The sequence below is a fragment of the Streptomyces cinerochromogenes genome (assembly GCF_014648635.1).
GTDB lineage: Bacteria > Actinomycetota > Actinomycetes > Streptomycetales > Streptomycetaceae > Streptomyces > Streptomyces cinerochromogenes.
The window spans coordinates 1-55,111 of the sequence record NZ_BMRM01000003.1; the positions used below are offsets into that span (position 1 = coordinate 1).

The window sequence follows — 55,111 nt, forward strand, 5'->3', positions numbered from 1 at the left end:
GCTCCCAGAACACGACCGGCTTGGTGTGCGGGTTGTCCACCCGGAAGATCCGCACGCCATGGCTCATCCAGTGCCGCAGGATCCGGACGGTCTCGGCGACCAGGCCGTCCATGTCGGCGTCGAAGGCGATGGGGTAGATGTCCTGGTACTTCTTGGGCGGGTTCTCGGCGTAGGCGATGGACCCGTCCGGGCGATGGCGGAACCACTCGGGGTGCTTGTGCACCCAGGGGTGGTCGGGGGAGCACTGCAGGGCGAAGTCCAGGGCGACCTCCAGCCCCAGCCTCCCGGCTTCCGCGACGAAGAAGTCGAAGTCCTCGATCGTGCCCAGATCCGGGTGGACGGCGTCGTGGCCGCCCTCGGGGGAACCGATGGCCCAGGGCACGCCGACATCGTCCGGGCCGGCGGTGAGCGTGTTGTTCGGGCCCTTGCGGAACGTCGTGCCGATGGGGTGGACGGGCGGCAGGTAGACGACGTCGAAGCCCATCCCCGCGATCGCCTCCAGCCGGCGGGCGGCCGTACGGAACGTGCCGTGCGGCCGCTCGGTGGTCCCCTCCGAGCGGGGGAAGAACTCGTACCACGAGCCGTACAGGGCACGCTCGCGCTCCACCAGCAGGGGCATCGGATCGGACGCGGTGACCAGCTCCCGCAGCGGATGGCGGGACAACAGCGCCTCCACCTCCGGGTCCAGCGCCGCCTTCAACCGGGCGTGCACGGAGAGGGAGTCGTCACCCAGGGCGTGCGCGGCGGCCAGGACCAGATCGCGCTCCGGGCCCTTCGGCACTCCGGCGGCGGCGCGTTCGTACAGCTCCGCGCCCTCCTCCAGCACCAGACCCGTGTCGATCCCGGCCGGCACCTTCACGGACGCGGTGTGCCGCCAGGTCGCCAGCGGATGGCTCCAGGCCTCCACCCGGAACGTCCAGCGCCCCGTGGAGTCCGGGGTGATCTCGGCACCCCAGAGGTCGCTGCCCGGGGACAGTTCCCGCATCGGTGTCCAGGGGCCGCGGCGGCCCTTGGGATCGCGCAGGACCACGTTGGCACCCACGGCGTCGTGCCCTTCGCGGAACACGGTGGCGGTGACCTCGAAGGTCTCCCCGGCCACCGCCTTCGCCGGGCGCCTGCCGCACTCCACGGCCGGCCGGACGTCGCGTACCGGTACACGGCCGATGGCCGGGGTCCTGCGCATGTATCTCACCTCCGCCGTGCGCGAAGCCGGGCCCCCCGGCCCGGCTTCGCGATCCAAGAGTCGGGCCGGCGAGTGCCGGTCCGAGAGGAACGCCTTGTACGGTGCCAGGTCAGGGGCTTGGCGCCGTGGAACGCCGCTCCGGTGGCGGCGCTCTTCTGGCCGCCCGGCGCGGCTGCGGCCGTCCGTCCTGCTCGCGCAGGTAGGTGACCAGGTTGGTGCGCAGATAGCGCTCGGCCGCGTCCGCCGCTTCGCGGGCGCAGCGTTTGCCCATCAGCACGCACAGCGTGTACCCCGAGTCCTCGAAGGTGGCCCGGACCGTGCGGTCGTGGGGCGAGGCGAGCATGACGCGCTCCCACGCCCGGTAACGCCGCAACTGCCGGGCCACTTCGGCCTTGGCGGGTAGCAGCATGGCCCTCATTCACCTTCCACGCTCTCGACTGGGCGCGTTCCCGACGGTCGGGTGGTGTCCGCGCAGGGGAGGGCACGGCACCGTTACGGCGATCGAGGCTTTCACTTATGGTGCACGGGCGACGACGCAGCGTCTTGTTGGAGGTTCAACCAGCGGGGGTGTCGTCCGCTCCTGTTGCACGAATGGCGTAGTGCCCTCACCGTGGAGATGACTCAGAAGCGATCACCGCTCACGCTGGGTGTCCGGGATCCCTCCCGGACGGGCGAGGGGAGCGAGAGCTTCGCCGGTGAGGAGCAAGCGACGATGAAGACCGCAGTGCCCTGCTACTACCACCTCGACGTGGAAGTCAGCCCGGAACGGGTCGGACAGGTCAGCCGCATCCTGGCCGCCCACCTCCGCTACTGGGACCTCGAGAACCTCGTGGACCCCGTCTGCCGCGGCGCCGAACTGCTGCTGCGGGCGATCGACACGCACGCGACGGACAAGCACACCTCGATCGAGATGTGGTGGAACGGCCAGCACCTCATCACCGCCTTCGGCGACGACGACCCCGATCTGCGCCCGGACCAGGACCTGCGATCCTGCCTGGCGGACATCGCCGCCATGAGCGACGGCTGGGGCTGCTGCGCCTCGGACACCGGCAGCAAGATCATCTGGTTCTCGCAGCGCGCCCGTGCCGGCCAGCGCGTCCCGCTGGTGCCCGTCGCCCCCGCCCCCACGCTGCGGACGGGTCTGAAGGTGCCCCGTGAGGAACCCGTGGCCGTCCTGGCCGCACCGGCGCCCGCCGGTGACGACGCCCTGGAGGGCCGTCGGTGAGCCCCCGCAAGAACCGCAAGGGGGTGCCTGTGTGGAGCGGGCACCCCTACCCGTTGGGCGCCGCCTTCGACGGCCAGGGCACCAACTTCGCCCTGTTCAGCGAGGTCGCCGAGCGTGTCGAGCTGATCCTGGTGGACGACGCCGGCGCGGCGGTCTCCGTCCCGCTGCACGAGGTCGACGGTTTCGTCTGGCACGCCTACCTGCCCGGTGTCGGCCCCGGACAGCGCTACGGCTACCGGGTGCACGGCCCCTGGCAGCCGGCGCTGGGACACCGCTGCAACCCGGCCAAGCTGCTGCTCGATCCGTACGCCCGCGCCGTCGACGGACAGATCGACAACCACGCCTCGCTGTACGAGCGTGCCCCGGACGGGCCCGCTCCGGCGGACAGCGCCGGCCACTCCATGCTGGGCGTGGTCACCGACCCCTTCTTCGACTGGGGCGACGACCGCCCGCCCCGGACGCCGTACGCGGACTCGGTCATCTACGAGGCCCACGTCCGCGGCCTGACCATGGCCCACCCGGACGTCCCCGAACGGCTGCGCGGCACCTACGCCGGCCTCGCGCACCCCGCCGTGACCGAGCACCTCACCTCGCTCGGCGTGACCGCGGTGGAGCTCATGCCGGTGCACCAGTTCGTCCAGGACGGTGTGCTCCAGGACCGCGGCCTGTCCAACTACTGGGGCTACAACACCATCGGCTTCTTCGCCCCGCACAACGCCTACGCCGCCTTCGGCACCCGCGGCCAGCAGGTCAACGAGTTCAAGGCCATGGTGAAGGCGCTGCACGCGGCCGGCCTCGAAGTCATCCTGGACGTGGTCTACAACCACACCGCCGAGGGCAACGAGCGCGGCCCCACGCTGTCCTTCCGCGGCATCGACAACGCCTCCTACTACCGCCTGGTCGACGGCGACTGGGCGCACTACTACGACACCACGGGCACCGGCAACAGCCTGCTGATGCGGCACCCCTACGTGCTCCAGCTGATCATGGACTCGCTGCGGTACTGGGTGACCGAGATGCACGTCGACGGCTTCCGCTTCGACCTCGCGGCCACGCTCGCCCGGCAGTTCCACGAGGTGGACCGGCTCTCGGCGTTCTTCGACCTGATCCAGCAGGACCCGGTGATCAGCCGGGTCAAGCTCATCGCCGAGCCGTGGGACGTGGGCGAGGGCGGCTACCAGGTGGGCAACTTCCCGCCGCTGTGGTCGGAGTGGAACGGCAAGTACCGGGACGCGGTACGGGACTTCTGGCGGGCCGAGCCCGGTTCGCTCGGCGAGTTCGCCTCCCGGCTCACCGGCTCCTCCGACCTGTACCAGCACAGCAGGCGCCGGCCGCGGGCGAGCGTCAACTTCGTCACCGCGCACGACGGTTTCACCCTGCGCGACCTCGTGTCGTACAACGACAAGCACAACGAGGCGAACGGCGAGGACAACCGGGACGGCGAGAGCCACAACCGGTCCTGGAACTGCGGGGTGGAGGGCGAGACCGACGACCCCGCCGTCCTCGAACTCCGCGTCCGCCAGCAGCGCAACCTGCTGGCGACGCTGCTGCTCTCGCAGGGCATCCCGATGCTCTGCCACGGCGACGAACTCGGCCGCACCCAGCGCGGCAACAACAACGCCTACTGCCAGGACAACGAGATCTCCTGGGTGGACTGGGACCTCACCGACGAGCAGCGCTCCCTGGCCGACTTCACCCGGCACCTCATCGCGCTGCGCGCCGCGCACCCGGTGCTGCGCCGGCGCCGCTTCTTCCGCGGCGAGACCCCGACCCGCGCCGGACAGCCGCTGCCCGACCTGATGTGGCTGCGGCCCGACGCCCGTGAGATGACCGCCCGGGACTGGCAGCGCGGCGACGCCCACTCGGTCGCCGTGTTCCTCAACGGCGACGCCATCGCCGAACCCGACCCCTACGGCCGCCGCATGGTCGACGACTCCTTCCTGCTGCTCGTCAACGGCTACTGGGAGCCGGTCGACTTCCGCCTGCCGGACACGTCCTTCGGTGAACGCTGGACCGCCCTGGTCGACACCGCCGACCCCGACGGCATCCCCGACGAACGCGAACACAAGGCGGGCACGCGGCTTCGCGGGGAGGCCCGGAGCCTGGTCCTGCTGTCACGTCCGTCGCGGACGACGTCCCAGGGACGCGGGGAACGGCGGGACCAGCCACGACGGACCTGCCGGTGAGGGCCGTTGAGGGCGGGTGAGCGCCGATGAGGGCCGATGAGTACGGTGGGAACGCCCCCGGCCCGCCCCCTCACCGGCTGCGGGTCAAGGGCTCTGGCGTGCCGTCACCGTGAACTGCGCGCCGTCGGCGTCCCGCAGGATCGCCTCGGTCTCGTCCTCGCGCAGCACGCTGCCGCCGTGCTTCTCCGCCGCGCGGGCGCAGCCGGCCACGTCGGCCACCGTGAAGTGGATCTGCCAGTGCGGCCGGACCGAGGGGTCCGGGGCCGCCTCCACCGCGCCCGAGTCGATGCGCGCCACCACGTCACCCCGGCTGCGCAGCACCACCTCGCCGCCCTCGTACTCGACCTGGCAGCAGCCCGACAGCCCGCTCGCCCAGTCCAGGACCTCGCCGTAGAACAGCGCGGCGTCGAAGGCGTCCCGGGTGTGCAGCCGGACGAAGGTCGGCGCCGCCTGCCGCCACGCCTCCCAGTTGGTGACCAACTCGCCCTGCCAGATCCCGAACGTCGCCCCGTCCCGGTCGGCGAGCAGTGCCGCCCGGCCCGGCGGGAAGGACAGTGGTCCGACCGCCGCCGTACCGCCGCGCTCCCGCACCCGGGCCACGGCCACGTCCGCGTCCGGCACGGCGAAGTACGGCGTCCAGGCCACCGCCATCTGCCACATCGAGGCGACCGCGGCGATCCCGGCCACCGGTACCCCGTTCGCCAGCGCGATCCGGAAGTGCTCGCCGAGCTTGACGCCGCGCCAGCGCCAGCCGAGCACGGCCCCGTAGAAGTCCTGGGTGGCCTCGAGATCGCGACTGGTCAGGCTCACCCAGCACGGCGCGCCGAACACGGAACGGGTCGAGACGACGTCTTTGCGGCGCGGTACGCCGACGGGGGTGTCGTGGTTCATGGCAGTCGCGTCCTGGTCTCGGGGCCGGGCGGTCACCGGTCTGCACCAGTGTCCGGCCGGAGCGGGGTGGGCTGCCTCCCGAATACCCCGGGTGGCGGGGGTCCAGGCCCCTGCCACCATGGAGGGATGGGAGAGAGTGAGCCGGAGCGGATCGCCGCGCTGCAGGCCGAGGTCGACCAGATGAAGGAGGCCATGGCCTCCCACGCGGTCATCGACCAGGCGATCGGGATGATGGTCGCCCTCGGCCGGATCGCCCCGGACGAGGGGTGGCAGGTGCTGAGGGACGTCTCCCAGCACACCAACATCAAGCTGCGCCACATCGCGGAGCTGATCCTGATCTGGGGGCGGCGCGGCGACATCCCCGACGGGATCCGCGCCGCCCTGGAGGACGCCCTGGACCGGTACGGCCCCACGCAGGTCCCGGGGACCGAGGAGAAGTGAGCGGAGGGCCGGGCGGAGGCGGCTTTCAGCGGACCTCCGCGAGCAGTTCCTCGCGCAGCCGGTCGAAGCAGCCGCTGAGCAGCCGGGAGACGTGCATCTGGGAGATGCCGAGCTGCTGGGCGATCCGGCTCTGTGTCATACCGCGGAAGAAGCGCAGGTAGAGGATGGTGCGTTCGCGTTCGGGCAGGGCCGCGAGGCAGGGCTTGACCGCGGCGCGGTCCACGACGAGGTCGTAGCCCGGGTCGGGGCCGCCCAGGGAGTCGCCGAGGGCGTAGCCGTCCGTGCCGGCCACCTCGGCGTCCAGGGACAGCGCGGAGAAGCACTCCAGCGCCTCCATCCCGGTGCGCACCTCGTCCTCGCTGAGCCGGGTGTGCGCGGCGATCTCGGCGATGGTGGGCGCCCGGCCCGGTGTGGTCTGCGCCAGCTCCTTGACGGCGGCGCGGACCCGGTTGCGCAGGTCCTGCACGCGGCGCGGCACGTGCAGGGTCCACATGTGGTCGCGGAAGTGGCGCTTGATCTCGCCGGTGATGGTGGGCACCGCGTACGCCTCGAAGGCGCGGCCGCGGGCGGGATCGTAGTGGTCGACCGCCTTGACCAGGCCGAGTGCGGCCACCTGGTACAGGTCCTCCAGGGCCTCGCCACGGCCGCGGAACCGTACGGCGATCCGCTCGGCCATGGGCAGCCACAACTGGATCAGCTCATCCCTGAGCGCCAGCCGCTCGGGACCCTCGGGGAGCCGCGAGAGCCGCTCGAAGGAGTCCGTGGTGTCGGGGGCGTCGTCATGGGGATGGGGTTTCGTGCTGCCAGTGACACGCATTGCGCGCACCTCTCTCAGCAGGTGCTGGATGGACAGACACCGTGGGAGGTGCGCTCGGACCATGGAAGGCACATCGGGGTGTCCGGCGGAACCGGCTCCCACGGACGTGCCTCCTGTCCGAAGCACTGGTCTGCCCATTCCCGCCGACGGGCATATTTAAACAAATGGGGCAAACATGCCCTCTCGGGTGGGCTCCGGGAGAGGGGCGCGGGCTACGGCTCCCGGGAGCAGCTGATCTTGTCGCGGACGTGATGTGCCACACGCACGCGCGGACGGCCGGCAGGCGTGGACGACGAGTTCTTCCTGGGCAGCGCTTGATCACCGATCAAAGGGGGTGAACACCCCGACCACAGCGCATTCTGCTCATTTGACAGTGCGATCGGCCCGCGGATAGACAGCAGCTCTCGAAGGTCGAGAGGGGCACTGTGTACGAGCCGAACGTGGTCGGGGACTGGCACGAGTACGAGGAGCATGCCGGTCTGCGGGTCCGCGTCCACCGCCTGGAGCCGGCCGAGCCGCCGCGCGGACGGGACGACGCCGCCGCCGGGCTGACGTACTTCAGTGTCCGCGCGACCGTGGAGAACCGGGGCGCGCGGCACTACGGCATCCATCTGGAGGACGGCCAGATCGACGTCCGGGTCGGCCCGGACGGCGAGGGCGCCTTCATCGACTGGCGCAACTCCCAGTTCATCGAGGGCTTCGACGTCTACCCGCTGCGCCGGGTCACCGCCGTCCTGTACGCCGCCGCGCCCGAGGCCGCCCTCACCCATGTGGACGTACAGGTGCAGCTGCGGGTGGACGACGAGTGGACCGGCCGCCGACTGTGGACGGGCGGCATCGGTGTCCTGGAGCCGGCCCCGGCGGCCGCTCCCGCGGCCACCGGGCAGGGCGACCTGGCCCACCAGGTCAGCGCCTTCCTGAGGGACCAGACGGAGCCCGGTTCCGCCTGAGGTGCTCCGGCGGCTCGGTGCGGGGTGCACTGTGCGTGCCCCGGCGGCTCAGTGCGGGATGCCGTCGATGATCTCGCGCGCCCCCTGCCGGAGCAGCGCCACCGCGACCGAGGTGCCGAGCGTGGCCGGATCGAGCCGGCCCGCCCACTCGTGGGCGTTCAGCCGGGTCTTGCCGTCCGGGGTGAAGACACAGGCCCGCAGGGAGAGTTCGCCGCTGCGGTCCACGCGCGCGTACCCGGCGATGGGGCTGTTGCAGTGGCCCTGCAGCACGTGCAGGAACATCCGCTCGGCCGCCGCCTCCCGATGGGTGGCCGGGTCGCCGAGCCCGCTGACCGCGTCGATCAGGTCGCTGTCGTCCTCCCGGCACTGCAGGGCGAGGATGCCCGCGCCGATCGGCGGCATCATCGTCTCCGGTGACAGCACCTCGCTGATGACATCGGTACGGCCGATGCGCTCCAGGCCGGACACCGCCAGCAGCAGCGCGTCCGCCTCGCCGGCGGCCAGCTTCTCCAGCCGGCGGTTGGCGTTGCCGCGGAACGGCACGCAGTCCAGGTGCGGGTGGGTGGCGGCCAGTTGGGCGATCCGGCGCACCGAGGAGGTGCCGATCCGGGTGCCCGCCGGCAGCTCGTCCAGGGTGAGTCCGCCCGGGTGCACCAGCGCGTCCCGGATGTCGTCCCGCTTCAGGAACGCGGCGAACACGGTCCCGGCCGGCAGCGGCCGGTCGGCGGGCACGTCCTTGACGCAGTGCACCGCGAGATCCGCCTCCCCGGCCAGCAGAGCGGCGTCCACCTCCTTGGTGAACGCCCCCTTGCCCTCGACCTGGGACAGATCGCCGAGCCACTTGTCGCCGGTGGTCTTCACGGGGACGACCTCGGTGCGCACGCCCGGGTGCAGCACCGCCAGCTCGGCGCGGACCCGCTCGACCTGGGCCAGGGCCATGGGCGAGTCGCGGGAGACGATTCGGATCAGTTCGGGAACCGGCATGCGCACACGATAGACCCCCACGCCTCACCCGTAGCCCTCGGGCAGGTCCGCCGCCGACTCCTCCGGGCCGAGATCGGGGCGCAGCCGCAGCCAGGAGGGCTGGCGCAGCATGCCGTTGCGGGTACGGGTGCTGTAGCTGACCTCGCCCACCAGCCGGGGCAGCACCCAGCGGGCGCCGGGGACGCGCGGCACGGGGTCGAAGGGGCACTGGTCGCTCGCCGCGTCCCGCAGCAGCTCCGCCAGCCGGGTGCGCTCGGCCTCGCTCCAGCCGGTGCCCACCCCGCCGACGTACCGCAGCCGGCCCCGGGGATCACGTTGGCCGGCCAGGACCGCGCCGGGCAGTCCGGTCAGCCGCCCCTTGCCGGGCAGCCAGCCGCCGACGATCACGTCCTCGGCCCGCATGTTGCGGATCTTGATCCAGGCGCGCGAGCGCACCCCGGGCTCGTACACCGAGTCCAGCCGCTTGCACACGAGGCCCTCCAGTCCGTGCTCCTGGGTGGCGCGCAGCGCCTCGGCGCCGTGCCCGGTCACGGCGGCCGGCGTCGACCAGTACGGCCCGGCCAGCCCCAGCTCCTCCAGCCGCGCCCGCCGGCGGACGTACGGCAGCCGCAGCAGTGGTTCGGTCAGGTACGGCACGTCGAAGAGGACCAGGTGCACCGGCACCTGGGCGGCCCGGCGCGCCGCCAGCGCGGGGGCGTGGGCGAGGCCCATCCGGCTCTGCAGCAGCTGGAAGTCCGCGCGCCCGTGCTCGTCCGGGGCCAGCACCTCGCCGTCCAGTACGGCGGGCGTGGCCCCCAGAGCCCCGCCGAGCGGCGCCAGTTCGGGATAGGCCGCGGTGATGTCGTCGCCCGAGCGGGCGCGCAGCAGCACACTGCCGTCACCGGGCAGGTACACCATCACCCGCTGGCCGTCCTGCTTGGTCTCGTAGGCCCACCGCGCGTCCTGGGCGGCCGGCGGCAGGGTGCCGGGCGTCGCGAGCATCGGAGGGACGAACGGCAGGGTCACGGCGGTCACGGCAGAAGGTCTCGACCGGGCCCGGCGCCCGCACGCGCCTTTCGGCGCGGGTTCCCCTGAACGGGCCCACCGGGCCCGGGACCCCGGGCCCGGCCCCCGTTGAGGCCTGGCGCGGGGCCGGGCACACCGACTGGGCCTGGGCCGGTGCGGGCGTCCGGACTCCGCTCAGCCGACCCGTGCGGCCGACAGCGCGGGGGCCGAGGGCGCGGGGGCGGGCCGTCCGGGCCGGGGCCGCCGCACCCGGGTGCCGGGGCCGGGTGAGCGGTGTCAGGGGGTGCGCGGGGGTCTGATCCAGCCCAGAGAGCGTTCGACGGCCCGCTGCCAGTTCTCGTACTCCGTCTCCCGGTGTTCGGGGTCCATCGCGGGGAGCCACTGGGCGGCCCGGTGCCAGTTGCGGCGGAGGACCTCCAGGCCGGGCCAGTAGCCGGCGGCGAGACCGGCCGCGTAGGCCGCGCCGAGGGAGACCGTCTCGGCGACCATGGGGCGGACCACGGGCACGCCGAGGACGTCGGCCACGAACTGCATCAGGAGGTTGTCCGCGGTCATGCCGCCGTCCACCTTGAGCTGCTGGAGGGGCACGGACGAGTCGGCGTTCATGGCGTCGACGACCTCCCGGGTCTGCCAGCCGGTGGCCTCCAGGACGGCACGCGCCAGGTGCCCCTTGGTGATGTACGAGGTGAGGCCGACGATCACCCCGCGCGCGTCGCTGCGCCAGCGCGGGGCGAACAGGCCGGAGAAGGCGGGCACGATGTAACAGCCGCCGTTGTCCTCCACCGTGCGCGCCAGGGTCTCGATCTCCGGGGCGCTGCTGATCAGGCCCAGGCGGTCGCGGAACCACTGGACGAGGGCGCCGGTGACGGCGATCGACCCCTCCAGGGCGTAGACCGGCGGCCGGTCCCCGATCTGGTAGGCGACCGTCGTGAGGAGCCCGTGCCGGGACCGTACGAGGTCGCCGCCGGTGTTGAGCAGCAGGAAGCTGCCCGTGCCGTACGTGCACTTGGCCTCGCCGGGGGAGAAGCAGGTCTGCCCGAACAGCGCGGCCTGCTGGTCACCGAGCGCGGCCGTGATGGAGACGCCGGGCAGCAGCGCGCGGGCCTCGCCGTAGGTCTCGGCGGACGATCTGATCTCCGGCAGCATCGAGCGCGGCACCCCGAAGAAGTCCAGCAGCTCGTCGTCCCAGGTGAGCGTGCGGATGTTCATCAGCATCGTACGGCTGGCGTTGGTCGCGTCCGTGATGTGCAGGCCGCCGTCGGCACCCCCGGTGAGGTTCCAGATCAGCCAGCTCTCCATCGTCCCGAACAGCACCTCGCCGTCCTTCGCGCGCTGCTCGACGCCCTTGACGTGGTCGAACAGCCACCGGATCCGCAGCGCCGAGAAGTACGTCGAGGGCGGCAGGGCGCACCGGTCCAGGAAGAACGCCTCGCCGGGACGCACGCGCAGCTCCTCCACGAGCGGTGCCGTGCGGGTGTCCTGCCAGACGATCGCCCGGCCCACCGGGGCCCCGGTCCGCCGGTCCCACAGCACCGTGGTCTCCCGCTGGTTGGCCAGCCCGATCGCGGCGACCTGCTCCTGGCCGGCACCGGCGTCGGACAGCGCCTCGGGCACGACGCGCCGCAGGTTCTGCCAGATCTCGACGGCGTCGTGCTCGACCCAGCCCGGCCGGGGGAAGTGCTGCTGGTGCTCCTTCTGCGCGACCGAGACCAGCCGCCCCCGGTGGTCGAACAGGATGCAGCGGGTCGAGTTGGTGCCCTGATCGATGGACATCACATACCGTTCCACCATGATCGGGTCTGCCTTCCGACGGGTCGAGGGGCGGCTGTCCTGGCCTACCAGCGGGCGGCTCCCAGGTCTCGGGAGATCGCCCGCGCGGCTTCCCGGATCAGACTGATCAGATGGGGGCGGGGACGGCCCTGGCCCTCGCAGATCCGCTCGACGGGCCCGGACAGCCCGACGGCACCGACGACGAGGCCGCCGTGCCCCCGGATCGGTGCGGCCAGCCCGGCCTCGCCCATGCTCATCTCCTGGACCTCAGCGGCCCAGCCGACCTCCCTGACCTCGGTGAGCGCCCGGGCGAGCCGCTCGGGGTCGACCAGGGTGTGCCGGGTGTACGCCTCGAGACCCGGCTCGGCGTCCGGTTCGACCGTCGCCGTCCCGAAGGCCAGCAGGACCTTGCCGAGCGAGGAGGCGTGCAGCGGCAGCAGGGAGCCCACGTCCAGCGTCTGGAAGGTGTCGTCCGGCCGGAACACGTGGTGGACGATGAGCACCCTGCCCTCCAGCGGGGTGCCGAGGCGCACCGCCTCGCCGCTGCGGGCGGCCAGTGCGTCGGCCCAGTTGAGGGAGCGCGAGCGCAGCTCGTTGACGTCGAGATAGCTGGTGCCCAGGTGCAGCAGGGCGGCGCCGAGCTGGTACTTGCCGGTCGCCGCGTCCTGCTCCACGAAGTCCACGTGCTGCAGCGTGCGCAGGATGCCGTGGGCGGTGCCTTTTGCCAGGCCGAGCGACGCCGCGACCTCGCCGAGCCCGAGTCGGCGGGGCCCACCGGCGAGCAGGCGGAGGATCGCCGCCGCCCGCTCGATCGACTGGACCGGACCGGCCATGAGGCGAGCCTATTACCGCGGCGGACGCTTCGCCCCGCGGGCGGGACGACGCCTGCGCGCCCCGGACGTTCGGTAATGCCGACCGCCGTTCATTGACCAGACCGATTTGTCTCCATAGCGTGCATGAGAGCCCGCAACGGCGCCCTGAGTGAGCGACCCGCCGGGCAGCACAGACCATCGGGAGAGAACATGGCGGCACAGCTCAACACGCTGATCCGGGCGGCACGCGACCACGTGTGTCCGGTGCCGCCCGTCGCCGGCGCGGTCTCGGCCGTACGCCGACGGGTGGCGGCCGTCCTCGCGGACTGGAGGGTGTGTCCCGCGATCGTCGAGGACGCGCTGCTCGTGGTGTCGGAGCTGGCCACCAACGCGATCATCCACGCCCGGCCGCCGGCCGAGCTGCGGGTGTCGTGGACCGGCGGCGAGGGCGACGGGGTGCTGCGGGTCGAGGTGACCGACGCGGGAGCCGCGCGACCGGCGGGTCAGCCGCTCAGCGGCATCGACCCGGACGAGCACGGACGGGGCGAGTCGATCGTCCACGCCCTGGCGGCCCGTCACGGCATACGGCTCCACTCCGGCGGGGTCACCCGCTGGGCGGAGCTGGCCGCGGCCTGAAGCGCGCTCCCGGTGCCCGGCGGCGCGCAGACGGCCTCCTCCGCGGTCTTCCGCCCGGCCTCCGCCGCGGGCTTCCGCCGGAGCAGGAGCAGCGCGGCGTCGTCGTGCAGCCGGCCGCCCACATGCGCCAGCAGCTCGTCATGGAGCGCGGTGAGCGTGCGGGCCGGCTCCTCGCCCGCATGCCGGGCCACACCGTCGGCCAGCGGATAGAACTCCCGCGCGGCGTTGCGGGCCTCGGTGACCCCGTCGGTGTACAGCAGCAGCTGGTCGCCCGTCCCGAAGGGCAGGCGCTGCAGACGCGGAGCCTGACCCGACAGGGCGCGCAGGCCGAGGGGCGGCGCGGGACGGGCGGTCTCCACCGCCCCGATCTCCCCGGACGCCGATATCAGCAGCGGCGGCGCGTGTCCGCAGTTCACCATCTCCAGGTGCCCCGGTCGGGGGCAGCCGGCGACCACGGCGGTGACGAAGTCGTCCGGCTCCAGGTTGCGGGCCAGGCTCCGCTCGATCCGGCCGACGACGGAGAGCAGGTCGGGCTCGTCGTGGGCGGCCTCGCGGAACACCCCGAGCACGAGCGCGGCGGTCCCGACGGCGGGCAGCCCCTTGCCGCGTACGTCGCCGACGATCAGCCGGACACCGTGCGGGGTGGACACCAGGGCGTACAGGTCGCCGCCGATGCGGGCCTCGGCCGCCGCGGCGCTGTAGCGGACGGCCACCTGGAACGGGCCGACGGTCTCCGGGACGGGCTGGAGCAGGGCCTGCTGGGCGGCCTCGGCGACCGAGCGGACGGCCGCGAGGACCCGTTCCCGGCGGCCGCGCAGCGCACTGGCCAGCCCGCTCGCCGCGGTGACCGCCAGCAGGGCGGACTGGACGGCCGCAAGGTCGTGGGCGGGAGCCCCGTGCGCGACACCCAGCGCCGCGCCCGTCGCCGCGGCGAGGAGACCGGCGCCGAGGACACCGAGTGGACCGTTGGTGGTGGCCGCCAGCGCGGGGCCGGCCGCCAGCAGCGGCAGCCAGACCATCCCCGCGCCTCCGGCCACGTCGGCCAGGACGACGGCGGCGACGACCAGCACCGGCAGTACGTGCGTGCACGCGGCCGGCTGCCCGCCCAGCCGTCGGCGGACCGGCCCGCAGGCCTCCGCCACACGGTTCCTGCGCAGCCGTGTGGGTGCGGGGTCGCCACCAGTGTGTCGGGCCTCGCTCATGATCTCGTCCGCAGTCCTCGTGTGTAGGGGATGCACACCCGGAATGTCCGTTTCATCAAGCAAACGGGCCGGGACGGGCACCCACAAGGAGCGGGTTTTCAGATAGTGAGCGAGAGGCTCCGGGTGATGCGGCTCGCGACAGGGAGCAGACGGGCCCGTATCTCCTGGATGCGGTCCCGGCGCTCCACCGGCAGGGAGACGCCCAGGGAGCCGACGGTGTCCCCGCGGTAGACGGGCACCGCCACGCACACGGTGCCGAGTGAGTACTCCTCCAGGTCCGTGACGGCCGGGGCCAGCGGGGGCGACTCGATCCTGCGGAGCAGCTCCGGAACGCTGGTGATCGTCCGGGGTGTGAGATCGGCGAGGTGGTGCCGGGAGAGGTAGTCCCGGCGGGCGTCCGATTCCAGCTCCCGCAGCACGGTCTTGCCCAGAGCGGTCGCGTGTCCGGCGTCCTCGAACCCCACCCAGAGGTCCACCCGCGGGGTGCGCGGGCTGTCGACGATCTCGGCGACCCTGATCTCGCCTTCCTCGTAGAACGTGAGGTACGCGGCGCTGGACAGCTCGTCGCGCAGGGCGTTCAGCGTCGGGCGCACCCGGCTGAGCAGCGTCTGGGTGGCGCCCGCGGTGTGCAGGGACTTCAGCCTGTCGCCCAGGACGAAGCCGCCGTCGTCCAGTTTCCGCACGTAGCCGTCGTGGACCAGGGTGCGCAGCAGGTGGTAGGCGGTGGCCAGGGGCAACCCGGTCTCCCGTGCCAGCTGTTTCGCCGGCGCGCCGTTCTCGTGCTCGCTCACCGCCTCCAGCAACCGGAACGCCCGCTGCACGGAGGTGATGAGGGTGGGCCCGTCCAGAGCACCCATAGCCCCAGGTTGCCCTCGGCACCTGGCAGGGGCAAGGCCGGGCTCGCCCCGGGCGCCGGCCACCCCCTCGTCGGCACCGCGCCGGCCACCCCCGACCGCACCGCGCGGGCCTGTCCCCACCACCCGGACCCGTCCCCACCACCCGGACCCGTCCCCACCGCCCCGGCCCGTCACCGCCGCGTGGCGATGCTCGCCGCGTTGGCCGTCACCACCGCCGTGATGCCCGCCCACTCCCCGGGACCCAGGCTCTGGCCGAGGACGGCCCAGCCGGCCAGGGCCGCGAGGACCGGGTTGACGCTCATGAAGAGGCCGAACGTCTGCGCCGGGACGTGGCGCAGGGTCAGGAGGTCGGTCAGGTAGGGCACGGCCGACGAGAGGACGCCGGCTGCCACCGCGCACAGCAGGGCGGCGGCCGTCGGCGGGTGCGCGGTGACCACGGCCGCGCCGACGGGGAGGAAGGCCAGCGCGGACACCGCCGAGGCCGCCGCCGCGCCCTGTGCCCCGGGGACGCGCCGCCCGACGACCCGGTTGAGCAGGATGTACGACGCCCAGCAGCCCGCGGCGACCAGGCCCAGCGCCATCCCGGCGTAGTCGGCGGACGGGCGCGGACGCATCAGCACCACGACTCCGGCCCCGGCCAGCAGCGCGCACCCCGCGTCCAGCCGCCGCCGGGACCCGGCCAGCGCGATCGTCAGCGGCCCGAGGAACTCCAGTGTCACGGCGAGCCCCAGACCGATCCGGTCGACGGCGCTGTACAGGCTGAGGTTCATGGTGCCGAAGACCCCGCCGAGCAGCAGCACCGGCCACCACTGCCGCCAGGTGAAGCCGCGCAGCCGGGGACGGGCGACGGCGAGCAGGACGAGCGCGGCGACATACTGCCGTACCGCCACCACGCCGACCGGCCCGAGAACGGGGAAGGCCAGCGCGCCGACGGCGGCGCCGGTCTGGTTGGACAGCCCGCTGCCGGCCATGGCGGCCACTCCGGCCGGCCGCCGGGACCGCGGAGTCGCCCCCCTGGTCGCAGGTGTGGTCAAGGACCCGGCCGTGCCCGGGTGTTCGAGTGCGCGTCGCATGTCCTTGATCGTGCGCGCCCCCCGCACTTGCGGGAAATGCATGCTCCTGCGGATCTATACGATGAGCGTATGCACCCTGACGTCGATCTGCGCCAGTTGCGCTGCCTCGTGGCCATCGTCGACGAGGGCTCCTTCACGGACGCGGCGATCGCCCTGGGCGTCTCCCAGGCCGCCGTCTCCCGTGGGCTCGCCTCGCTCGAACGCGCTCTGGGCGTACGGCTGCTCAGGCGCACCTCCCGCGAGGTGACGCCCACCGCCGCCGGCGTGCGCGTGGTGGCGCAGGCCCGCCGGGTGCTCGCGGACGTGTCCGAGCTGGTGCGCGAGGCCACCTCCGGGCACGCCCGGCTGCGCGTCGGCTACGCCTGGTCCGCGCTGGGCCGGCACACGGTCGCCTTCCAGCGGCGCTGGAGCGCCGCCCACCACGACACCGAGCTGCACCTGGTCCGCGTCAACTCGCCCTCCGCCGGGCTCGCCGAGGGTGCCTGCGACCTCGCCGTGGTCCGCAGGCCGCCGGACGACCGGCGCTTCGAGACCGCCATCGTCGGACTGGAGCGCCGGCTGTGCGCGCTGGCCGCCGACGACCCGCTCGCGCGGCGCCGTTCCCTCCGGCTCGCCGACCTCGCCGACCGGGTGCTGCTCGTGGACCGCCGTACCGGTACGGCCACCCCCGAGCTGTGGCCGGCGGAGGCCCGGCCCGTCACCGAGGACACCCGTGACGTCGACGACTGGCTGACCGTCATCGCGGCCGGGCGGGGCGTCGGGGTGACCGCGGAGGCGACGGCGTACCAGTACCCGAGGCCCGGCATCGTCTACCGGCCGGTGCGCGACGCCGAGCCCGTCGCCGTACGGCTCGCCTGGTGGCGCGACGACCCCCACCCCGGCTTCCAGGCGGTGCTCGAACTGCTCACCGAGCTGTACCGCACCGGCTGAGCACCCCGCGTTCGTGCGGACAAATTTGTTGACCATCTGGTTTGCGCGGGGGAGCGCCGAAGCGGTCGGAGGCGCGGTCGGCGATCAGACGGTGATCTACGCGACCGTCTCCATCCGCCCCGCCCCGGCGGGCCGGGGACCGCCGTCGGCTGGACCTCCGGCATCGCGGCCCCGCGCCCGGCCCGTACGGCCGGCGGATCCCGTGGCGGTCCGGCGTGCACGGCCACCCCGCGCCTACCGTCCAGTAATATCCGGCGGCAGACCACCAGAGGAGGAACCGTGCCCCGGTCCGAACGCTCACCCCTGCTGCTCGCCGGCCTGCTGGCAGCCGCGGGGGTCGCCCACTTCGCCGCCCCGCGCCAGTTCGACGCGATCGTCCCGCGGGCGCTGCCGGGTTCGCCCCGCGCATGGACGTACGGCAGCGGGGCCGTCGAGCTGGCCCTCGCGGCCGGGATCGCGGTGCCACGGACCCGGGCGGCGGCCGCGAAGGCGGCGGCCGCCTTCTTCGTCGGTGTGTTCCCGGCGAACGTCCAGATGGCCGTGGACTGGCGCGACCGGCCGGCACCGCTGCGGGCCGCGTCCCTCGCCCGGCTGCCCCTCCAGCTGCCCCTCGTGCTGTGGGCGCGCGGAGTGGCCCGGAACGGGGAGGGACAGTCGTGACCGAGCACCTCGCCGTCGGCGACACCGTCGAGGACTTCGCCCTGCCCGACGAGACGGGCACCACCCGTCGGCTCACCGAGCTGCTGGCCGACGGTCCGGTCGTCCTCTTCTTCTATCCCGCCGCCCTCACCCCCGGCTGCACCGCCGAGGCCTGCCACTTCCGCGACCTCGCCGCCGAGTTCGCCGCCGTCGGCGCCCGGCCCGTCGGGATCAGCGGGGACAGCGTCGGCAAGCAGCAGGAGTTCGCCGGCCGGCACGGCCTCGGCATGCCGCTGCTCTCCGACCCCGACGGCGCGGTCCGCGAGCGGTTCGGCGTCAGACGGGGCTTCTCCCTCGCCCCGACCAAGCGCGTCACCTTCGTGATCGCCCAGGACCGCACCGTCCTGGAGGTCGTCCGCAGCGAACTGCGCATGAACACCCACGCCGACCGGGCACTCGCCGCTCTGCGCGCCCACCAGGGCTGAAACCGGAGCGTCCCCGCCGCTCGCCGAACGCAGCGGTCGTCGACGCGTAGGGCACGGCGACCGGGCGGACGGCGGGCGCGCGGCTGCTCACCGGCCACCCGGCCGGCCTGCTGGGCAGGCCGGCCGGGTGGCCGCGGCGGGATCATCCGGGCCGAGCGGCCCCCGCCCGACGGCTTACTCGAACGCGCAGCCCGGGTTCGGCGCGTCCTCCGCGAACGGCGCGCCGTGCGGCAGCACGTACAGCACCTCGAGGACGAGCGGCGTGTCCCCCAGGTTGCGGCCGATGTGGACGTGGTCCGGGCCGGAGGGCTCCTTGATCGTCGCGCCCGTCCGGTACACGCCGTCCGAGCCGCAGTCCGCGTCGAAGTGGCTGAGGGTGCCCTGCTTCACGACGCCGTACAGCGGACCGTCGTGGTAGTGCCAGCCGGTGCCCTGGCCGGGCGGGATCGTTATCTCCCGCAGGGTGTAGTCGGTGCCGTCGACGGTGGTCCGGGCGAGGATCCGGGCCGTCACACCGGGCCCCGCCGGGGTCGCCCCGGCCGATCCGCAGGTCAGGATGGCGGCGGCGGTCAGCACGCCGGTCAGGGCGGTGCACAGTGCGGTGCGCATGCGGGAGCCTCCGGGGACGCGGGCGGACACCGTCGCGACCCTAGAGGCACGGCCCGCCCGCCGGGGGCGGAATCCTCAGATCCGGAAAGCCCGGAGACTCAGCGGCCCCGCGGCAGGGGCCTCACCGCCGCCCGGCGTCGGCGGCGACCTGGGCCAGAGTGCGTCCGGTCCGCACCGAACGGGCCCGGCGGGGATCGGGGGTACCGTGTCCGTCCGCCCGGGCGGGCCCCTTGCGCACCAGCAGCCAGGCGTCCTCCCCGTCCGCGCCGCTCCGGAAGCGGGTGAGGGCGTACTCGCCGTGCAGCTTGCTGCCGTGGAGCCGGAAGGTGGCGTGCCCGCGCTCCAGGGACTCGGCGAAGTCCACCGGACGCCCCCGGCGGTCGTGGCTGAGCGGCTCGTACGTCCCGCGGTCCCACACGATCACCGTGCCGCCGCCGTACTCGCCCTTCGGGATGACACCCTCGAAGTCCTCGTACTCCAGCGGATGGTCCTCGGTCGGCACCGCCAGCCGCTTGTCCGCCGGGTCGCCGGACGGGCCCTTCGGTACGGACCAGGACCTGAGGACGTCGCCCACCTGGAGCCGGAAGTCGAAGTGCATGCGCCGCGCGTCGTGGATCTGCACCACGAACCGCGGCGCGCCGCCCTCGGCCCGGGCCGCCCGCCCCGAGGGCTCACGGGTCCGCTCGAAGTCGCGCTTGCCGCGGTACGTCCGCAGCCGGTCCTCCTCCGCCACCACGGGCTCCTTCCGTCTCCTGCGTACGACGTCGGCTGCGTACGACGTCTGCTGCGTACGGCATCTCCTGCGTACGGCGCCTCCCGGCCCACGTCTCCCGCGCACGGGGTTCCTTCCGTACGCCGCCTCGGGCGCCCCGGGTACCCGCCCGGTGTGCCGTTCAGCCCGCGATGCCGTTCAGCTCGGCCAGCGCGTCGTCCGGCAGCACCAGGTCCGCCGCGGCGGTGTTCTCCCTCAGGTGCGCGGGCGAGGAGGTGCCCGGGATGAGCACGATGTTCGGCGAGCGCCGCAGCAGCCACGCCAGCGCCACCTGCTGCGGCGAGGCCCCCAGCCGTGCCGCCACCTCCGCCAGCGTCCCGGACTGCAGCGGGGTGAACCCGCCGAGCGGGAAGTAGGGCACGTAGGCGATGTTCTCCGCCGCGGTGCGCTCCAGCAGCGCGTCGTCCCGCCGGTCCGCCAGGTTGTACAGGTTCTGCACGGTCACCACCGGCGCGATCGCCCGGGCCTCGTCCAGCTGGGCCGCGGACGCCGTGCTCAGCCCCAGGTGCCGGATCAGCCCCCGCTCCCGCAGCCCGGCCAGGGCACCGAACTGGTCGGCGACGGAGTCCTCGTTCGGGGTGTCCATGTCGCCGAGCCGCAGATTGACCACGTCCAGGGTGTCCACGCCGAGGTTCCGCAGATTGTCGTACACCTGCGCCTTCAGGTCCTCGGGATGCCGCGAGACGATCCAGCTGCCGTCCGCTCCCCGGCGGGCGCCGACCTTGGTGACCAGGTGCAGGCCCTCCGGGTACGGGTGCAGGGCCTGCCTGATGAGCTCGTTGACGACGACGGGGCCGTAGAAGTCCGCCGTGTCGATGTGGGTGATGCCCGCCTCCACCACCGCGCGCAGCACCGCGACCGCCCGGTCCCGGTCGCGCGGCGGACCGAAGACGTGCGGCCCGGCCAGCTGCATGGCGCCGTAACCGACACGGGTCAGGGTCAGGCCGTCGGCCGGGGTGACGGTGCCGCCGAGCTGTGCAGTCATGTCGTACCTCTCAGGAAGCGTGCCGCCGGACCCTCCCGGCGGCCTCGCCTCCACCCTCCGTCCGGGCCGCCCGGCACGGCAGTGCCCCCGCGTTCCTGGGAGTGACAGGACCAGGCACCGTACCTTCGGCCGGCCGTACGGTGGTGCCGTGGACGGATCGAACGCGCTCGGCGAGTTCCTGCGCGCCCGCCGGGCGCTGGTACGGCCCCAGGACGTGGGCCTGCCCGGCGGCGGCCTGCGCCGGGTCCCCGGCCTGCGCCGCGAGGAGGTCGCGATGCTGGCCGGCATCAGCTCCGACTACTACCTGCGGCTGGAACAGGGCCGCGACCGCAACCCCTCCGCGCAGGTCCTGCAGGCCATCGCCCGCGTCCTGGGGCTCGACCCCGACGCCACCGCCCACCTCGTCGCGCTCGCCCAGGACCGGCCCGCGCCCGCCGCGCGCCCCGGGCGCCGGGCCGAGCAGGTCCCGACGAGCCTCCGTCTGCTCATCGACGGCTGGCCGCGCACCCCCGCCTACGTCCAGAACCGCTACACCGACTGCCTGGCCGCCAACGCCCTCGCCACCGCGCTCACCCCCAACTACACCCCCGGCGTCAACCTGCTCCGCGCCGTGTTCCTCGACCCCGCCGAACGCGCACTGCGCCGGGACTGGACGGACCTCACCGCGGAGGGCGTGGCCGCCCTGCGCTCCGCGGCCGGCACCGACCCGGACGACCCCCGGCTGCGCGACCTGGTCGGCGAGCTGTCCCTGCGCAGCGAACGCTTCCGCACCCTGTGGGCCCGCCACGAGGTCCGCCCCCGGCGCGGCCGGGTCAGCCACCTCACCCACCCCCAGGTCGGCGACCTCGACCTGCACTCGGACAAGCTGTCCGTGGACGGCACCGACGGACTCACCCTCGTCGTCTTCCACGCCGAGCCCGGCAGCCGCAGCGCCGAGCTGCTGGACATCCTCGGCAGCCTCACCGCACCCCCCGGGACCGCGCGGGACCGTGTGGAGGAGCAGTAGTCCACCGCCCCGGTCGGGACCGTGCCGGCCCGGATAGGGTGAGCGGCGATCGACGTGCACAGGCAGGGGAAGAGGGCGGCGGACGGCATGGGCGGCGGCGCGGACAGCAACGGTGTGGGCGGCGGGCGGCCCACCTCCCGGGACGTCGCCCGGCTCGCCGGGGTCTCGCACACCGCCGTCTCCTTCGTCTTCAACGGCCGCGCCGAGGGCAACCTCTCGCCCGCCACCCAGGAACGCATCCGGCAGGCCGCCGCCCGGCTCGGCTACCGGCCCGACCCCGTCGCCCGCGGTCTGCGCCGCCGCCGTACGGCCGTGATCGGTCTGGTCACCGACGAGATCGCCTCCTCACCGTTCGCCGGACGGCTGCTGCGCGGCGCCATGGAGACCGCCTGGGACCGCGACCACCTCGTGCTCACCGTGGACTCCGGCGGCGACCCGGCGAAGGAGGACGCGGCCGTCGCCGAACTCCTCGACCGGCGCGTGGACGGCATCATCTACGCCGCGATGTCCCTGCGCCGGGTCCGCGTCCCCGAGGGCCTGCACCGCACCCACTCCGTGCTCGCCAACTGCCTGCCGGAGGACGACTCGCTGCCCGCCGTCGTCCCCGCCGAGCGGGCCGGCGGCCGTACCGCCGCACGCCTGCTGCTGGAGGCCGGGCACCGCAGGCTGGCCGTGGTCGGCGGACAGGACGACATCGCCTCGGTGGAGCGGCTGCGCGGCTTCCGGGACGCGCTGCGCGCCGAGGGCGTCACCGTGCCCAGGGAGTGGGTCGTCCGCACCGGCGGAGAGATCACCGGCGGCCACGAGGGAGCCGTCCGGCTGCTCGACGGCACCGCCCCGCACCAGCGGCCCACCGGCGTCTTCTGCTACAACGACCGGGTCGCGGCAGGCGTGCTGCACGCCGCGACCCGGCTCGGGATCGCCGTACCCGGCGAGCTGTCGGTGGTCGGGTACGACGACCAGGAACACATGGCCGCCTACCTCACCCCCGCCCTCACCACCGTCGCCCTGCCGCACCGGGCGATGGGCGAGGCCGCGGCCCGGCTGCTGCTCGACGCCATCGACACCGGCCGCACCCCGCCCGCCACCGTACGGCGCCTCGCCTGCCGCGTGGTCAGCCGCGCCTCGGTGGGACCTGCTCCCACGCGCTGACCTCGGCGTCCCCTTCGACCACCAGCTCGGGCACGTCGTCCGGCCGGCGGTAGACCCGCTCGGTCACCGTCGCCCGGTCCGCCGCGAACAGTTCGAGCAGCGAGCCGTCGGCCAGGAGCCGCACGGACAGGGACGGGCCGGGCGGCACGCTCACCGTGAGCGGAGCCGCGCCCTCGGTACCCTCGCGGGGCCAGCCCGAGCGGTCCAGGACGACGGTGCCCGTGTCCGGGTCCAGCCGGACCGTCAGCGCCCGGTCCCGGTCCGCCGCCCGCAGCAGGGTGACCGTGGTGCTGCCGCGCGCGGTCACGGTCAGGTCGTACGCCGGCGGAAGCGGCACCGCCCGCCCCGGCGCGGTCGCGAACGGCTCGGTGGCGCGCAGGAGTTCCAGCTCGGGGGCGGGTGCGACCCGCAGCGCGCCGTCGGGGTGGACGTCGACGACCCGGGGCGCGGTGAGCGTGCCCGCCCAGCCCGCCGCCAGTACCGCCGCCTCGTCCCGCGCCTCCCACGACCAGCCCCACATCAGGGCCCGGCCGGGCTCCTGGAGGACGGCGGGAGCGTAGAAGTCCCGGCCGTGGTCGAGCCGGCCGCCGAGGCGGGGGAGAAAGCCCAGCCGCCCCCGCGCGTCCGCTGCCAGCCGGCCCGTGAGATATCCGGTGGTGCGGGGCTCGCCGTCCCACAGGGACACCACCAGGACGTGGTCGCCGGTGGCCGTCTCGAACAGCTGGGGGCACTCCCAGCCGACCGCCTTGTCCCCGAACGCGCCGGCGGCGACCGGATCACGGCCGTCCAGCAGGACGCCCGCGAACCGCCAGTCGGTCAGCTCGTCGCAGTCGTACAGCAGCACCGACGGGGTGCCGTCGGCGTGGCCGGCTCCGACGAGGGCCCAGCGCCGGCCGGCGTGCCGGAAGACGAACGGGTCACGGAACATGACCACGCCGAGTCCCGCGGGCGGTCCCGCGACCACCGGGGCGGGCAGGGGCCGCCAGGACAGGAGCCGGTCGTCGGCCGGGTCGGCGGCACGGGCCAGGCAGACGGTGCCGAGCCCGGTGTGGGTGCGGTCGACGCCGGTGTACACCGCCGTGGGCACCCCGCCGTCGTCCACCACACAGCCCGACCAGCAGCCCGCCTCGTCGGGGCCGCCGGGTGTCGGGGTGAGCGCGACGGGGTGGTGCTCCCAGTGGACGAGGTCGGGGCTGGAGACATGGCCCCAGTGGACATCGGCGTGCACCGGCGCGGCCGGGTTGTGCTGGTAGAAGAGGTGGTGGCGGCCACGCCAGCGGAAGGGGCCGTTGGGGTCGTTGGCCCAGCCCGCGGGCGGGCGGACCCGGAAGCGCGGGGCGGCCGGGTCGGGGGCGGGAGCGGTGGGGCTCAACGGTTGACTCCTGCGGAGGTGATGCCCTCGCGCAGAGGGCGCTGGCCGACGACGAACACGGCGACGGCGGGGATCATGGAGAGGACGACACCGGCGAGGACCACCGAGATGGAACCGGTGCCGAGGTTGCCCTGGAGGGAGACCAGACCCAGCGGCAGGGTGTAGTTCTGGCCGGAGGTCTCCAGGATCAGCGGGCGGAAGAACTCGTTCCAGTGGTAGTTGAAGGCGAGCACGCCGACGATGGCCAGGCCCGGCCGGGCCAGCGGCGCGTACACGGACCGGAAGATCCGCCAGGGCCCGGCGCCGTCCAGCATCGCCGCCTCGCCGAGGTCCTTCGGCATGCCGAGGAAGTACTGGCGCATCAGGAAGGTGCCGAACGCGGTCGGGAACGCCGGAACGATCAGACCGAGCAGCGTGTCGGTCAGCCCCGTCGACTTGAGCACCAGGAACACCGGGACGATCGTGACCTGCAAGGGGACCATCATGGTCGCCAGCACCAGACCGAACAGCGGTTTCTTGAAACGGAAGTCGAGCCGGGCGAACGCGTACCCGGCGAGCCCCGCGGTCACCATCTGGCCGAGGGCGACCAACGCGGTCACCAGGGTCGAGTTGAGCGCGAGGAGCCACACGTCGATCTGCTCGAAGACACCGTGATAGGCGGCGGTGCTGGGATGCACGGGAATGATCTGCGGTGGCAGCTCGAACGACTCCGCCGGAGTGCGCAGCGAGGTCGACACGGTCCAGACGACCGGGCCGAGGGTCAGCAGCGCGCACACGGTCAGCCCGGCGATCCGCGCCCACGGCCCGAGCGAGTGCCGGGCGCGGCTGAGGGTCAGGGTCGGTTGGCTCATGGGACTCACCCGGCTCACTGGTAGTGGACGAAACGCCGGCTGAGCCGGAACTGGAGGGCGGTGACCGCCATGATCAGCACGAAGAGCAGCACGCCCACCGCGGACGCCTCACCGAAGCGCAGCTGCTCGAACGCCTTCTCGTAGATGACCATCACGACGGTGCGGGTGGAGTCGCCGGGTCCGCCGTCGGTGAGGACGTACGGCTGCTCGAACACCTGGAGCGCGTTGATGATGCCGACCACCGACGCCACCAGCAGGGTGGGGGAGAGCAGGGGGAGGGTGACGGCGAGGTGCTTGCGCAGGCCGGTCGCGCCGTCGAGGGCGGCCGCCTCGTGGATCTCCTTCGGGATGTTGTTCAAGCCGCCCACGAACAGCAGGAACGAGAACCCGAACTGCTGCCACACGTACACGATGACCACCGTGGCCATCGCGCCGTGCTCGGAGGTCAGCCAGGGCACGGGAGCGAGACCGAACAGGCCGATCAGCCAGTTGACCACGCCGAAGTCCTGGTTGAACAGATACTTCATCACGACCGAGATGGACGCGGCCGAGAGCACCAGCGGAAAGAAGAACGCCGACCGGAAGACCGAGCGCAGCCATGCCGGCATCCGGCCGTTCAGCGTCAGGGCGAGCCCCAGCGCGATCAGGAGCTGCGCGGCGACCGCGAAGACCATGAAGACGAGCGTGTTGCGGAAGGAGACCAGGACGGTCGAATCGCTGAAGATCTCCCGGTAGTTCGCCGTCCCGGCGAAACCGGGCGCGTCGATCACGTTCCAGTGGAAGAGGCTCAGCACGACCGAACCGACGATCGGTACGACCGTGAAGACCACGATCCCGACCACGGTCGGCGCCAGGAACAGGGCCGCCAGCAGCCGCGTCCCCCGCTCCCGCGCCGAGGGCCGCACAGCCGCCGCGCCCGGGCTCGCGGCCCGCGTCCGGACGGCGGGGATCCGGGTGCCGGTGTCCGTCATACGTCACGCTCCATGGCCTTCTCCAGGTCCCCCTGCATCCGGCGCAGCGCGGGCCCCACCGCGCCCGGGCTCGCCAGCGCCGTCCCGGTGTGCTTGAGCAGCACCTGCGTCACCTCCGCGACCTGCGGCGGCGCCGGAATGGGCCCGGTGTCGGGAAACCTGTCGAGGGTGTCGTAGAAGACCCGCCAGTGCGCCGGACCGGTCTCCCGGTAGCGGGCGGTGGTCAGCATCGAACGGCGGGCCGGGGTCGTCTGGTTGGTGGTGAACAGCTCGCCCAGGGTCTCCCGCCGCGCGGAGTACTTGATGAACTCCCAGGCCTCGTCCTGCTTCTTCGAGGTGCGCAGCAGCGCGTAGCCGGCCGCGCCGAACTGGTGCCGCTGGGTGTGCCGGCGCGGGAAGTACTGCACGTCGAAGCCGTCGGCGCGCATCCCGGCCAGATGGAGGCCGCCCGCCCAGAAACCGCCGGCCGGGGTGACCCCGACCCGGCCGGTGGAGAACACCCCGATGAGGTTCTGGCCGTTGCCGCCCTCCGGCCGGGTGCACAGCCCGTCATGGACCAGGGAGGCGAGATAGTCGTACGCCTCCACCACCCGGTCGTCCGTGGCCTGCGGGGTCGTCCAGCGGAAGCCGCCGCCGCGGCCCCGGCGCCGGTCCGCCGGGTAGAAGGAGTCCCACAGCCAGGAGCCGCCCGGTGCCTTGGACTCCGCGAGCAGGTTGGTGCCGTTCGCGAACAGCCACGGGACCACCCCGCCCCACAGCCGGTTGGTCCAGAAGTACGGTGTGAAGTGGGAGTCGCTCGCCTTCTTCATCCGGCGCAGCAGGGCGGTGAAGTCGTCCCGCGTCCAGTCGGCGGCCGGGAAGTCGGCGCCGGCCCGCCGCAGCACCCGGGTGTTGAGGTACATGTCGGCGGCGTTGAACTCGATCGGCAGCTGGTACAGGCTGCCCTCGTACATCATCGACTCCACCAGCGAGGGGTGGACGTCGGCGAAGTACTCCTTCAGCTCGGCCGCGTCCCGCCGGACCCAGCGGTCCAGCGGGACACCGAGGTGCCGGGCGAACAACTGCACGCCCTCGGTGGCCACGTAGACCAGGTCGGGCGCGGTGCCCGCGGCGATCTGCGTGAGGATCTTCGCGAAGAAGTCCGACCAGTCCACGGCCTGCACCGCGTTGATCCGGACCTTGATGTCGGGGTGCAGCCTGCGGAAGCCGTCGACGAGGGCGCGGACCCCGGCCGGGGCGAACGCGGAACCCAGGGTCGCGACGACCAGCGAGCCGTCGTCGCGGCCCGGGATGTCGGCCCCGGTGAGCCGGTCCCAGCTCGCGGCGGTACCGGCGAGCGCGGCGGCCCCCGCGCCGTAGGCGCCGTACCGCAGCAGGGCGCGGCGGGAGAGGAGCGAGTCGGTCATCCGAACGTGCCTAACTCGTGTTAGTCGAGGAGTGATGCCCAGATCATGAGAAGCGGGCCAGAGCCGTGTCAAGGTGCGGGACGGCTTGACCTTTAACGAGTTAGGTCTACAGTCCTGGAAGCCGACGAACCGTCAGGAGGGGACGATCCATGACGCATGGTCCGAGCCGAAGAGCCCTGTTCGCCTCGACCGCCGCCGGAGCCGGCGCGGCGCTGCTGCCCGCGGTGCCCGCCCGGGCCAGACCGGGGACCAGGCCGGCGGCCGGATGCGCGCGGTACCGCGCCGACTACCACTTCACCGTCCCCGACCAGTGGAAGAACGACCCGCAGCGCCCGGTCTGGATCGACGGCGAGTACCACTGCTACTACCTCTACAACGCCGACTACCTGGACGGCGTCGAGGGCACCGCCTGGCGGCTGGCCACCAGCACCGACCTCGTCTCCTTCACCGACCGGGGGATCGCCGTACCCAAGGACACGACCGTCAACGGGGACGTGTGGTCGGGCTCCGCGGTGGTCGACACCGGCGGTACGGCCGGCTTCGGCGCGGGCGCGGTCGTCGCCCTCGTCACCATGTCACCCGGCGGCGGCACCGACCACCAGGAGCAGTTCCTGTACTACTCGACCGACGGCGGCCGTACGTTCACCCCCCACGGCACCGATCCGGTCCTCCCCAACCCCGGTGTGGCCGACTTCCGCGACCCCAAGGTGATCCGCGACGACGACCGCGACCGCTGGGTGATGGCCCTCGCCGAACGCAACAGGATCGGCTTCTACCACTCGCCCGACCTCAGGTCGTGGACGTACGCGGGCGGCTTCGTCAAGGACGGCATCGGTGTGCTCGAATGCCCCGACCTGTTCCGCATCACCGCCGACGACGGCACCGCGAAGTGGGTGCTGGGCGCGAGCGCGGACGGCACCGGCTCCGGGCAGCCCGCCACCTACGCGTACTGGACGGGTTCGTTCGACGGCGGCGCGTTCACCGCCGACTCCGCGGATCCGCAGTGGCTCGACCACGGCTGGGACTGGTACGCGGCGGTCACCTTCGAGAAACGCGACGCCCACGGCACACCGGACCCCGCCGGGCGCTACGCCCTGGGCTGGCTCAACAACTGGGCCTACGCGCACACCACCCCCACGATCGACAGCGACGGTTTCAACGGCACCGACTCGATCGTCCGCGAGATCACCCTGAAGACGTCCCCCTCCGGCGGCTACTACCTAGCCTCCCGGCCGGTCGCCGCACTCGACGGGTACGTCTCCCGCACTCTGCGCCTCGGCGACCTGACCGTGGACGGCACCCGCCTCCTGGACCACACCGGCGTCTCCTACGAACTGAGCACGGAGATCACCTGGTCCCGGCTCACCGGCGCGGGCGTCCAGGTGCGCCGTTCCCCGGACGGCGGGCGCCACATCGACGCCGGGGTCTACGGCGACTACGCCTTCCTCAACCGGCGCGGCACCGTCAACCCCGACACCGGTGGCACCCGGCAGGAGAGCCGCACACCGTTCGACGCGTCGGCGGGCCGGGTGCGGCTGCGCATCCTCGTGGACCGGACGTCCGTCGAGGTGTTCGTGGACGACGGCCGGTACGTGCACTCCGCCGAGGTGTTCCCGTACCTGGTCGACAACCGCCTGGCCCTGTTCACCGTCGGCGGCCCGGCCGTGTTCCGGAACACGGTGATACGGGAGTTCGCCGTCCCCCGGCAGGGAGCGCCCCGCTGACGGCCGGGAGGCGGGCCGTGACGGTCAGGAGGCGGGCCGCCACCCCAGTGCCGGGCCCAGCACGGTCGCCATGTCCGTCAGGATCTGCACGTAGTCCTCGTGCTCGAAGGTGAACGGCAGCGCGAAGGCCACCTCGTCCACCTCCCGGAACGCGGCGTGCGCGTGCAGCCGTTCGGCTATCTCGGCCGAGGTGCCGACCAGGTCCGGCGCGAACAGCAGCCGCGCCGGGCCCTGCGGGGAGACCGTCCTCGGGAGCCGCTCCGCCGCGTACGCCTCGTACCTGGCCCGCTGTGCGGGGCTCGCGGAGTCGGTGGGGATCACCACCAGGCCCTGGGAGACGCGGGCCGCCTCGCCGTCGGGGTGGCGGGCCCGGAACCGACGGATGTGGGACAGCTGGATCGCGGCGAAGTCCAGCGGCCCGTCGCCGTCCCCGGCCTTGACGACGCTGCTGGTCAGCAAGTTCATGCCGTGCTCACCGGCCCAGTGAGCCGAGCCCAGGCTGCCGCCGCCGTACCACATCCGCCGGCCCAGCCCGGGGGAGTGCGGCTGCACCACGTCCGAGTAGGTTTCGAAGCCCTCCGTCCCGCTGAAGCCGGTGGCGGGTGCGCCGCGCACGAAGTCCAGCAGCCGTCGCACCCGCTCGTAGCCGAACTCCTCGGCGTCCGCGGTGTCCGGGTACAGGGCCTTGCCGACCTGCTCGTAGTGGGTCGGCGGGCCCACGCTGACGCCCGGGTTCAGCCGGCCGCCGGACAGGATGTCCACGGTCGCCAGGTCCTCGGCGAGCCGCAGCGGGTTCTCCCAGCCCAGCGGGATCACGGCGGTGCCCAGCTCGATGCGGCGGGTGCGCTGCGAGGCCGCCGCCAGCACCGCGACCGGGGACGAGATGCCGTACTGGAGGTGGCGGTGGCGGACCCAGGCGCTGTCGAAGCCGAGCCGCTCGCCCAGCTCGATGATCTCCAGTGTGGACTCGTGGCCCCGGCCCGGGTCCGCCGGGTCGAACAGGCCGATGGTGAGGAAGCCCAGCTTGCGCAGCGGGCGGGCAGGGGACGGCATGGGCTCCTCCAACGGTTCCGCGTCGGCTCCCTCCCGATTCTCGCAGGCGAGTGTGACAACCGTGTGATCACTTCAGTGGGATGGCGACCTCGTCCTCGACCGGCGGGTCCAGTTCCTGGGCGCGGTTGCCGGTCGCGGCGTAGCAGCGCAGCCGTACCTCCTCCGGGGTGACGTCCAGCCGCAGGAAGCACTTGAAGAACGGCGGGCTGTAGGTGGCGGACGACGGCGAGAACAGCTGGGTGTACAGCTTGCGCACCGGCAGCCGGAACCGTGCGGCCCGGTCGGGGCGGCCGCCGGTTCCCAGCAGGGCCGCGACGAGGCGGGCGCGCCGGGTGACCCGGACGTCCGGGCCGGGTGTCCGGACCGGCTCGATGCCGAGCCGTTCGGCGACGACGGCCGTCGCCTCGGACTCGCTGAGGGTGAAGAAGCGGCGCAGGCGCAGCCGGCGGCCGTACAGCCGGCTGTAGAAGGCGAGCGAGTCGCCGCGCAGCGGGTAGCAGCGGAACTCCCGCTCGGTGACGTTTCCGACCGACACCCGCGGGATCGTGTGGGTGGCGTGCATGAACGCCCCGCCGCCGCCCGCGACGACGTACTGGATCGTGCGGCCGTCCACGTCGACGGGGTAGCGCTGGTAGTTGTGGATGTCGCCGCCGATCGCGGCCACGTAGTGGTGCTCGGGGTCCCGGACGATGTCGTCCACCGTGCCGCCGCCCTCGATGGGGCAGGGGTGGTGCTCGCCGTCGACGTACAGCGGGGAGCCGGTGACGAGGATCTTCGGCCGGGGCCCCTTGGATATCTCCCGCAGCCAGGCGCCCTGTTCGGCGTCGATGGTGCCCAGCAGGCCGGTGTCGATGCCGACGATCCGCACCGGACCGGCGTCGATCGCCCAGTACGGGCCCGGCTGTTCGGCCTGCTGCCCCGGCGCCGACCGCAACGTCCGTGCCTCGGCGAGCCGTTGCCCGTCGGTGGTGCGCGGCCGGTGCCACAGCAGGGAGCGCCACCAGGCGCGGGTGAGCGGGCGGGGCCGGGGCTCGGGGGCGAGGGGCGGGGTGTCGGCGCCGAAGACGCGCATGAACGCGCCGAGATCCTCGTACCAGTCGTGGTTGCCCGGCACCGCGTAGATGGGCGCGGGGTAGTCCTGGTAGGGGCGGAAGAACTTGTCGCCGTAGTCGTCGGCGCTGCCGACGGGGTAGATGACGTCGCTGGCGATCACGGCGAACTCGGTGTCCCGGCCCACCTTCAGGAAGCCCGGCACGACGGCGTACTGGGAGTCGTCCCCTTCACCGGTGTCCCCCAGGACCATGAAGGAGAACCGCTCCGGCACGTCCCGCCGGATCACCTTGTCGGCGGGCGCCCCCTCCGCCGCCCGCCGGGCCACCCAGCGGCTGCGGGTACGGCCGGTGGGGTCCCCGAACCAGGACGCCAGCACGCCGTTGCGGGCGGCCCACAGGATCCGGGGGTCGAGCCACGACAGCTTCCGGACGTGGGCCGGCATCAGCCGCCTGTAGGAGCCGGGTTCGGCCGCGCCCCAGCCGGCGCCCTGTGCGGTATCGCGTGAGGAGTCAGACACGCGGTGCACGGTAACAACGCGCCGGTCAGACCCCGTATGCCGGGGTCCCGCCCAACACCCCGCGGACACCGGCCGGTTCGCGCCCGGCACGCCCGGCCGCGCCGGCGTGCCCCTCCTGCCCGGCGGAACGGATCGCGGGGGACCCGCCTGCGCCGGCCGGGTCGTCGACGGGCGGGGGCCGGCCCCGCCCGGGCGGCCGTCACGGCTTCCGGGCCAGGCCCCCGTGCTCCGCGACGGTCTCCGGGGCGGGTGAGCCGGGGTCCGGGCGCCACCGGGTGACCGGCACGACGCCGGGTTCGATCAGTTCCAGGCCGTCGAAGAACGCGGTGATCTCCTCGACGGTGCGCAGGTTGTACGGGACCGCGCCGCTGTCGTTGTAGGCCGCCTGAGCCTGCTCGAAGACCGGGTCGACGCCGAGCGAGCCGTCGTCGACGACCAGGTGACTTCCCGACGGGAGTGCGGCCATGAGCCGGGAGACGATGGAGCGGGCCTGGTCGTGGTCGGCGACATGGCCCAGGATGTTGCTGAGGATGAGCGCGGTGGGCCGGCCGAGATCGAGGGTCTCGGCGGCGACGGCGAGGATGCGGTCGGGGTCGGTCACATCGGCGTCGACGTAGGCGGTCGCGCCCTCGGCGGAGGAGTGGAGCAGCGCCCGGGCGTGGGCGAGCACCATCGGGTCGTTGTCGACGTAGACGATCCGTGCCTCGGGCGCGAGCCGCTGGGCGACCTCATGGGTGTTCTCGGCGGTCGGCAGTCCGGTGCCGACGTCCAGGAACTGCCGGATGCCCGCCTCGGTGACGAGATACGTGAGGGTGCGGCGCAGGAAGGCACGACTGCTGCGGGCGATGGTGACGATACCGGGGAAGACGGCGGTGTACGCGTCGCCCGCCTGTTCGTCCACCGGGTAGTTGTCCTTGCCGCCGAGCCAGTAGTTCCAGATGCGGGCCGAGTGCGGCACCGACGTGTCGATCTTCTGGTGCGCGGCCGGCTCGGGCGGCGTGGCCGGATCGGTCATGGGTCGTGCCCCTCTTTCAGCCAATGCGTGGAACGGCCAGGCCACAACCTACGCCGAACGGCCGCCTCCCACCTCCCCCTTCACGACCGCGGGCGGATAGGGAAAACCCTCGATTGACCCGCCATGCGGTGACATGACTCGGTCAATTCTGTCATTCTCCCTGCGCACGCTGATCCGCCCCACCGTTGCACGGATCAGGCTCCCGCACAGCGCAGCTCACCCGGGCAGCAGACCCCCTCTGCCCGTCTGTCACCGGCCGCCGACCCGCGGCCGCAGCCGGAGGAGTACGAGTGAGACCCCACAGACCCCTTCCCCACAAGAGAGCCACCGTCGGCGCCGCCCTGGTCTCCACCGCGGCCTTCCTCGCCGTCGGGCTCCAGGCGGTTCCGGCGACCGCCGCACCGGCCGCCCCCCACCCCGGCCCGCTGCGCACCGGCGGCCTGGAGGCCAAGCTCAGCCCGGCCCAGCACCAGGCGCTGATCAAGAGCGCCCGGCAGCAGACCGCCGCCACCGCCCGCACCCTCGGCCTCGGCGCGCAGGAGAAGCTGGTCGTCCGGGACGTCGTCAAGGACAACGACGGCACCCTGCACACCCGTTACGAGCGCACCTACGCCGGCCTGCCCGTCCTCGGCGGCGACCTCGTCGTGCACACCCCGCCCGCCTCGGTGGCCAAGGGCACCGTGAGCACCACGTTCAACAACAAGCGGAAGATACAGGTCCGTTCCACCGCCGCGACCCTCACCAAGGCCGCAGCCGAGACCAAGGCCCTCAAGACCGCGAAGGCCCTGAAGGCCGAGAAGCCCACCACCGACAGCGCCCGCAAGGTGATCTGGGCCGGAACCGGCACCCCGAAGCTCGCCTGGGAGACGGTGATCGGCGGCTTCCAGGACGACGGCACCCCCAGCCAGCTGCACGTCATCACCGACGCCACCACCGGCAAGGAGCTGTACCGGTACCAGGCGATCAGGACCGGCACCGGCAACACCCAGTACAGCGGCGCCGTCACCCTGAACACCACGCTGTCGGGTTCGACGTACCAGCTGTACGACACCACGCGCGGCGGCCACAAGACGTACAACCTCAACAAGGGCACCTCCGGCACCGGCACCCTGATGACCGACGCCGACGACGTCTGGGGCGACGGCACCGGCTCCAACGCCCAGACCGCGGGCGCGGACGCCGCCTACGGCGCGCAGGAGACCTGGGACTTCTACAAGAACACCTTCGGCCGCAGCGGCATCAAGAACGACGGCGTCGCCGCCTACAGCCGCGTCCACTACAGCAGCGGCTACGTCAACGCCTTCTGGGACGACAGCTGCTTCTGCATGACCTACGGCGACGGCTCCGGCAACACCCACGCCCTCACCTCGCTGGACGTCGCCGGCCACGAGATGAGCCACGGCGTCACCTCCAACACCGCCGGCCTGGAGTACAGCGGTGAGTCGGGCGGCCTGAACGAGGCCACCTCGGACATCTTCGGCACCGGCGTGGAGTTCTACGCGAACAACTCCAAGGACGTCGGCGACTACCTCATCGGCGAGAAGATCGACATCAACGGCGACGGGTCGCCGCTGCGGTACATGGACAAGCCGAGCAAGGACGGCGGCTCGGCCGACAGCTGGTACTCCGGCGTCGGCAACCTGGACGTGCACTACTCCTCCGGCCCGGCGAACCACATGTTCTACCTGCTGTCCGAGGGCAGCGGCACCAAGGTCATCAACGGTGTGACCTACAACAGCCCGACCTCCGACGGCGTCGCCGTCACCGGCATCGGCCGCGACGCCGCCCTGAAGATCTGGTACAAGGCGCTGACGACGTACATGACGTCCAGTACCGACTACGCCGGCGCCCGTACCGCCGCCCTCAACGCCGCCGCCGCGCTGTACGGCACCAACTCCGCGCAGTACGCCGGGGTGGGCAACGCCTTCGCCGGCATCAACGTCGGCAGTCACATCAACCCGCCGAGCAGCGGGGTGACGGTCACCAACCCGGGCAGCCAGTCCGCCACCGTCGGCACCGCCGTGAACCTGCAGATCCAGGCGAGCAGCACCAACAGCGGCTCCCTGACGTACAGCGCCTCCGGTCTGCCGGCCGGCCTGTCGATCAACAGCTCGACCGGTCTGATCTCGGGCACGCCCACCACGGCGGGCACGTCCAGCACCACCGTCACGGTGACCGACTCCACCGGCGCCACCGGCACCGCCACCTTCGGCTGGACGGTCAGCACGACCGGCGGCGGCTGCACCTCGACGCAGCTGCTGAGCAACCCCGGCTTCGAGTCCGGCAGCACCGGCTGGACCGCGACCAGCGGCGTCATCACCACCGACAGCGGTGAGGCCTCGCACGGCGGCTCCTACAAGGCCTGGATGAACGGGTACGGCTCCGCGCACACCGACACCCTCTCCCAGTCGGTGACGATCCCCGCGGGCTGCAAGGCGACCCTGACCTTCTACCTGCACATCGACACCGCCGAGACCGGCAGCACCGCCTACGACAAGCTGACGGTGACCGCGGGTTCGAAGACCCTCGCCACCTACTCGAACGTCAACGCGGCCTCCGGCTACACCCAGAAGACCTTCGACCTGTCCTCGCTGGCGGGCTCGACGGTCACCCTGAAGTTCAACGGCGTGGAGGACTCCTCCCTCCAGACCAGCTTCGTCGTGGACGACACCGCCCTGACGACCGGCTGAGCCGGCACCGACGACAGCGGTCCCGCACCCGGCCGTCCGGGTGCGGGACCGCGCGCGTGTCAGCTCAGCGGATCCAGCGTCAGGTACGCCTGCTGCGGGCTGCCGTCGTGCACCAGCGACTCCTGGTTGCCGACGTCGTCGAAGGCGAACGCGTACGCCTTGCCGTCGGCCGCCTGCGCGTGGATCTCACGCGCGTAGTGGTTGGTCACGGCGTCCTGGTAGAAGTTCGCCGTGGTGGTGTCCGGCTGGTTGGGGTTGACCAGCAGCGTCGACCGGTTGAAACCGGCGCACAGGGTACGGGAGATGGGCCCGCGCACGTTGTCGTTGGGCGCGTCCAGCAGCTTGTGGCAGCCGAAGATGCTGGAGGCGTCGGGCTTCTGGAAGCTCGTGACGACCGCGCCGGAGGAGTTGGTGAAGTTCATGACGTTGCCCGAGACACGGCCGTAGTACTTGGTGTTCGGCTGGTCCGCGAACGGCGTGACGGTCAGGGTCGAGGTCGTGTACTTCTGCCAGACCCGGTTCACGTAGTCGTCCATCACGTTCGCCGGCAGCGCGCCGGTCTCCACGCCGTACAGCGGGGACAGCGCGCGCAGCACGGTGCCGTCGGAGCGGGTCTGGACCAGGTTCGCCCAGCCGCCCGGCCGGCCGCGCAGCGCGTTGAAGAAGCCGCTCCAGCCGCCGGGCTTCAGGTGCCCGGTGCTGCTCACACTGCCGTCGGCCCGCTGCACCCCGACCGCGTACGGCGCCGAGAACATGTCCACCTGGGTGCTGTTGAGCCACAGCCCGGAGTCGTTGAGCGTGTACTCCGACCAGTTGAAGAGGATGTCCCGGTTGGGGTCGGAGGGGTTCTGCACGGCCGGTTGCACCAGTCCGCCGGTGGTCAGGCGGAAGTCCAGCTTGCGGCCGTAGGAGAAGTAGATCCGGCCGGAGAACTTCGGGACGCGGATGGTCAGCGACTGGCCGGCGGCCGGGCCGGGTATCGCCGCGTCCGGCGCGGGGGTCGGCGGGTTGCCGCCGGCCGGCCAGGCGTGGAAGGCGCCGCCCGCGTCCGCCCAGCCCTGGCGGCCCGAGGACAGCTGGGTGCCGAGGTCGTAGAGGTAGACCGGCTCGGAGCGGCCCGAGTTGTTGGTGATCTTCAGGGGGATGGTGTCGGGGACGGCGGCTTCGGCGCGGCCGGGTGCGCCGAGGGCCACCAGTCCGCCGAGCAGCGCCGTGGCGGCCGCGAGGGGCAGCGCGCGGCGGGTGAGCCTGTGAGGCACTCTCCACCTCCGTGTGGGGTCGGGGTGGCACGGAATTGGTCCGTACCGGCTTGAGAGCGCTCTCAGATTCGTCGTGAGATGCGTTCATGTCAACCACATGGACAGGAAACGGAGGCCGGGAACGGCCCGGCGCCCGCCTGTCGGCGGGCGCCGGCCGGGCCTCAGAACGTGCGCTTGAGCAGGTCGAGCAGCGCGGCCCAGTGCCGCTCGTCGGCCTCGCGGTCGTACGCGGGCGTGTCCGCCTGGGTGTAGCCGTGCCGGGCGCCGCCGTACACCTCGCAGGTGTGCCGTACGCCCGCGGCCGTCAGGGCCTCCTCGAAGCGCGCCATCTGCTCCGGGGGCAGCGACGGGTCCTCGTCCGCGTGCCCGAAGTACACCTCCGCCGTGATGCTCGCGGCCTGGAGGTGCGGGCTGTCCGGGTCGTCGGTGGCGAGGGCGCCGCCGTGGAAGCCGGCCACCGCCGCGACCCGGTCCGGATGGGCACCCGCGGTCCACAGCGCGAGCCGGGCACCCATGCAGTAGCCCGTGACCGCGACCGGGCCGGCCGTCGTGAGCGGGCTGTCGGCCAGCCACCGCAGGTAGGCGTCCGCGTCCCGCCTGACGAGGTCCGGTGTCAGGGCGGACAGGATCGGGCCGAGCCGCTCCCAGATGGTGGGGTCGGCGCCCGGGTCGATGAACTCGGGCAGGTCCACGACCGGCGTCCGGCCCAGGCGGTGGAACACGTTCGGCACGAGCACCGTGTAGCCGGCGCCCGCGAGCCGGTCGGCCATCGCCCGCAGGTGCGGGCGCAGGCCGTAGGCGTCCTGGTAGAAGAGGACGGCCGGGCGGGGACGGCCGTCGGCCGGATGGGCGAGGTAGGCGTCGGCGACGCCGTCCTCGGTGGGGATGTCGACGGTGGTCGCCCGGACATCGGTCATGGTGAGCAAGCCCTCCCTCGGGAACGGGCGGCGGGCGGCGGATGCCCGCCCGGCGCCGCGGCTACGGCCATGCTGTCACGCCCTGTCCGGGCCGTCGCACGGGGTGTCCCGCCGGTTCACTCGAAGCGGCTCGGGTCCCCGGCGCCCCGTCGGACGATCTCCGCCTCACCGCCCGAGAAGTCGACCACCGTCGTCGGCTCGGTGCCGCAGTCACCGGAGTCGACCACCGCGTCCACCGCGTGGTCGAGCCGGTCCTTGATCTCCCAGCCCTGGGTCATCGGCTCCTCCTCGTCCGGCAGCAACAGCGTGCTGGACACCAGCGGCTCGCCCAGCTCCGCCAGCAGAGCCTGGGTGACCACGTGGTCGGGGATGCGCACGCCCACGGTCTTCTTCTTCGGGTGCTGCAGCATGCGCGGCACCTCGCGGGTGGCCGGGAGGATGAAGGTGTAGCTGCCCGGCGTCGACGCCTTCACGGCCCGGAAGACGTCGTTGTCCACGCGGACGAACTGGCCGAGCTGCGCGAAGTCCCGGCACATCAGCGTGAAGTGGTGCCGGTCGTCCAGCCGGCGGATGGAGCGGATCCGGTCCATGCCGTCCCGGCTGCCCAGCCGGCAGCCGAGCGCGTAGCAGGAGTCGGTCGGATATGCGATGAGCGCCCCCGAGCGGACCGCGTCGGCGACCTGGCCGATGCTGCGGGGCTGCGGGTTGTCGGGGTGCACGTCGAAGTACTTCGCCATCCACCGAGCTTATGCGGTCATCCGGCCCGGGCCGCGCAGCCGGGTGCCGGGGTCGGGGCAGCTGTGACCGTCCGGCGCGGCTCGGCCGTGTGCCCGGGCCCGCCGTGCCGAGCCCGTCCGGCCGCTCCCGCTTCCCATGTCCGGCCGGAAGTCATGTGGCCGGCCGGGCCCGCCCTGCCGGTCGCTCCCGCTTCCCCGAAACGTTCGGAAGTCGTGTGCGTACTTCCCGGATCCCGGGGCAAGCGACCTGTGAGCCGCCCAGGGCCTTCCCCCCGCCCCGGGCATGGCGTCTCCGCCGGCGGCCCACCCCCCCCCGGGCCGCCGGCGGAGCCTTGTCCGCAGGCACCGGCCTCCGCCTCAGCCCTCCAGGTGAACCGGGATCTCCTCCCACCCGTGCGCGATGAACGACGGCACGTGGCGCAGTCGGCCGGGCTCGACGGCGAGGCGCAGCGCGGGGAATCGGGAGAACAGGGCCGGCAGGGCCGTCAGGGCCTCCAGGCGGGCCAGCGGAGCGCCGATGCAGCGGTGCACTCCGATGCCGAACGCCAGGTGGTCCTCGGCCGCCCGGGCCGCGTCGAACGCGGCCGCGTCCGGACCGTAGTGCGCCGGGTCCAGGCCCGCCGCGGCGAACGTCGTGATGATCGCGTCCCCCGCCGGAATCGTCACGCCCGCGACGGTCAGCTCCTCCACCGCGAACCGCAGGGGCAGCGCGGCGATGGACGGGTGCACCCGCAGCGTCTCGTCGACCACCGCGTCCCAGCCGACCGCTCCCGAGCGCACCGCCGCCAGTTGCTGCCGGCTGCTGAGCAGCGCGACCACGGCGTTGCCGATCAGGTTGACGGTGGTCTCGAAGCCCGCCCCGACCACCAGCAGCAGCGTGTGCAGCAACTCCTCGTCGGAGAGCCGGTCGCCGTCCTCGTCCCGCACCCGGATCAGCTCCGTGGTGATGTCGTCGCCCGGGTGGCTCCGCCGGTGCTCGATCAGCGCCCCCAGCACCGTGCCGATCCGCTCGTGCACGGACGCCGCGAACTCGGGGCTCGGGTCGGAGGTGTCCATGAAGTCGGCGATGAGACGAGCCGCGCCGGCCCGTAACTCCTCCGGCACGCCGAGGAGCTCGCAGATCATCCGCATCGGCAGGGGATGCGCGAGCCCGGCCCGCAGATCGACCGTGCGGCCGTCGGCCCCCGCCGCCTCCAGCGCGTCCAGCAGCTCGGCCGTCAGGGCGGCCACGCGGGGCCGCATCGCCTCGGTGCGCCGGTGGGTGAAGCTCGGCGCCACCAGTTTGCGCAGCCGGGCGTGGTCGGCGCCGTAGGTGGAGAGCATGCTGACCACGCCCACCCAGTTCGCCATCCAGCTCCAGGACGGATGCCTGTCCAGCTCCGGCCACAGCCGCCAGTGCAGGCGCGCGTCCTTGCTGACGCGGGGGTCGAGGATCAGCTCCCTGAGGGAGTCGTAGCCGGTGGGCGCCCAGGCGGGAATGCCGCCGGGCAGCTCCACGGGGACGACGGGGCCGAGAGCGCGCAGCCGGGCGCTCTCCGCCACGAGGTCGGAGCCGAAGGGGTCCAGGGCGATGCGGTCGGTGACGGTCACGACGGTCTCCAGACGGTCGGCCTTTCACGAGACGGTCCCCGTCCATTACACCGCGTCATCGGCCGTACGCACACGTGCGGGACGATATCGCCGGAAAACTGGCCGAGTTGGCGCTCATCGGCACTCATCCGGCCGCCGACGCGGCCGGCAGGTCGAAGACGTGCCGCGGGGAGATGATCTCCGTGACCGCCCGGCCGAACAGCGTGCTCGGCTCCTCGCCGTCGTGGTCGATGTCGGTGTTGAGGAGCACCACCAGGGTGGTGCGCGTCGAGGGGAGGTAGATGGTCAGCGACTCGTAGCCGGGCAGGGAGCCGTTGTGGCCGATCCACCCCCGCACGTTGAAGATGCCCAGCCCGTAGCCGACGTGCGGGATGGGTGTCGCCGGGGTGGTGAGGCGCTGCCGCTGCGTGGCGGCGCTGATCATCCGCTTGCCGTCGGGCAGTTCACCGGTCGCGACCGTGCGCGCCCAGATGTGCAGGTCGTCCAGTGTGGACACCATCGCCCCGGCCGCCCAGCCCCAGGAGGGGTTCCAGCCGGCGGTCTCGGCGGTCTTCCCGTTCGCCGTCTGGTCGGTGTAGCCCTGGGCGTGTGGGGCGGGGAACGCGCTGCCTTCCGGCAGGAGCGTGTCCTTCATGCCGGCCGGGTCGAGGACGTGCTGCCTGAGGTAGTCCCCGAGGTGCCGGCCGCTCTCCTTCTCCACGACCAGGCCGAGCAGGATCAGATTGGTGTTGCTGTAGGAGAACTTCCGGCCGGGCGGGAACAGCAGCGGGTGCCTGAATGCGTAGGCGAGCAACTGCCGTGGTGTGAAAGGGCGTTGCGGATCGGACGTAAGGGCCTTGAAGAAGTCGTCGTCCTCGGAGTAGTTGAACAGCCCGCTGCGCATCCCGGCCAGTTGCCGCAGTGTGATCCTGTCGCCGCCCGGTACGCCGTCGACGTACTGTCCGATCGTGTCGTCCAGGCCGACCTTCCCCTGGTCCACGAGTTGGAGCAGCGCCGTCACGGTGAACGTTTTCGTCTCGCTGCCGATGCGCGTGTACAGGTCCGGGGTCATCCGCCGGCCGGTCGCCTTGTCGGCGACGCCGAACGAACGGACGTAGCCGCGCTGTCCCGGTGTCCAGACGCCGACGGTCACGCCGGGCACGTGCGCCTCGCGCATCACCCGCCGCACGGACGCGTCGAGCCGGCGTGTCACGTCGGGGGAGAGGGGGCGGACGTCCGGCTCGGAGGCGGAGGCGGAGGCGGAGGGGGCGGGGGTGGGGGTGCCGGCGGCGAACGCGGCCGGTACGGCACCCGTCACGGGCCCCGCCGTCACCGGGGCGAGCAGCGTGCCGGACAGTACGGCGACCATGGCCCCCCGGCGCAGGCGTGCGGACGTGGGCGACATGGGCTGCCTCCAAGAGGCGAGAGTCGATGGCCGTACGCGGGGGCGGCCGTCGGGGCCCGAAACGTGCCCAGCCGGGCCTTCTCGGCCGGCCTGACCGGTCGGACGTTCCCGGCCGGATCTCCCCAGCATAGGAGCGGGGGGCGCGCGCCGCGCGCCGGCTGCCCGCACCCTCAGGAGCCCTCAGGGGCGAGCACGCACCGTGCCGCCAGGAGCGAGCGCATACCCCCAGCGAGTACGTACCCCCCGCTCGGAGCGAGCGCGTTCCCCGCCCGGAGTGAGCGCGTTCCCCCTCCCCGCCAGGATCGCGCGCCCCCTCAGGAGCCCACGCGCCTCCTCAAGACCATCCACGCGCCTCCTCAAGCGCAAGCGGGCCCCCCGAGAGCAAACGAGCGCCCTCTCCGGACCGGGCGCGCGCTTGTCCGACCGTCCCGCACCGCACGCCGCGGGATGTTTGTCCGACGGGCGGAAGGCCTCGTTCGGGCGACGGCCTCACCCGACCCGGTGAGTGGGCGGTGCGGGGCGTACCGGCGGCGGGCCCCGGGCGTTGCCCCGGCATGAACCGCTTGGACTGGATGGACCGGATGGACCGGATGGAGCGCCTGGAACGGCTGCGCCGACTGCGCCGCGTGGACCGCACCCGGGAGCCGATCTACGCCGGGCTGGTCGCGGAGTGGCGAGCACAGGGGCGGACCGTCCCCGCCGAACCCGAGGCGCTGTGGGCCGCCCTCCTCGGCCTCACCCTCGACACGCGCCGCGAGCCCGAGCACCGGTGACCGGGGCAGTCCCCCCGGGCCGCCCCCTCGCCTCGCCACCGTCCCCGCTCCGGCCACCCTCCCCGCTCCGGCCACCCTCCCCGCCCACGAGGCCGTCGTGTACGCCGCCGCCCTGGGCCTGACGGCCGCCGAGCCACCCCTGCCCGTGCCCCGGCGCACTGTCGGCGCGCCCTGACACACCACCGCGACGGACGCCCCGGCCCACCGCCGGCTCCGCCGCCTCGTCGGCGCCACCGGGCCCCCGTCCCCGGGACACCGCCGGACGGCCTGCCGCGACGTCCGCGCCGTGGTGTCCGGTCACTGCGCCGGATCCTCCTCCGCGCGCCGGACCGCCTGCTTCACGGCCTGCTCCAGCTCGTGCCGCGACATCCCCTCGCGCGCCGACTGTTCGGTCACCGCGACCTGGAACGCCTCGGACGCCCGCCGCCAGGCCTGCCACTGCGCGTCGTACTCGTCACCGCACAGGCCGGCCAACCTGGCGCGCTCCGCTTCGGCGGAACGTTCCAGCTTGAGCAGTTCGTCCGGAATTTCTGTCATATCTGGATGCTATGCAGGGTGTCACCGGGCCGCCCGTCCACGCTCCCGCCGGGCGCGCGCCGAGCGCTCGACCTTCACCCTGGGGCGGGCCGCAGCATCGGGGGAGCCGGGCGAGGCGCCCGGTGCGACGGGGCGGGCGTGGGGCTGTCGGCCGTCGGGGCGTTCGCGAAGGCGACCCGGCTTCTGAGTCGGGTGCTCGATTCCACGGCCTCCGAGAACCCCCCGGTGAACGTTGAACGTGGTAGGTGTCGGGGGTGTCGTCTCCTCCGGGCGCCGGACCGGCCGTGATAGTTTCATGTTCAACAAACTGCACCCGGAGGAGTCCAGGTTGACCAGTCCCGTCCCGGCCGGCGCCGCCCGGCGGATCTTCATCGACAAGCAGAGCCCGAAGGCGTACCACGCGCTGGTGCAGACGTCCGAGGCGGTCCGTACGGTCGCCGCCGAGGCCGGTCTGGACCGCGTCCTGGTGGAACTGGTCAACCTCCGTGTCTCGCAGGTCAACGGCTGCGCCTACTGCCTGCACCTGCACACCCGCGCCGCGCTGCGGGCCGGGGACACCCCGCAGCGCCTCGGCGTGCTCGCCGCCTGGCGCGACACCGACCTCTTCACCCCCGCCGAACGCGCCGCCCTGGCCCTCGCCGAGGCGACCACCGCCGCGGCCGACGGCGCCGCCCAGGACGCCGCCTACGCGGCGGCGCGGGACGTCCTGACCGAGGACCAGATATCGGCGGTGGTCTGGGTGGCCGTCACCATCAACGCGTTCAACCGGGTCTCGATCATGAGTCGTCACCCGGTGCGGGCCGAGTAGCGGTTGGACGCGCCGTCACCCGTCACCCGGCGTTCCGCGCATGACGGAACGACGAGCGATCCCCAGAGGCTCCACGTTCGAGGAGCGGATCGGTTGCGCCCGCGCCGTGGTCGACGGGGACTGGGTGCATGTCTCCGGGGCCACCGGCTCCGACTACGCCACCATGACCATCTCCGACGACGTGGTGCGGGTGCGCTGTCTGCTGCCGGACCGCGCGGACTGCGAGCCCTGCCGGGTCCGGGCCGCCCGCGGCCTCTTCGTGTCCGGCGGGGGTGATCGCGGTGGTGCCGATCCGGCCAATGTCGCGCGGCCGTTCCCGTCGGCCGGGGCGTGACGGGTGTCCGCTCTCGGTGACCGGCCGTCCGGCATGCGGGCAGTCGCCGCCGCCCGTCACCAGCGCGTGAGGTCCCGGCGCCGGTCCGGCTCTCGCCCGCCCTGTCGACGCGTCAAACCGGAGCGCCGATGGCCGGGGAAAGTCCGGAATCGACTATACGGAAGCGATTTTGAGGCCCCTCGTGATTAACCGGTGAACGATCACGGGAAGGTTCCGGGACGTCGCCGACACGCGATCTTCACCGGCCGGTCCGGAGCGACGCGTGTCATCCGTCCGCCCCCGAGGGGAGGTGCAGTGATGAAGCTCCTTTTCGCCCTTCGCAACCGCGTTGCCGCCGCCAAGAGCCTCAAGGCCAACGCCTGGTACCTCTGGTACTGAGCCGCATCACCGCATGCGCTGACATCGTTGTCCGGCCGAACCGCGATGCGGTCCGGCCGGGCAGCGGTGTCCTCTCGTCTCACCGCAGCCCCCGCCCCCGTACCGGAGCAGCCATGCCGCCGTCATCCACCGCGCGTGCCCGCGCCACCGTGTTCGCACCGCGGCTCGCCGCGCTCCTCGACGACCACCTGGGCCGGGACGTCTTCCGGCTGGAACCCGACACCGTCGGCGTCGCGGGGCACGAGGTCGCCGACCGCATCCTGGCCGCTCGCCGGGCCACCGAGACCGAGCGGCCCACCTTCAAGCCGCTGCACGGGCGTTCCATCACCCGCACCGAGGCCTCGGTGGTCACCCGGACCATCGGCAACGACGTACGCGACGCCCTGGCCAGGCCCCTGCCGAAGGACGTGGACCTCGCCGGCCCCTGGCCGCTGACCGGACACCTCTTCCTGCGCGACCTGATACTCGGTCAAGATCCTTACCGGCTGCGCGTGCTGATGAGCCGCAACCTCGAACTCACCCCGAAACTGACCTGGTCGGTGATCGCGGTCGGTGCCGCCCTGCCCGGCTGGCCCCGGCCGGACGCCCGGTTCACCGGCCTCGCCGACCGCGCGGCGCGGACACGGGGGTACCAGGAGCGGCGCTATGTGATGGGCCTGTACCGCAGGGCCGCGGCCCCCGTGTGCTTCACCGTCTCCACGCTGGTGGCCAACGCGCTCTGGCTCGGCGCCCCGTTCGACGACGGCGTGTCCAACCGGAACATCATCCTGGAGTCGCTACGGCTCCTGCCGCCCTCGTGGAACATCCTGCGCAACGCCTCACCCGAGTACCCGGCCGTCGACGGCCGCATCGGCGAGCGCGACGACGTCCTGCTGCTGCCGCTGCTGTCCCACCGGGACCCCGCCCTGTGGGACGACCCCGACGCCTTCCGTCCGGAACGCTGGGACCGCCTCGATCCCGACACCGCTCCGGGCTACCTGCCCTTCGGGCACTCCTCGGAGCGCTGCTGGGGCCGGCACATGGTCATGCCGCTGGCCGAACTGCTGCTGGACCTGGTCCGCGGCTCCGGGCTGGTGGTCGACCCCGGTCAGCGGGTGGGCCGGGTGCCTCTGCTGGGGCTGCTGGGCGTGGAGGAGGTGCGGCTCAGGCGACCGCGCTAGCGGAGGAAGGCCGGCGGGAGCCGCCGTTGACCACGCCGGCGCCCGATCCGGACCGCCGCCGAGGGCCGGCGGGTGCACGAGCGGGTCCAGGCCACGATCACGGTGACCGGGTCGGCCCTGGCCGGGCGCATCGGGCCGGGCCCGGCCCGCGCCCTGCGCGACGCGCTGACGTCCGACGGGGGAGCGCCTCCGCTCGTCGCCGCCCCCTGAACGGCCTCACACCGCGTGCTGCCGCTGCTCCGCCGGAACCGGCAGCACGACGATGCGCTGGACGGCCCGGCTGAGGACCAGCACGCCGCCGATGATCAGCAGGGCACCGCAGGCCTCCGGCACGAGCCACCAGCCGGTGCGGATCCGCTCGTCGAAGAGGGTGATCCCCAGGGCCAGGCTCACCACCGCGTCGCCGATGGTCAGCGCGGGCTGCGCCGCGGCCAGCGGACCGGCCTGCAGCGCGTTCTCCAGCAGGAGCACGGCACAGACGCCGGCGAGCGCGAAGCCGTACGTCTGCCAGGACCGCAGGAACGCCGTGAAGCCCTCGTCGGAGAAGGTGCCGCTGGCCGACTTCAGCAGGGCGGCGGTCAGGGCGTTGCCCGTCGCGGAGGCGGTGGCCAGCAGCGCGGCGCGCCGGGCCGGCGGACGGCCCCGGCCCGCCAGGAGAACGGCCGCGGCCATCACCCCGGCACACACGCACACGGCCGGGATCCACCGGTCGAGGGGCGCCTGGTCGGTCGCACCGTGCGGGGCCGCCGCGACGAGCAGCACGGCGAGGCCCGCCACACAGCAGCCGACCCCCCACCAGCCCGAGCGGGGCAGCCGCCGGTGCATCAGCGGCGCGGCGACGAGCAGCGCGAACGGCAGCTCCAGGATGAACAGCGGCTGGACCAGCGCGAGCGGGCCGTTGACCAGGGCCAGGCTCTGGAACAGCGCGGCGCAGACCACGCCGGCCATGCCGATCATCCAGAACGGCCGGTGCACCAGCTCCGCGAGCAGCCTGACCCCGCCGCGGCTGCTGACCGAGGCCGCCTTGCGCTGGAACGCGGTGCCCACGGCGTTGCTCGCCGCCCCCGCGACGGCGAACGCCGCGGCCAGTTCGATCACGACCATCTCCCGCCTGCCGGCAGACCTCCGGGAGGAGGATCGGGCCCCTTCAGCCTACGGAAGGCGCCACCGCCCCGCGCTCCGGGCGCCGGGCCCCCGCCGGTCCCGGCCGGCGTCCTCCGGCGGAGCCGGGCACCGGCCGGCCGACGCGCCGGTCACCGGCTCACGCGGCGTGCGGGCCCACTGGGTGGAGGGCCGCCTCCGCCTCGTGCACGCGCCACTCCTCCACCGTCTCCTGCTGGTGTCCGGCCCGGTCGAGGAGCGTGTCGAGCAGCTCGGCGTCCAGGCGCCCGTCGGTCGCGGCGAGCCGGCGCAGGGTCGCCCAGCCGGCCGCCTTGCCCTCCACCCCGATCCGCAGCGCCTCCAGTTCCAGCACGGTGCTGAGCGGCGAGCGCCGCACCAGGCGTCCGTTGCCCTTCAACCGGGCCGCCTTCTCGGCCGTCCAGCCCGCCCAGACCTTGTAGTGGCGCACGGGGACGTCCAGGTCCCGCATGATCTCCAGCAGCGTCTCCCGGTCCTCGTTGATCTCGACGGCGACGGCACCGATGGCCCGGCCGAGCGCGGAACCGCGAGAGGCGCGGGCCAGATGGCCGACCCGCTGGGTGCCCGCGGTGGCGCCGGCCAGGTGGTCGTTGAGATAGATACCGAGCAGCTTCATGTCGGTGCCGCCGGCGGACTCGGGCCCGGGCGTACCGGACCGTACCGGACCGTTCATGGCAGGCCTCCTTCGTGGCTTCCACGGCAGGGGACGGGAACGCCCACGGCGTCCGGCCGCGCGGGGTGCGCCGACCGTCGTCGTGACGCGTACCAGGCTCGGCGCGCGGGGCGCCGAGCCGAAACCGAAGCGGACGGCGGGCTCGACCGGGGCCAGGGGGCCGAGGTCCCGCCCCTCGTGGACGGCGCTCGCCGCGGTGATCCGGTGCAGGTCGCGTGCGCCGTACCACTCGCGCCGGCCACCGCCGGCACTCCCGCGGGTCCGCGTCCCGAGCAGCAGCCGGGCGGCTGGATCGGTCACCACCGTCCAGGGGGTCCGGGCGGCCAGCGCACCGGGGACGGCCCGCAGCAGGACCCCGGTCGGACTCCTGCGGCCGATGGTCAGGCGCAGGTCGAGCAGCGAACCGGCGGTGACCGTCCACCGGTCCCCGGTCACGCGGACCCGCACCGGTACGATCCGCACCTCGTCGAAGGCATAGGTGCCGGCGACGAAGTCCGCCGTGCGCCGGGTCGGGGCCAGCAGCAGACGGTGACCGTCCTTCCGCTCCAGCATGACGTCGCTGAACGGCCCGAACGGCGAGCGGGGCCAGTGCCCGAGGACCACACGGGTCCCGGACGCCGTCCCGATGCCGGCGATCCAGCCGTCGAAGCGGAGCCGGTCGGCCCCGGCCGGGCCCGGCGCGGACGCGTTCATCCGTCCCGGGCACGGTCGCGGACCCGGCCGCCGCGCCCCACCGGACGGGCGACGCCCAGCCGTACGTTCCGCACCCCGTCCGAGAAGTGCACGATCGGCTCCGTCACGGGCGGCGGCAGCCCCACGACCTGGGTGCACGTCTCCACCAGCGCCGTCAGACGCGCGTCGCGCAGCGGCCAGGGGGCGTGCTCGACGGGCGTCTCCCACAGCGCGCCGCAGCGTCCGGTGAAGGCCCGCCAGCGCGAGGTCAGCCACACGTCCAGCCGGCCGGGCCGGATCGGCTCGCCCGGCCGGACGGCCATGCGGTACCCGGGACCGCCGCCCCGCCGGGCACCGGCGTAGTGCACCGCGTCCTCCCGCCGTGCCAGCTCCAGACACCCGACGTGGTACGGCACCCCCACCGCGCGGGCGGCCAGCATCACCGGGCAGGTCACCTCGAGGGACAGGAACCACAGCCCCTCCCGGCCGCCCGGGCCCCGCACGTAGGTGCGCAGATTGGTCTCCGGGAAAGGGGGCAGGGCCACCGGCGACCCGGGCGGGCGCACGCCGGACATGAGGAACGGCGTGAGGCTCACCCAGGCCGAACCGTCGTACGTGTCCACGACGAGCCCGCGCGGCAGCAGGGGCTGGACCCGGGCGGGCGGGAAGGCCCAGTGCACGAACGTCTGGGTCAGCCAGTCGGCCCGCAGCGCCGGGACGTACACACGCTGCCGGGGTCCATACGACACCACGCGCACCGACTCCCCCGGAGCAGGGCGCCGAAACCCGGCCCACCGCGTCGGACGGCCCGCCCCCGCTCCGGGGAAGTCGGCTCAGGTGGCGCGCGTTCCGCCGCCCCGGCGGATGCGGCCCAGCAGGTCCCGGTGGTACGCCGCGAGCCGGCCGGCCGGCACCGGGGCGGGGCTCCCGGCCAGCGTGTACCAGGTGTCACCACCGGAGTGCTGGACGGCGACCCGCACATTGCGGCCGTCGGGCAGGAGGATCGTCGCGACGGTGAGATCGCCGGTGATGACGCCGACCTCGTCGGTCATCGCCCCGCCGGGACCGGCGGTGACCCGGTCGACGTAACTGTTGATGCTGGGAGGGTTGTTCATGGGGCGCAGGTTTCCACCAACCCGGCCGGCATGCCCCGCACCGCGCGGGCGGCGCGCACGGCTGTCGCCGTGTTGGACGTGCCGCGAAGGTGTTCGGCCGGCCCTCAGCCGAACAGCGGGAGCCGCTGCGCCGCCGCACCCAGGGCAGCGCGTTCGGCGTCCGTGGGCGCGGCCCGCCCGGTGCCCACGCGCGCGTACCGCTCGGCGCTCCACTCAGCCGGGGCGGGCCGGCCGAGGAGGCCGTCCAGCGTGGCACGCACCGCCGCCAGACCCTGGGGCGAGGGCCCGGGGGCGTCCGGGAGGTGGACGGTCAGGTCGAGGTGGTGGACGGTCGCCTCCACCGCCAGCGTGGTGATCAGGTCCCCGGCCGTCAGCACATGCCCCTGCGTGGCCACCCGCCGACCGGGATCGGCCGCCTCCGCCGCGTGCACGGCCGCCGCCAGTGTTTCCAGGTACAGCTCCTGCATCTGGCCGAAGACCAGGAACATGCTCCCGTTCACCCGCACCCAGCGCCGGCCGTTCGCCGCCCCGGCGGTGTCGGGCCGCCAGTCCTGCCAGTAGGTCACCGCGTCCCGGTCGACGGGACCGTCCGCCGGCGTGTGCAGGGCCACCAGGCCGCGCTGGGCGTCCTGCAGACAGTGGAAGACCAGATCCCGGACCGCCCAGCCCGTGCAGCCCGTCGGCAGCCAGGACTCCTCGTCGCCCAGCCCGGCGACGACGGCCGAGGCGGCCTCGTAGGCGGCGCGCAGGACCCGCGCCGGAGTCGTTGCGTTCACTGTGCTCATAGGTCTCCCCGAAGGTGTGCGGTGGCCGGACGGAACGTCCGGCCTCGGCCGATCGTCCCAGCCGATCGTCCCAGCCGTCGCCGTCGCCGAACGCGCGACAGCGTCGGACGCGCGCCCGTTCACACGCGGCTGGAGGTCGCGGTGTCCGCGGAGAGCCGCTGGGCGACGTAGATCGGGATCACCGACAGCAGGACCAGTACGGCGGCCACGACGTTCACCACCGGCGCCTGCTGCGGCCGGGTCATGTTGCCGAAGATCCAGATGGGCAGAGTCTCGATGCCCGGCCCCGCGGTGAAGGTGGTGACCACGACCTCGTCGAAGGACAGCGCGAAGGCGAGCAGCGCGCCCGCCAGCAGCGCCGAGCGGACGAGCGGGAAGGTGACGTCCGCGAAGGCGCGGAAGGTGCTCGCGCCGAGGTCCATGGCCGCCTCCTCGTACGAGCCGGACGTACGGCGCAGCCGGGCCACCACGTTGTTGAAGACGACGACGATGCAGAAGGTGGCGTGTCCGACGATCACCGTGAACAGCCCGAGGCCCACGCCGAGCGGTTCCAGGACCGTGCTGAACGCCGAGTTGAGCGCGATGCCCGTGACGATGCCGGGCAGCGCGATCGGCAGGACGACGACGAAGGAGACGGTGTCGCGGCCGAAGAAGCGGTGGCGGGCCACGGCGAAGGCGATGAGCGTGCCGAGGACCAGCGCGATGGCGGTGGCCCCCAGCCCCGCCTTCACCGAGACCCACAGGGCGTCGCGGGCACCGGAGTTGTGCGCGGCCACCGACCACCAGTGCGCGGTGAGCCCCGGCGGCGGCCAGCTCGCGCTGCGGTCCGGGTTCAGGGAGTTGACCAGGACCAGCAGCAGCGGGACGTAGATCACCGCGAAGCCGAGCCCGGCGCCGATGCGCAGGGCGGTCCGCGCGGTGCGGCTGAGATGCATGGTGCTCTTCTCCTCCGGGTCCTGGGGTCCTACAGGCTGTTGAGGGCGCCCGTACGGCGGATCGCCAGCAGGTACAGGACGATCACGGCCACGGGCACGGTGCCGAGCGCGGCGGCCATGGGCAGGTTGAGTTCGATGTTGGAGTACACGAGGTTGCCGATCAGCTGGGTCTTGCCGCCGACGATCTGCACGGTGATGTAGTCGCCGAGGCTGAGCGAGAAGGTGAAGACGGAGCCGGCGGCGACCGAGGGCAGCACCAGGGGCAGGACGACCGAGCGGAAGGTCCGCCCCGGCCGTGCGCCGAGGTCCGCCGACGCGTCCAGGAGGTTCGCCGGGAGCTGTTCCAGTGCGGTGTGGACCGGCAGGATCATGTACGGCAGCCAGAGGTACGTCAGGGTGAGGACGGTGGCGGGCAGGCCGTAGCCGGGGCCGCTCAGCCCGAACGGCGCGAGTATCCAGTCGGCGAGGCCGCCCTCGGAGAGGATCAGCCGCCAGGCGTACACCTTGACCAGGTAACTCGCCCACAGCGGGGTGAGGATGGCCACGACGAGCAGCGGGCGCCACCTGGGACGGGCCACGCGGGCCGTGTAGAAGGCGACCGGGAAGGCGATCACCGCGCACAGCACGGTCACGGCGAGCGCGACCCCGACGCTGCGCAGGATCACCTGGCGGAACACCGGTGTCGTGAACAGCGCGTGGAAGTTGTCCGTCGACCAGACCTTCACCACCTGGGAGGTGAAGGAGTCCGTCGTCCAGAAGGCGGAGACGAACAGGACGGCCAGCGAGCCCAGGTAGAGCACGGCGAGCCACAGCAGCGGGGCGGTGAGCAGGAGGGCCAGGCGCAGCCGGGGCCTGCGGTGCAGGGTTCCGGCGAGCCGCCGGACGGTGCCCCGGCCGGCGGCGGTCGGCTCATGGGTGGTCACGGCTCAGCCCTTGATCTCGGTCCAGGCCTGCACCCACTTGGCGTACGGGACGCACGTGACGTCCGTGCGGCCGTCGAGGCACTGCTCGATGGGCGTGTTCCAGAAGGCGATCTTCTTCCAGTAGTTCTCGTCGGCGGCGTGGTAGACCGTGCAGAAGTTCTTGTCGCTGGTCTGCGCGCACGCCTTGGAGTTGGCGGGCGCCTCGCCGAAGTACTCGGCGACCTGGGCGTTGACCTTGGGGGAGACGATCCAGTCCAGCCACTTGTAGGCGCAGTTGGGGTGCTTGGCCCTGGCGGAGACCATCCAGGTGTCGGACCAGCCGGTCGAACCCTCCTTGGGCACCAGTGCCTTGACCTTGGCCCCCTCGGAGGCGGCGAGGTTGGCGATGACCTGCCAGGTGGTGCCCACCACCGAGTCACCGCTCTTGAAGGCGGAGACCTCCTTGAGGTAGTCGCTCCAGTACTCGCCGATGTTCGCGTTCTGCCGCTTGAGCAGCGCCACGGCCGCGTCGAACTGCTTCTGGTCGAGGGCGTACGGGTCCCGGATCCCCAACTCCGGCCTGGTGGCCTTGAGGTACAGGGCCGCGTCGGCGATGTAGATCGGCGAGTCGTACGCGGTGACGTGCCCCTTGTACCGGGAGGCGTCGTCGAAGACGGCGGACCAGGAGGTGGGGGCGGGCGTGACCTTCTCGGTGTCGTACATCAGCAGGTTGGCGCCCCGGCCGTGCGGGATGCCGTACATCTTTCCCTTCACGGAGTTCCAGGCGCCGTTCTTCAGCCCGCTGAAGACGTCCCGGTAATGGGGGACGAGGTCGGTGTTGACCGGGGCCGCGTCACCGGAGGCGATCAGGCGCAGTGAGGCGTCGCCGGAGGCGGAGACGGCGTCGTACTCGCCGGTCTTCATCAGCTTGACCATCTCGTCCGAGCTGGCCGCGACCTTGGAGTGGACCTGGCAGCCCGTCTCCTTCTCGAAGCCGGAGACCCAGTCCGCCTTCGGGTCGTTGGAGCCGTCCTCGACATAGCCGGCCCAGGCGATCAGGTTGACCTGGCCCTCGGTCCTGCCGAGCTTCGCCGGGGCCTTCAGGTCGGGCGGGTTGAGGCCGGTGGCGGACGTACCGCCGGAGCCGGAGGAGTCGCAGGCGGCGGCGAGCAGCAGCGCGGCGGCGCAGACGGCTGAGGCGCGCAGGGTACGGGTGAGGCGCACGGCGTTCTCCATGGGGGAGGGGGACGGTGTCAGGAGGGGAGCCGGACGGCGTGCCGGCGGTGCCACGCGAGGCGGACCCGGGTGCCGCGGTAGGCGGCGACGTCCGCGGAGGAGGTCTCCAGGTTCTGCTGGAGGGCGGTGAGCCGGCCGCCGCCGTCCAGGTCGACGAGGAAGCGCGTGGCGTCGCCGAGGTAGACGACCTCGGTGACGGTGCCGGTGGCGGTCGTGTGCCCGGGCTCGTCCGGCTCGGCGGCGTCCTTCAGCACGCGGATCTTCTCGGGGCGGATGTTGTAGGTGCCCGGGGAGCCGGTGATCCGGTGGGCCGCCTCGCCTTCGAGGAGGTTGGAGGTGCCGACGAAGGAGGCGACGAAGGGGGTCGCGGGGCGTTCGTAGATCTCCGCGGGGGTGCCGACCTGCGCGATGCGGCCCTGGTCGAAGACGGCGATCCGGTCGCTCATCGTCAGCGCCTCCTCCTGGTCGTGGGTGACGAAGACGAAGGTGATGCCCACCTCGCGCTGGATCGCCTTCAGTTCGACCTGCATCTGCTCGCGCAGCTTGAGGTCGAGGGCACCGAGCGGTTCGTCCAGCAGGAGCACGCGGGGCCGGCCGACGAGGGCGCGGGCGAGGGCGACGCGCTGGCGCTGTCCGCCGGACAGCTGGGCGGGCCGCCGCTGGCCGTAGCCTTCGAGGCGGACCTCGGCGAGCGCCTTGCGGGCGCGGACCAGGCGTTCGGCCTTCGGGACCTTGCGGACCCTGAGCCCGTAGGCGACGTTCTGCTCGACCGTCATGTGCGGGAACAGGGCGTAGTCCTGGAAGACGGTGTGCACGTCCCGCTCGAACGGGGCGAGGCCGGTGACCTCCTGTCCGGCGAGTTCGATCCGGCCCTGGTCCGGTGTCTCGAAGCCGGCGAGGAGCCGCAGCACCGTCGTCTTCCCGGAGCCGGAGGGGCCGAGCATCGAGAAGAACTCGCCGTCCCGTATCTCCAGGTCTACCCCGGCCACGGCGGTGGTCTCGCCGAACGCCTTCCGCAGGCCCTGCAGCCGGATCGCAATTCCCTCCATGGGGGAACCTTTCTGGCGCGCTGAACGTTGACCGCAAACATATGAAGTCATAGGTCATAGCTCAAGGTCCCCTTAAGGTAAAGCTTGAGTCAACGCACGAGGTGGTGGCCGTGAGGCAGCACGAGACCGACGGAGGCGCCCGCAAGGCCGTCTTCGCCCCGGTGGACAACCGGGCCCGCGTGGACACGGTCGTCCGGCGCATAGGGGACGCCATCGAACTCGGACTCCTCGCGGACGGGGAGCAGCTCCCCGGGGAGAGCGAGCTGGCCGGACGGCTCGGCGTCTCCACGGTGACCCTGCGCGAGGCGCTCATGGCGCTGCGGCAGCAGGGTCTGGTCACCACCCGCCGGGGCCGCGGCGGCGGCAGCTTCGTCTCGCTGCCGGAGGTCCCCGCCGACGACCGGCTCAGGGCGCGGCTGCGCGGCTGGAGCACCGAGGAGCTGCGCGACCTCGGCGACCACTGGGCCGCCCTGTCCGGAGCCGCCGCCCGGCTCGCCGCCCAGCGCACCGAACCCGCCGACCTCCAGCCGCTGCGCCGTACGGCCGAGGAGCTGGGGGACGCCGGGGACGCGGCGGCACGCGGCCGGCTCTACGGCCGCTTCCACGTCGAACTCGCCGCCGCCGCCCAGTCCGCCCGGCTCACCCGCGAACAGGTCGCCCTGCAGAGCGAGGTGGGCGCCCTGCTCTGTCTCGTCCTGGCCGACGACGCATATCGTGAAGAAGTTGCGGAGCGTCACCGCGCCGTCGTCTCCGCCGTGCAGGATGGGGCCCGTGAAACGGCCGGCACGCTGGCCGAGCGGTGCGTCAGGGAGTCGGCGGCGCGGCTCGTCGCCGTACGCCTCACCCTCTGACCGCGTCGCGTCCGGTTCCCGTCCGCTGGAGGAGACCATGGGCGTCAGCACGGGGCTCGCCGCCTTCGCCACGGAGCCGGAGACACGGGTCGCCGCGCAGGTGTGCGGTGCGCTGGAGGCCGTCTTCGAGGCGGTCGCCGCCACCCGTGCCGACACCGCCGCCCTGCTGCACCGGGCGGCCGCCGAGGGGCGCCGGCCCGTCAGCCGCGACCTCGCCGCCCTGCGCCCCGGACTGCATCTGCGGCTGCGCCACGAGGAACTCGTCTCCGGCGCCGGCTTCGTGGCGGCCCCCGGGCTGCTGGCCGACGTGCCGGCCTGGCTGGAGTGGTGGCAGACGGGCGCCGAGGGGGACGTGCGCCCGCTCCTGCTCGATCTCGACCCCCACCGGTCGGCCTACTCCGACTACACGCACTGGGACTGGTTCGCCCTGCCCCGCGACACCGGGCGCCGGGCCGTGGCCGGGCCGTACGTGGACTACCTGTGCTCCGACGAGTACAGCCTCACCTTGTCCGAACCGGTGCGGATCGGGGGGCGGTTCGCCGGGGTCGCCGCGGCCGACGTGTACCTGCGGCACTTCGAGGCGGCCGTGCTGCCGCTGCTGCGGGGCCTGTCCC

General features: G+C 73.1%; 56 protein-coding genes and 1 pseudogene (1 of these 57 cut by a window edge). 20 read left to right on the forward strand and 37 right to left on the reverse strand.

Annotated elements, in window-relative coordinates:
• Both IEZ20_RS06650 and IEZ20_RS06655 read right to left on the reverse strand, forming a co-directional pair.
• Window positions 1–1,183 (reverse strand): maltotransferase domain-containing protein (locus IEZ20_RS06650; protein WP_189295411.1); only part of this gene is annotated, 1,183 nt, incomplete at its 3' end.
• A 109-nt stretch (window positions 1,184–1,292) separates the two neighbouring features.
• On the reverse strand, window positions 1,293–1,592 hold the full coding sequence (locus IEZ20_RS06655; RefSeq protein ID WP_030641557.1) for a DUF5133 domain-containing protein: 300 nt from the start codon (window positions 1,590–1,592) through the stop codon (window positions 1,293–1,295).
• A 303-nt stretch (window positions 1,593–1,895) separates the two neighbouring features.
• Here IEZ20_RS06655 and IEZ20_RS06660 point away from each other — a divergent pair, with 303 nt between their 5' ends.
• Together IEZ20_RS06660 and glgX are read left to right on the forward strand one after the other, a co-directional pair.
• Window positions 1,896–2,408 (forward strand): pep a2, encoded by a 513-nt coding sequence (locus IEZ20_RS06660; RefSeq protein ID WP_189295412.1) that lies wholly within the window; start codon window positions 1,896–1,898, stop codon window positions 2,406–2,408.
• 23 nt (window positions 2,409–2,431) lie between these two features.
• On the forward strand, window positions 2,432–4,594 hold the full coding sequence (gene glgX / locus IEZ20_RS06665; protein ID WP_189296177.1) for a glycogen debranching protein GlgX: 2,163 nt from the start codon (window positions 2,432–2,434) through the stop codon (window positions 4,592–4,594).
• 84 nt (window positions 4,595–4,678) lie between these two features.
• Here glgX and IEZ20_RS06670 read toward each other — a convergent pair whose 3' ends face one another.
• Complete coding sequence (locus IEZ20_RS06670) at window positions 4,679–5,485, reverse strand: VOC family protein (RefSeq protein ID WP_189295414.1); 807 nt, start codon at window positions 5,483–5,485, stop codon at window positions 4,679–4,681.
• A 126-nt stretch (window positions 5,486–5,611) separates the two neighbouring features.
• Between IEZ20_RS06670 and IEZ20_RS06675 the strand changes: the two genes are divergently transcribed.
• On the forward strand, window positions 5,612–5,926 hold the full coding sequence (locus IEZ20_RS06675; RefSeq protein WP_189295416.1) for an ANTAR domain-containing protein: 315 nt from the start codon (window positions 5,612–5,614) through the stop codon (window positions 5,924–5,926).
• Between the two features lie 25 nt (window positions 5,927–5,951).
• Here IEZ20_RS06675 and IEZ20_RS06680 read toward each other — a convergent pair whose 3' ends face one another.
• Entirely contained in the window at window positions 5,952–6,743 is a 792-nt protein-coding gene (locus IEZ20_RS06680) for an RNA polymerase sigma factor SigF (RefSeq protein WP_189295418.1), read from the reverse strand.
• Between the two features lie 425 nt (window positions 6,744–7,168).
• On the opposite strand from IEZ20_RS06680, the gene IEZ20_RS06685 reads away from it, so the two are divergent.
• Complete coding sequence (locus tag IEZ20_RS06685; protein WP_189295420.1) at window positions 7,169–7,693, forward strand: hypothetical protein; 525 nt, start codon at window positions 7,169–7,171, stop codon at window positions 7,691–7,693.
• A 48-nt stretch (window positions 7,694–7,741) separates the two neighbouring features.
• On the opposite strand, the gene hemC is transcribed toward IEZ20_RS06685, so the two are convergent.
• The 4 genes from hemC to IEZ20_RS06705 form a co-directional block, all read right to left on the reverse strand.
• Window positions 7,742–8,683: a hydroxymethylbilane synthase gene (gene hemC, locus IEZ20_RS06690; protein WP_189296179.1), complete on the reverse strand. Its 942-nt coding sequence runs from the start codon at window positions 8,681–8,683 to the stop codon at window positions 7,742–7,744.
• 18 nt (window positions 8,684–8,701) lie between these two features.
• Window positions 8,702–9,682, reverse strand: coding sequence for an ATP-dependent DNA ligase (locus tag IEZ20_RS06695; RefSeq protein ID WP_189296181.1), 981 nt, complete (start codon window positions 9,680–9,682; stop codon window positions 8,702–8,704).
• A 276-nt stretch (window positions 9,683–9,958) separates the two neighbouring features.
• The gene (gene glpK / locus IEZ20_RS06700) at window positions 9,959–11,473 is read right to left on the reverse strand and encodes a glycerol kinase GlpK (RefSeq protein WP_189295421.1); all 1,515 of its coding nucleotides are present in this window, start codon (window positions 11,471–11,473) and stop codon (window positions 9,959–9,961) included.
• A gap of 44 nt (window positions 11,474–11,517) precedes the next feature.
• Window positions 11,518–12,285, reverse strand: coding sequence for an IclR family transcriptional regulator (locus IEZ20_RS06705; RefSeq protein ID WP_189295423.1), 768 nt, complete (start codon window positions 12,283–12,285; stop codon window positions 11,518–11,520).
• A gap of 189 nt (window positions 12,286–12,474) precedes the next feature.
• Here IEZ20_RS06705 and IEZ20_RS06710 point away from each other — a divergent pair, with 189 nt between their 5' ends.
• Window positions 12,475–12,900 (forward strand): ATP-binding protein, encoded by a 426-nt coding sequence (locus IEZ20_RS06710; RefSeq protein ID WP_189295425.1) that lies wholly within the window; start codon window positions 12,475–12,477, stop codon window positions 12,898–12,900.
• Here IEZ20_RS06710 and IEZ20_RS06715 read toward each other — a convergent pair.
• The 3 genes from IEZ20_RS06715 to IEZ20_RS06725 form a co-directional block, all read right to left on the reverse strand.
• Entirely contained in the window at window positions 12,840–14,102 is a 1,263-nt protein-coding gene (locus IEZ20_RS06715) for a PP2C family protein-serine/threonine phosphatase (protein ID WP_189295427.1), read from the reverse strand. The genes IEZ20_RS06710 and IEZ20_RS06715 overlap by 61 nt on opposite strands.
• A 98-nt stretch (window positions 14,103–14,200) precedes the next feature.
• Window positions 14,201–14,959, reverse strand: coding sequence for an IclR family transcriptional regulator (locus IEZ20_RS06720; RefSeq protein WP_189295429.1), 759 nt, complete (start codon window positions 14,957–14,959; stop codon window positions 14,201–14,203).
• A 170-nt stretch (window positions 14,960–15,129) separates the two neighbouring features.
• Window positions 15,130–16,032: an EamA family transporter gene (locus IEZ20_RS06725; RefSeq protein WP_189295431.1), complete on the reverse strand. Its 903-nt coding sequence runs from the start codon at window positions 16,030–16,032 to the stop codon at window positions 15,130–15,132.
• 69 nt (window positions 16,033–16,101) lie between these two features.
• Between IEZ20_RS06725 and IEZ20_RS06730 the strand changes: the two genes are divergently transcribed.
• The 3 genes from IEZ20_RS06730 (at window position 16,102) to IEZ20_RS06740 (ending at window position 18,086) form a co-directional block, all read left to right on the forward strand.
• Window positions 16,102–16,962, forward strand: coding sequence for a LysR family transcriptional regulator (locus tag IEZ20_RS06730; protein ID WP_189295433.1), 861 nt, complete (start codon window positions 16,102–16,104; stop codon window positions 16,960–16,962).
• Window positions 16,963–17,241: 279 nt separating this feature from the next.
• A complete protein-coding gene (locus IEZ20_RS06735; protein WP_189295434.1) occupies window positions 17,242–17,622 on the forward strand; it encodes a DoxX family protein in 381 nt (126 codons plus the stop codon).
• Window positions 17,619–18,086 (forward strand): peroxiredoxin, encoded by a 468-nt coding sequence (locus tag IEZ20_RS06740; RefSeq protein WP_189295436.1) that lies wholly within the window; start codon window positions 17,619–17,621, stop codon window positions 18,084–18,086. The genes IEZ20_RS06735 and IEZ20_RS06740 overlap by 4 nt, the downstream gene beginning before the upstream one ends.
• Before the next feature lie 174 nt (window positions 18,087–18,260).
• Here IEZ20_RS06740 and IEZ20_RS06745 read toward each other — a convergent pair whose 3' ends face one another.
• The 3 genes from IEZ20_RS06745 to IEZ20_RS06755 all read right to left on the reverse strand — a co-directional run bounded on the left by IEZ20_RS06745 (window position 18,261) and on the right by IEZ20_RS06755 (window position 20,452).
• Entirely contained in the window at window positions 18,261–18,695 is a 435-nt protein-coding gene (locus IEZ20_RS06745) for a cupin domain-containing protein (protein WP_189295438.1), read from the reverse strand.
• A 121-nt stretch (window positions 18,696–18,816) separates the two neighbouring features.
• Window positions 18,817–19,428, reverse strand: coding sequence for a DNA polymerase ligase N-terminal domain-containing protein (locus IEZ20_RS06750; protein ID WP_189295440.1), 612 nt, complete (start codon window positions 19,426–19,428; stop codon window positions 18,817–18,819).
• Window positions 19,429–19,588: 160 nt separating this feature from the next.
• The gene (locus IEZ20_RS06755) at window positions 19,589–20,452 is read right to left on the reverse strand and encodes an oxidoreductase (protein ID WP_189295442.1); all 864 of its coding nucleotides are present in this window, start codon (window positions 20,450–20,452) and stop codon (window positions 19,589–19,591) included.
• Window positions 20,453–20,600: 148 nt separating this feature from the next.
• Between IEZ20_RS06755 and IEZ20_RS06760 the strand changes: the two genes are divergently transcribed.
• Window positions 20,601–21,458: a helix-turn-helix domain-containing protein gene (locus IEZ20_RS06760; protein ID WP_189295444.1), complete on the forward strand. Its 858-nt coding sequence runs from the start codon at window positions 20,601–20,603 to the stop codon at window positions 21,456–21,458.
• 87 nt (window positions 21,459–21,545) lie between these two features.
• On the forward strand, window positions 21,546–22,610 hold the full coding sequence (locus IEZ20_RS06765; protein ID WP_189296182.1) for a LacI family DNA-binding transcriptional regulator: 1,065 nt from the start codon (window positions 21,546–21,548) through the stop codon (window positions 22,608–22,610).
• Here the strand turns inward: IEZ20_RS06765 and IEZ20_RS06770 are convergent.
• The 4 genes from IEZ20_RS06770 to IEZ20_RS06785 are packed head-to-tail and all read right to left on the reverse strand — an operon-like array spanning window position 22,573 to window position 27,210.
• On the reverse strand, window positions 22,573–23,982 hold the full coding sequence (locus IEZ20_RS06770; RefSeq protein WP_189295446.1) for a glycoside hydrolase family 32 protein: 1,410 nt from the start codon (window positions 23,980–23,982) through the stop codon (window positions 22,573–22,575). The genes IEZ20_RS06765 and IEZ20_RS06770 overlap by 38 nt on opposite strands.
• Entirely contained in the window at window positions 23,979–24,833 is an 855-nt protein-coding gene (locus tag IEZ20_RS06775) for a carbohydrate ABC transporter permease (protein ID WP_189295448.1), read from the reverse strand. The genes IEZ20_RS06770 and IEZ20_RS06775 overlap by 4 nt, the downstream gene beginning before the upstream one ends.
• Window positions 24,834–24,847: 14 nt before the next feature.
• Window positions 24,848–25,804 (reverse strand): carbohydrate ABC transporter permease, encoded by a 957-nt coding sequence (locus tag IEZ20_RS06780; protein ID WP_189295450.1) that lies wholly within the window; start codon window positions 25,802–25,804, stop codon window positions 24,848–24,850.
• Complete coding sequence (locus IEZ20_RS06785) at window positions 25,801–27,210, reverse strand: extracellular solute-binding protein (protein ID WP_189295452.1); 1,410 nt, start codon at window positions 27,208–27,210, stop codon at window positions 25,801–25,803. Before IEZ20_RS06785 ends, IEZ20_RS06780 begins: the two co-directional genes overlap by 4 nt.
• 149 nt (window positions 27,211–27,359) lie before the next feature.
• Between IEZ20_RS06785 and IEZ20_RS06790 the strand changes: the two genes are divergently transcribed.
• A complete protein-coding gene (locus IEZ20_RS06790) occupies window positions 27,360–28,934 on the forward strand; it encodes a glycoside hydrolase family 32 protein (protein ID WP_189295454.1) in 1,575 nt (524 codons plus the stop codon).
• A gap of 24 nt (window positions 28,935–28,958) precedes the next feature.
• Here the strand turns inward: IEZ20_RS06790 and IEZ20_RS06795 are convergent, their stop codons facing one another.
• The 3 genes from IEZ20_RS06795 to IEZ20_RS06805 form a co-directional block, all read right to left on the reverse strand.
• The gene (locus IEZ20_RS06795) at window positions 28,959–29,987 is read right to left on the reverse strand and encodes an LLM class flavin-dependent oxidoreductase (protein ID WP_189295456.1); all 1,029 of its coding nucleotides are present in this window, start codon (window positions 29,985–29,987) and stop codon (window positions 28,959–28,961) included.
• Window positions 29,988–30,054: 67 nt separating this feature from the next.
• A complete protein-coding gene (locus IEZ20_RS06800) occupies window positions 30,055–31,557 on the reverse strand; it encodes a metallophosphoesterase family protein (RefSeq protein ID WP_189295458.1) in 1,503 nt (500 codons plus the stop codon).
• A 199-nt stretch (window positions 31,558–31,756) separates the two neighbouring features.
• Entirely contained in the window at window positions 31,757–32,572 is an 816-nt protein-coding gene (locus IEZ20_RS06805) for an SAM-dependent methyltransferase (RefSeq protein WP_189295460.1), read from the reverse strand.
• A gap of 290 nt (window positions 32,573–32,862) precedes the next feature.
• Here IEZ20_RS06805 and IEZ20_RS06810 point away from each other — a divergent pair, with 290 nt between their 5' ends.
• Complete coding sequence (locus IEZ20_RS06810) at window positions 32,863–35,262, forward strand: M4 family metallopeptidase (protein WP_189295462.1); 2,400 nt, start codon at window positions 32,863–32,865, stop codon at window positions 35,260–35,262.
• Between the two features lie 59 nt (window positions 35,263–35,321).
• Here IEZ20_RS06810 and IEZ20_RS06815 read toward each other — a convergent pair whose 3' ends face one another.
• The 5 genes from IEZ20_RS06815 to IEZ20_RS06835 form a co-directional block, all read right to left on the reverse strand.
• On the reverse strand, window positions 35,322–36,521 hold the full coding sequence (locus IEZ20_RS06815; protein ID WP_189295464.1) for a glycoside hydrolase family 64 protein: 1,200 nt from the start codon (window positions 36,519–36,521) through the stop codon (window positions 35,322–35,324).
• Between the two features lie 161 nt (window positions 36,522–36,682).
• A complete protein-coding gene (locus IEZ20_RS06820; RefSeq protein ID WP_189295466.1) occupies window positions 36,683–37,438 on the reverse strand; it encodes a dienelactone hydrolase family protein in 756 nt (251 codons plus the stop codon).
• Between the two features lie 116 nt (window positions 37,439–37,554).
• The gene (locus tag IEZ20_RS06825) at window positions 37,555–38,175 is read right to left on the reverse strand and encodes an L-threonylcarbamoyladenylate synthase (protein ID WP_189295468.1); all 621 of its coding nucleotides are present in this window, start codon (window positions 38,173–38,175) and stop codon (window positions 37,555–37,557) included.
• A gap of 357 nt (window positions 38,176–38,532) precedes the next feature.
• On the reverse strand, window positions 38,533–39,765 hold the full coding sequence (locus IEZ20_RS06830) for a cytochrome P450 family protein (RefSeq protein ID WP_189295470.1): 1,233 nt from the start codon (window positions 39,763–39,765) through the stop codon (window positions 38,533–38,535).
• 124 nt (window positions 39,766–39,889) lie between these two features.
• Window positions 39,890–41,149: a serine hydrolase domain-containing protein gene (locus tag IEZ20_RS06835; protein ID WP_189295471.1), complete on the reverse strand. Its 1,260-nt coding sequence runs from the start codon at window positions 41,147–41,149 to the stop codon at window positions 39,890–39,892.
• Window positions 41,150–41,703: 554 nt separating this feature from the next.
• On the opposite strand from IEZ20_RS06835, the gene IEZ20_RS06840 reads away from it, so the two are divergent.
• On the forward strand, window positions 41,704–41,922 hold the full coding sequence (locus IEZ20_RS06840; protein WP_229895915.1) for a hypothetical protein: 219 nt from the start codon (window positions 41,704–41,706) through the stop codon (window positions 41,920–41,922).
• A gap of 297 nt (window positions 41,923–42,219) precedes the next feature.
• Here the strand turns inward: IEZ20_RS06840 and IEZ20_RS06845 are convergent, their stop codons facing one another.
• Complete coding sequence (locus tag IEZ20_RS06845) at window positions 42,220–42,459, reverse strand: hypothetical protein (protein WP_229895916.1); 240 nt, start codon at window positions 42,457–42,459, stop codon at window positions 42,220–42,222.
• A gap of 328 nt (window positions 42,460–42,787) precedes the next feature.
• On the opposite strand from IEZ20_RS06845, the gene IEZ20_RS06850 reads away from it, so the two are divergent.
• From IEZ20_RS06850 to IEZ20_RS06865, 5 genes are all read left to right on the forward strand, one after another.
• The gene (locus IEZ20_RS06850; protein ID WP_189295473.1) at window positions 42,788–43,267 is read left to right on the forward strand and encodes a carboxymuconolactone decarboxylase family protein; all 480 of its coding nucleotides are present in this window, start codon (window positions 42,788–42,790) and stop codon (window positions 43,265–43,267) included.
• A 40-nt stretch (window positions 43,268–43,307) separates the two neighbouring features.
• Window positions 43,308–43,601 (forward strand): RidA family protein, encoded by a 294-nt coding sequence (locus IEZ20_RS06855; RefSeq protein WP_229895917.1) that lies wholly within the window; start codon window positions 43,308–43,310, stop codon window positions 43,599–43,601.
• 297 nt (window positions 43,602–43,898) lie between these two features.
• Window positions 43,899–43,979 carry a tryptorubin family RiPP precursor gene (locus tag IEZ20_RS40670; RefSeq protein WP_223284023.1) on the forward strand — a complete coding sequence of 27 codons (81 nt, stop codon included), beginning with the start codon at window positions 43,899–43,901 and terminating at the stop codon, window positions 43,977–43,979.
• A gap of 113 nt (window positions 43,980–44,092) precedes the next feature.
• Window positions 44,093–45,139, forward strand: a complete 1,047-nt coding sequence (locus IEZ20_RS06860) for a cytochrome P450 (RefSeq protein WP_189295475.1) — start codon at window positions 44,093–44,095, stop codon at window positions 45,137–45,139.
• Between the two features lie 72 nt (window positions 45,140–45,211).
• Window positions 45,212–45,349, forward strand: coding sequence for a hypothetical protein (locus tag IEZ20_RS06865; protein WP_189295477.1), 138 nt, complete (start codon window positions 45,212–45,214; stop codon window positions 45,347–45,349).
• Window positions 45,350–45,355: 6 nt separating this feature from the next.
• Here IEZ20_RS06865 and IEZ20_RS06870 read toward each other — a convergent pair whose 3' ends face one another.
• The 10 genes and pseudogenes from IEZ20_RS06870 to IEZ20_RS06915 form a co-directional block, all read right to left on the reverse strand.
• On the reverse strand, window positions 45,356–46,237 hold the full coding sequence (locus IEZ20_RS06870; protein ID WP_189295478.1) for a DMT family transporter: 882 nt from the start codon (window positions 46,235–46,237) through the stop codon (window positions 45,356–45,358).
• A 163-nt stretch (window positions 46,238–46,400) separates the two neighbouring features.
• The gene (locus IEZ20_RS06875) at window positions 46,401–46,952 is read right to left on the reverse strand and encodes a hypothetical protein (protein ID WP_189296188.1); all 552 of its coding nucleotides are present in this window, start codon (window positions 46,950–46,952) and stop codon (window positions 46,401–46,403) included.
• 63 nt (window positions 46,953–47,015) lie between these two features.
• Window positions 47,016–47,645 (reverse strand): annotated as a pseudogene (locus IEZ20_RS06880) (hypothetical protein); the annotation flags it as partial.
• Window positions 47,642–48,376: a YqjF family protein gene (locus IEZ20_RS06885; RefSeq protein ID WP_229895918.1), complete on the reverse strand. Its 735-nt coding sequence runs from the start codon at window positions 48,374–48,376 to the stop codon at window positions 47,642–47,644. The gene IEZ20_RS06885 and the pseudogene IEZ20_RS06880, both read right to left, overlap by 4 nt.
• A gap of 81 nt (window positions 48,377–48,457) precedes the next feature.
• Window positions 48,458–48,739 carry a hypothetical protein gene (locus tag IEZ20_RS06890; protein WP_189295480.1) on the reverse strand — a complete coding sequence of 94 codons (282 nt, stop codon included), beginning with the start codon at window positions 48,737–48,739 and terminating at the stop codon, window positions 48,458–48,460.
• Window positions 48,740–48,843: 104 nt separating this feature from the next.
• Window positions 48,844–49,524 (reverse strand): maleylpyruvate isomerase N-terminal domain-containing protein, encoded by a 681-nt coding sequence (locus IEZ20_RS06895; protein ID WP_189295482.1) that lies wholly within the window; start codon window positions 49,522–49,524, stop codon window positions 48,844–48,846.
• Between the two features lie 119 nt (window positions 49,525–49,643).
• Window positions 49,644–50,459 (reverse strand): ABC transporter permease, encoded by an 816-nt coding sequence (locus IEZ20_RS06900; protein ID WP_189295483.1) that lies wholly within the window; start codon window positions 50,457–50,459, stop codon window positions 49,644–49,646.
• Between the two features lie 29 nt (window positions 50,460–50,488).
• The gene (locus IEZ20_RS06905; RefSeq protein ID WP_189295485.1) at window positions 50,489–51,382 is read right to left on the reverse strand and encodes an ABC transporter permease; all 894 of its coding nucleotides are present in this window, start codon (window positions 51,380–51,382) and stop codon (window positions 50,489–50,491) included.
• Window positions 51,383–51,385: 3 nt separating this feature from the next.
• Window positions 51,386–52,585 carry an ABC transporter substrate-binding protein gene (locus IEZ20_RS06910; RefSeq protein WP_229895919.1) on the reverse strand — a complete coding sequence of 400 codons (1,200 nt, stop codon included), beginning with the start codon at window positions 52,583–52,585 and terminating at the stop codon, window positions 51,386–51,388.
• A 29-nt stretch (window positions 52,586–52,614) separates the two neighbouring features.
• Window positions 52,615–53,646, reverse strand: a complete 1,032-nt coding sequence (locus tag IEZ20_RS06915; RefSeq protein WP_189295489.1) for an ABC transporter ATP-binding protein — start codon at window positions 53,644–53,646, stop codon at window positions 52,615–52,617.
• A gap of 110 nt (window positions 53,647–53,756) precedes the next feature.
• Between IEZ20_RS06915 and IEZ20_RS06920 the strand changes: the two genes are divergently transcribed.
• Together IEZ20_RS06920 and IEZ20_RS06925 are read left to right on the forward strand one after the other, a co-directional pair.
• A complete protein-coding gene (locus IEZ20_RS06920) occupies window positions 53,757–54,497 on the forward strand; it encodes a FadR/GntR family transcriptional regulator (protein WP_189295491.1) in 741 nt (246 codons plus the stop codon).
• A 37-nt stretch (window positions 54,498–54,534) separates the two neighbouring features.
• Window positions 54,535–55,111: the 5' portion of a PDC sensor domain-containing protein gene (locus IEZ20_RS06925; protein ID WP_189295493.1), read on the forward strand. Its footprint extends 185 nt past the window's final position; only the first 577 of its 762 coding nucleotides appear in the window; its start codon is at window positions 54,535–54,537; its stop codon lies beyond the right edge, outside the window.

What these genes read in the sequence shown, in the direction of transcription:
- IEZ20_RS06655 (WP_030641557.1), bottom strand. Translation starts at nt 1,592, where the DNA reads ATGCTGCTACCCGCCAAGGCCGAAGTGGCCCGGCAGTTGCGGCGTTAC.
- IEZ20_RS06660 (WP_189295412.1), top strand. Translation starts at nt 1,896, where the DNA reads ATGAAGACCGCAGTGCCCTGCTACTACCACCTCGACGTGGAAGTCAGC.
- IEZ20_RS06670 (WP_189295414.1), bottom strand. Translation starts at nt 5,485, where the DNA reads ATGAACCACGACACCCCCGTCGGCGTACCGCGCCGCAAAGACGTCGTC.
- IEZ20_RS06675 (WP_189295416.1), top strand. Translation starts at nt 5,612, where the DNA reads ATGGGAGAGAGTGAGCCGGAGCGGATCGCCGCGCTGCAGGCCGAGGTC.
- IEZ20_RS06680 (WP_189295418.1), bottom strand. Translation starts at nt 6,743, where the DNA reads ATGCGTGTCACTGGCAGCACGAAACCCCATCCCCATGACGACGCCCCC.
- glpK (WP_189295421.1), bottom strand. Translation starts at nt 11,473, where the DNA reads ATGGTGGAACGGTATGTGATGTCCATCGATCAGGGCACCAACTCGACC.
- IEZ20_RS06705 (WP_189295423.1), bottom strand. Translation starts at nt 12,285, where the DNA reads ATGGCCGGTCCGGTCCAGTCGATCGAGCGGGCGGCGGCGATCCTCCGC.
- IEZ20_RS06710 (WP_189295425.1), top strand. Translation starts at nt 12,475, where the DNA reads ATGGCGGCACAGCTCAACACGCTGATCCGGGCGGCACGCGACCACGTG.
- IEZ20_RS06715 (WP_189295427.1), bottom strand. Translation starts at nt 14,102, where the DNA reads ATGAGCGAGGCCCGACACACTGGTGGCGACCCCGCACCCACACGGCTG.
- IEZ20_RS06720 (WP_189295429.1), bottom strand. Translation starts at nt 14,959, where the DNA reads ATGGGTGCTCTGGACGGGCCCACCCTCATCACCTCCGTGCAGCGGGCG.
- IEZ20_RS06725 (WP_189295431.1), bottom strand. Translation starts at nt 16,032, where the DNA reads ATGCGACGCGCACTCGAACACCCGGGCACGGCCGGGTCCTTGACCACA.
- IEZ20_RS06730 (WP_189295433.1), top strand. Translation starts at nt 16,102, where the DNA reads ATGCACCCTGACGTCGATCTGCGCCAGTTGCGCTGCCTCGTGGCCATC.
- IEZ20_RS06745 (WP_189295438.1), bottom strand. Translation starts at nt 18,695, where the DNA reads ATGCGCACCGCACTGTGCACCGCCCTGACCGGCGTGCTGACCGCCGCC.
- IEZ20_RS06755 (WP_189295442.1), bottom strand. Translation starts at nt 20,452, where the DNA reads ATGACTGCACAGCTCGGCGGCACCGTCACCCCGGCCGACGGCCTGACC.
- IEZ20_RS06765 (WP_189296182.1), top strand. Translation starts at nt 21,546, where the DNA reads ATGGGCGGCGGCGCGGACAGCAACGGTGTGGGCGGCGGGCGGCCCACC.
- IEZ20_RS06775 (WP_189295448.1), bottom strand. Translation starts at nt 24,833, where the DNA reads ATGAGCCAACCGACCCTGACCCTCAGCCGCGCCCGGCACTCGCTCGGG.
- IEZ20_RS06780 (WP_189295450.1), bottom strand. Translation starts at nt 25,804, where the DNA reads ATGACGGACACCGGCACCCGGATCCCCGCCGTCCGGACGCGGGCCGCG.
- IEZ20_RS06785 (WP_189295452.1), bottom strand. Translation starts at nt 27,210, where the DNA reads ATGACCGACTCGCTCCTCTCCCGCCGCGCCCTGCTGCGGTACGGCGCC.
- IEZ20_RS06790 (WP_189295454.1), top strand. Translation starts at nt 27,360, where the DNA reads ATGACGCATGGTCCGAGCCGAAGAGCCCTGTTCGCCTCGACCGCCGCC.
- IEZ20_RS06795 (WP_189295456.1), bottom strand. Translation starts at nt 29,987, where the DNA reads ATGCCGTCCCCTGCCCGCCCGCTGCGCAAGCTGGGCTTCCTCACCATC.
- IEZ20_RS06805 (WP_189295460.1), bottom strand. Translation starts at nt 32,572, where the DNA reads ATGACCGATCCGGCCACGCCGCCCGAGCCGGCCGCGCACCAGAAGATC.
- IEZ20_RS06820 (WP_189295466.1), bottom strand. Translation starts at nt 37,438, where the DNA reads ATGACCGATGTCCGGGCGACCACCGTCGACATCCCCACCGAGGACGGC.
- IEZ20_RS06825 (WP_189295468.1), bottom strand. Translation starts at nt 38,175, where the DNA reads ATGGCGAAGTACTTCGACGTGCACCCCGACAACCCGCAGCCCCGCAGC.
- IEZ20_RS06835 (WP_189295471.1), bottom strand. Translation starts at nt 41,149, where the DNA reads ATGTCGCCCACGTCCGCACGCCTGCGCCGGGGGGCCATGGTCGCCGTA.
- IEZ20_RS06840 (WP_229895915.1), top strand. Translation starts at nt 41,704, where the DNA reads ATGAACCGCTTGGACTGGATGGACCGGATGGACCGGATGGAGCGCCTG.
- IEZ20_RS06845 (WP_229895916.1), bottom strand. Translation starts at nt 42,459, where the DNA reads ATGACAGAAATTCCGGACGAACTGCTCAAGCTGGAACGTTCCGCCGAA.
- IEZ20_RS06855 (WP_229895917.1), top strand. Translation starts at nt 43,308, where the DNA reads ATGACGGAACGACGAGCGATCCCCAGAGGCTCCACGTTCGAGGAGCGG.
- IEZ20_RS40670 (WP_223284023.1), top strand. Translation starts at nt 43,899, where the DNA reads ATGAAGCTCCTTTTCGCCCTTCGCAACCGCGTTGCCGCCGCCAAGAGC.
- IEZ20_RS06860 (WP_189295475.1), top strand. Translation starts at nt 44,093, where the DNA reads ATGCCGCCGTCATCCACCGCGCGTGCCCGCGCCACCGTGTTCGCACCG.
- IEZ20_RS06875 (WP_189296188.1), bottom strand. Translation starts at nt 46,952, where the DNA reads ATGAACGGTCCGGTACGGTCCGGTACGCCCGGGCCCGAGTCCGCCGGC.
- IEZ20_RS06890 (WP_189295480.1), bottom strand. Translation starts at nt 48,739, where the DNA reads ATGAACAACCCTCCCAGCATCAACAGTTACGTCGACCGGGTCACCGCC.
- IEZ20_RS06895 (WP_189295482.1), bottom strand. Translation starts at nt 49,524, where the DNA reads ATGAGCACAGTGAACGCAACGACTCCGGCGCGGGTCCTGCGCGCCGCC.
- IEZ20_RS06900 (WP_189295483.1), bottom strand. Translation starts at nt 50,459, where the DNA reads ATGCATCTCAGCCGCACCGCGCGGACCGCCCTGCGCATCGGCGCCGGG.
- IEZ20_RS06915 (WP_189295489.1), bottom strand. Translation starts at nt 53,646, where the DNA reads ATGGAGGGAATTGCGATCCGGCTGCAGGGCCTGCGGAAGGCGTTCGGC.